We start from the raw sequence: 42,945 nt of genomic DNA, 5'->3' as shown, positions 1-42,945 counted from the left end.
ACTCGGATTCCTCGTGCGAGCGGATGACCTCGCGCAGTTCCTGGTCGAGATCGGACGCCTCTTCGATCGCCGAGGTCATGCCGGCGAGGAACCGCGTGACCACGGCGCGCTCCTTGTCGCTCATCTCGTCGACCAGTGCCAGCATCCGCCTGTGCATCGCACCGAGGGTCTCGCGAACCTCGTCGTCGCTGCTGACCGTCGGCACCACGATTCCGGCCCTGCGATCGGTCGGGTGCGGCTCTCGCCTCGCGTGCCCGCCCTTCTCGAGGCGGTCGATGAGCGTCGTCGTCGATGCGGTGGAGATGTCGAGCATGCGGGCGATGTCGATGGCTCGCACGATGCGGCCGGCCCGCTGCTCGCGCAGCAGGAAACGCAGGGCGACGAGGTCGGTCTCGTTCATCTTCATCGAGATGCGTGTGCGTTCCCGCATCGCGGTCTCGGCCGCGCGGTAGCGACGCAGCAGGTTCAGGACGTCGACGGTGCTGGCGCTGTCGGCCTCGGGATACCAGTAGCCGGAACGGCTGAACTCCTCAGAGCGCTCCATCACGCCACCTCGCCATCATCGCTCAGGCTTTCTTCACTTCCACGGGGTTCCGCCTCGCGTGCGAGCATCTCGGCCGCGCCGGACTCGACCTCGGCCGGCACGATCCGCAGTATCCCGCCGGTGATGGCGTCATGTTCGGCGGTGACGATCTGATCGATCCGCCACGCAGGCACGGAGGGGAAGTCCGCGCGCAGACGGTCGATCATGTCGGCGTACATGATGTACCCGGCATCCTCGAGTGCGAATCGCTCGACCATGAGGCCCCTTTCCCAGAATCCCATCATCTCACTTCATCAGAGTGGCTGGTCGCATTGGATTTCGCTAGGCAACCTGGTTACCTGTTTGTCGAGTACCATGGAAGGGTCAGGGGGTGACGCATGAGCAGCAGGACTGAGACGACGACGCGGGCGACCGAACTCGTCGCGCGTGTCGACGAACTTCGCAGGGCCGAGGCCCAGTTCGGGCGACGCCTCGCCGCCGTGCGCGCACCGAACGACACCGACAGGGAGGCGATGAGGTACATCCTCGACGCCCCTGACGACGCCCCCGCCACGCCGGGCGGCCTAGCCGCTCACCTGAACGTCAGCACGGCGGCGATCACGAGCCTGCTGCGTCGACTTCAAGAGCGCGGTCAGATCGTCGTAGCGCCGCACCCTGCCGATGCCCGCTCCAAGGTGCTGCGCCCGTCCCTCCGCGATCTCAACGCGCAGGCCGATGAGCTGACGCAGCGCATCGAGTCGCTCGCCAGCGAGTTCACCCCGGAGCAGACCGATGCGATCACCCGGTTCCTGCGACGCCTGGCCGAGGAGATCGGCGACCTCCCCTAGGTCGGACTGTGATTTAGCTAGGTAACCTAGTAATCTATTTCTCAACGTAATGTTCGTCTGAGGGAGAGATCATGGGACGTCTGACGTACGGCAATACAGCAACGCCGATCGAGCTCGACGATCGGTTGATGACGCACCTGCGGCTCGTGATCGTGACGAAGCTGCGGCGAAACGAGTCCTTCCCGCTCACGCTCGCGATGGGCGACGGTGTCGCAGAGACGATCTGGGTGCACGCATCGATTCCGCTGCGCTTCTCGATGACGCAGGAGGCGGATGTCGATCGTTCGCTGGTGGTGGCGATGATGAACGCCGCGAGCTCCGCGGGAGGCCTCGATCTGACCCGTGACGAGTTCGCCCGGGTGGTCGACGGCTCGCGCACCCTGCATGCGATGAGTGCGTGAACCATGTCCGCACGCATCAGGAACGCCGCCAAGGCTGTGACCAGCGCACGGGTGCGCTCGGCATCCCGGCCCCGAGGACTGTGGGTGGAGGTCGACCCCGGCTTCCACGTCGGCAATGACCGACGTCAGTTCCTCGGTTCGATCACCGGGACGCCGCGCGAGGGCTTCCGCGCATTCGGGGCGCAGTCCGATTTCATCGGCCAGTTCGATCGCCTCGATGACGCGAAGGCCGCGATCACCGCGGCGTCGGCGACCGCCGAGGGGTCTGCCCAGGTCGAACCGCTGCTGGGCTGATCTCGGGCAGGCGACGCCCGCGTCGCAAAGGGCGATTTTCGGCGACGCGCTGAGGCGTGTACCGTCGTTGCCATGACCTCGATCGAATCGATTCGACGCCCCGTCGCGGACCAGGCGACCCGACGTGCGCGGATCGCCGTCTCGGCGCTGTTCCTCACGAACGGTGCGCTGTTCGCCAACATCCTGCCCCGCTACCCCGAGATCAAGGCCGCCCTCGACCTCGACAATGCTGGCTACGGACTCGCGATCGCCGCCTTCCCCGCCGGAGCCATCGCCGCCGGACTGTTCGCCGCCGTGCTGATCCGCCGCTTCGGTTCGGCGCGAATCGCAGTGATCGGCACGATCGGCACCGGCCTCGGGCTGCTCGCGGCAGCCCTCGCACCGTCCGGCATCCTGTTCGCGGTCGCCCTGCTGCTCGGCGGAGCGTTCGATGCGATCACCGACGTCGCGCAGAATGCGCACGGTCTGCGAGTGCAGCGGCGCTACGGCCGTTCGATCATCAACTCGTTCCACGCCATCTGGTCGATCGGCGCGGTGCTGGGTGGAGGCATGGCCGCGGCGGCGATCGCCCTGCAGCTGCCTCTCGGCGTGCACCTGGGCATCTCGACTGCGGTGTTCGCGGCCGTGGCCTTCACGGCACTCTGGTTCTGCCTCCCCGGCCGTGATGAAGAAGCGGATGCCGAGGCGACCGCCGAACCGGTCGAACTGCAGACCGCGGTGCGCCGCGGTGTGAGCCCGCGGACCGTGATGATCCTCATCGCGCTCACGCTCATCGCGATGGCCGGCGCGATCGCCGAGGACGCCGGCAACTCGTGGGCGACCCTGTACCTCAGCGACTCGCTCGGCGCCGCTGCCGCGGTCGCGCCCCTCGGGTTCATCGCTCTGGTGGGCGCGCAGTTCATCGGACGGATGCTGGGCGACGGAATGACCGACCGCTTCGGCCAGCGCGCCGTGGCCCGAGTCGGGGGCCTGATCGCCGCAGGGGGAATGGCCCTCGCGCTCATCTTCCCGAGCGTGCCCGGAACGATCGCCGGATTCGCCGCCGTCGGCTTCGGCATCGCGACGCTCATCCCCGCGGCCATGCATGCGGCCGATGAGCTGCCGGGTCTGCGCCCGGGGGCCGGTCTCACGATCGTGTCGTGGTTGCTGCGCATCGGTTTCCTGCTGTCGCCGCCGTTCGTCGGCTTCATCGCCGACACCGAGAGCCTGCGTGCGGGTTTGATCGTGGCGCCGGCCGCGGCGGTGGTCGCGGTGCTGCTTGCCGGAGTGCTCGAGAAGCGTCGTCCACGGGGGTAGTCGGCAGCGGCGGGCATGTCCAGACCCCTCCGCGCCCACCATGCCGCGGGTTTCGGCAGTATACGTATTCAATCCTCAAGAATTCCTGGAATATAGGCTTCCCTAAGTCCGTTGCATACGTATACCATCAGCGTCATGGGACATATCAAGCATCGGGCACTGCCGGTACTCGCCCTCGCAGCGGTGGGCATGATCGCCCTCTCCAGCTGCGGCGCCGGGACCCGCACCGACAACGCGAACTCGACAACGGTGTCGTGTGACTACACGGCTCCGGAGGGCAAGACCACGGTCAACGTCCTCGCCTACAACTCCTCGGCGATCGACCCGTTCACCGACACCATGGTGTCGAGCTGTTCGAACGACGACGTGACGCTGAAGCACGACCCGATCGACTTCGGCGGGCAGGTGACCAAGACCACGGCGACGCTCGCCGGCGACTCGGGCACCTACGACATCCTCGAAACCTACGGATTCGTTATCCCGGGCTTTGCCGAAGAGAAGAAGCTCGTTCCGCTGAACGACCTCTGGGACAAGTATGCCGACGACTACGGTCTGGGCGAGATCAGCGAGTCGATGGTGGAGGGCATGTCGTACGACGGCGACATCTACGCCATCCCGATGCAGGCGCAGATGTTCGTCATGGCATACCGCACGGATGTCTTCGACGACCTGGGGCTCGAGGTGCCGACCACCTTCGACGAGATGATCTCCGCCGCCGAGGCGATCCAGGCCGAGGGGCTCATGGACTACCCGATCGCGCTGCCGTGGCTCGCGACGAGCGACGTCTCCACCGGTTTCCAGGCCGCGATGAACTCGCTCGGCGCCGACTTCGTGAACGCCGACGGCGACGTGACGCTCGACGGCCCCGAGGCCAAGCAAGCCGTCGAGGCGATGCTCGCGCTCAAGCCGTACATGGATCCGCAGGTCACGACCTTCGACCAGCCCAAGGTGCAGCAGCAGATGTTCAACGGCACTGCGGCCATGTCGATCATGTTCTCGGGCCGGATGATCGACCTGACGCTGCCGGAGAACTCGAAGCTCTCCGACTCGTTCGGCTTCGCGGGGGCGCCCAAGCTCACGACTGACGCCGACTACTCCTACAACCGCCTGTCGATCGACGGATGGTCGATTCCGTTCAACACGAAGCTCGACCACGACATGCTCTTCCAGATGATGGCCTCGGCCGTCAGCGAAGACGCGTCGACGGCATCCGTTCCGGCGGCCTACCCGGCCCGCGAGGGGATGGTCACCGAAGAGAACTCGCCGTACGGCGCCGCCGCCAACGACTCGATCGCCTCGGCGATGCCGCCGATCGTGTCGCCGGTGCTGGCCGATCTGACCAACGAGATCCGCCCGATCCTCGTCGAGATCCTCAACGGCAACGTCTCCGTCGACGACGGGCTGGCGCAGATGCAGGCAACCGGCGAGTCCTTCGTCGGCTGATCCAGGACCGCCGGTCCGCGGCTGTGGCCTGAGCGCGAGTTCAGGCCACAGCTCGTCCAAGGGAGGACGCTTATGAAGACACGCGAGTTCTGGTTGCTCTTCGCACCGAGCCTGCTGGTGATGGGGGCGCTCCTCGTGCTCCCCCTGGTGCGCACGGTGCAGTGGAGCTTCGAGCAGGTCCGCTACGGCTCACCCGGATCGTTCGTCGGGCTCGACAACTTCGTCTACGCGCTGACTGATCCGCGCTTCCACCGGGCGGTCGCCTTCACCGTGATCGTCACGGTCATCACGACCGTGATCCTGCTCGTGTTCGGGTACATCATCGCGACAGGCGTTAACAGGATCACGACGTCCCGTCCGCTGGTACTCGGCATCCTGCTCGTCTCGTATGTGCTGCCCAACCTCGTGGGGGCTGTGGCGTTCTCGTGGCTGTTCGACGACAGCTTCGGCGGCGTCGTCAACCGGTTCATCGGGTTGATGGGCGGCACCCAGGTGCTCTGGTTCACCGACCAGGTTCCCAACGCGATCCTCGTGATCGCGAACACTGTCTGGTCGATGCTCCCGTTCGCGATGCTGATCATCCTGGCGGGGCTGCAGGGGGTGCCGAACGAACTGAAGGAAGCCGCGAAGATCGACGGAGCGAACGCCTTCCAGACCCACATCAGCGTGATCATCCCGACCATTCGCGGGGTGCTCGGGTTCGTGACGCTGATCACGATCATGGACGTCCTGAGGATGTTCGACAACCTGATCCCCCTGTCGCCGCAGGCGCAGTCGATCGGCAACGAGTCGATCATGCTCTACGTCTACTCGGTCGCCTTCGCCGACGGCGCACAGAACCTCGGCCTCGGCAGCGCGATCAACGTGCTCACCATCGTCCTCATCCTCATCATGCTGATCCCGTTCATCCGGGGCATCTTCAAGGAAGCGAAGGCAGAACGATGAGCCTCACGACCTCCGAGCTCTCCGACTCCGAGCTCTCCACCCGGGCGATCATCACCAGCGGCGCATCGAAGCGCAAGCGGCGCGGACCGAACCGCCCCCCGGTCATCACCGGACTGCTGCTCGGCATCCTCTGCATCGTGATGCTCAGCCCGTTCATCTGGATGGCGCTGTCGGTCACGAAGCCCACAGACGTCGCGTTCTCGAACCCGCCGGTGTTCTGGGACTACGAGCCCACGCTGCAGGCCTTCGTCAACCTGTGGGAGACGACCTATTTCGCGGACTACCTCGTCAACACCCTCGTGGTCGCCGTCGTCTCGACCGTGCTCGCGCTGGTCATCGGCATCCCCGCGGCGTACGCGCTCTCGAGGTTCCCGAGCTATGTTTCGGCGCTGCTGCTGGTGCTCGCCCTGATCTTCCGGGCGCTCCCGCGCTTCTCGGTCGTGCTGCCGATGTACGACATCAGCAGGGCGCTCGGCATCTATGACACGACGTTCGCGTTGGCGATCGCCCTCGTCGCGATCAACCAGCCGTTCACGATCTGGCTGCTGCGCAACTTCTTCGCCGAGATCCCGAAGGAGCTCGACGAAGCCGCCATGATCGACGGCTGCACCAGGATCGGGATGCTGCGCAGAGTCATGATCCCGCTGATGGGGCCCGGCATCCTGACGGCCGGCATCTTCGTGTTCCTGTTCGCGTTCCAGGAGTACCTGACGGCTCTCGTGCTCACCGACACCTCGTCGAAGACCGTGCCGGTCTTCATCGCGACGCAGCTCGGGCAGACCCTGCCGATGCTGCAACAGGCGGGAGCCGCATCCATGCTGCTCACGATCCCGGTGTTCGTGATCGCGTTCATCGCGCAGAAGTACCTCGTCGCCGGCCTCAGCGACGGCGCTGTGAAGGGCTGACATGGCGGTCGCGGTGCCGCCGCTCGTGCTGCTGGCCGGCATGAACTGCACCGCCGATCTATGGGAGGACGGCGGTTTGGGAGGGGGAGCAGGTGGGGCGATCCGGCCGGTGCTGGATCGCCCCACCGTCTCGGGGCAGGTCGATGCGCTGCTCGACGAGCTGCCCGATTCGTTCATCCTGGTCGGGCACTCACTCGGCGGCATCGTCGGCATGGCGCTCGCGCTCGCCGCCCCTACGCGTGTCGCGGGGCTCTGTCTCGTGTCGACCAACGCCAAGGCGCCGACCGATGCGCAGCGCTCCGGCTGGACGAGCTGGCTGGATGCTCTCGACGGTGGTGCTGAGCCGCGAGCGCTGCAGGACAGCATCCTCCAGCCTCTGCTCGGAGAGAACGTCGTGCGAGATCGTCCCGACCTCGTGGAGCGCACGCTGCGCATGGGCGAGGAGACCGGGGTCGAGCGGCTGCGGGCTCAGCTGCGGATGCAGCTCACACGCACCGATCTGCTGTCGCGACTCGGCGGACTGACCATGCCGACGCTCGTCGTCTCAGGACTCGACGACGTCATCTGCCCGCCGCGCTTCCACACCGAGATCGTGTCGGCGATGCCGGACGCACGGCTCGTGTCTCTGGATGCCGGCCACCTGCTGCCGCTCGAGAGGCCGCGGGAATTCGGTGGACTCGTGGGGTCGTGGCGCTCGCACCTCCGCATCTGAGCCCGCAGACGCTCGGGCGCCGTCGCGCGGCGTCCTCTCGGGAGGAGGACTGCGCCCCGGGAGGAGAGAATCCGTGAATCTCTCCTCCCGAAGCGCAGTTCTCCTCCCGAAGGGTCGGGATGCGGCGGAGAGGCCCGAGGGTGGGGATGCGGCCGCGAGGCCCGAAGGGTGGGGATGGGGCCGCGAGGCCCGAGGGTGGGGATGCGGCGGCGGGCTCAGCGCTCGGGCGTCGCCAGTCCGCGCAGATGCGCCATGAGGGAGGAGGCGAGGTTGTAGACCACGAGGTCGGCGCCGGCGGTGAAGGCCGCGCTTGCCGCATCCCGCGTGCCGACGATGTCCATGCGCAGGGAACCGGCGCGTGCGAGGGCCGAGTGCACGGCGGCGATGGCCTGCGGCACAGGCTGATCATCCGGGCCGGAGCTGGCCGCGAGATCGGCCGGACCGACCATGATGCCGTCGAGGCGCGGCACAGTGACGAGCGCATCGACGTTCGTGACGCCGCGGGGCGACTCGATCATGCCGAGCACCAGAGTGTTCTCGAGCCACCACTCGCGGTGGTCGGCGGGGTCGACGAGGCCGAAGCGCCCTGCCCGGCTGTACGTCGCGAAGCCGCGCGACCCGACCGGGGGGTACATCGCCGCGGCGACCAGCGCCTCGGCATCCGCTGTCGTGTCGAGGTGCGGAGCCAAGATGCCCTCGGCTCCCTGATCGAGCACCCGTAGGATCTGATCCCGATCGCCCTCGCCGACGCGCACGATGACCGGCACGTCGTGCACCTGCGCGAGCGCGATGTGCTGACGCAGCGCGACGAGGTCGGCCGGTCCGTGCTCGCAGTCGATCAGTACGAAGTCGAACGCGGCGACGGCGAGCATCTCGACGAGCTCTTCCGACGGCATCCGCAGCAGGGCGCCGATCAGCTTCTCACCCGCCCGTGCCCTGGCGCGCAGCGACGGCATCAGGCCACCATCCCGGCCGAGAGGTCGATGTCGGCGCCGCACATGCCCGGCATCGCGAGCATCGCGATGACCGCCGCGCCGACCTCTTCTTCCGTCACCATGCGGCCGAGAGCCGCACGCGACACGAACGCCTGCTCGGCAACGTCGATGCTCGTGCCCGAGCGCTCGGCCTCGAGGCGGAAGTTGCGTTCCATCCGTGGGCCCTGCACCGGGCCGGGGGAGAGCGAGTTCACACGCACGCCGGCGGGGCCGACCTCGAACGCGAGCGTCGACGTGAGTCCGATCACGGCCATCTTCGAGGCGCAGTAGGGGGTGCGATGCGCGAGCGGACGCTTGCCAGAGACGGATGCCACGTTGATGACGTCGCCGTCGCCGCGCTCCACCATTCCGGGCAGCAGCGCCTTGCAGAGCAGGAAGGTGCCGCGCACGTTCACGGCGAACACCTCGTCCCAGTCGGCGACGTCGATGTCGGTCAGAGCCGCGACGGGGCCGGGGATGCCGGCGTTGTTCACCAGGATCGAGACATCGGTGCCGGCGAGCTGCTCGCGGAGCGCGTCGACGGATGCCGGGTCGGACACGTCGCACGATATCCCCCGCGCCCGTGACCCGAGGTCGGCCGCGACGCGGTCGAGCTTCGCGGCGTCGCGCCCGACCACCACGACGTGCGCACCGGCGGCGTGCAGCGACCGGGCGATGGCCGCCCCGAGTCCGCTGCCGCCGCCGGTGACCACTGCCGTGCGACCGGAGAGGTCGGTCATCGCGTCTCCGCGCCGACCGCGGCGTGGCTCTCTTCAATCCAGGCGAATTCCGTGCCGGCATGACGCCAGGCACGGGCGTCACCCGAGCGGGCGTGGCCCTCGAACAGCTCGACCCGGGCAGCGCGCCCGCAGACGGCGCCGAGCTCGGCCGACGACTCGGTGTTCTGCACCTCCTGGTACGTCACGGTGCGCAGATACTTGCCGACCCAGAGCCCGCCCGTGTACCGGGCAGCGCCGAGCGTCGGCAGCACGTGGTTGGTGCCGATCACCTTGTCGCCGTATGAGACGCACGTGTTCTCGCCGAGGAACAGCGCGCCGTAGTCGTGCATCTTCGTCAGAGCCTCGCGCGGATTCTGGGTGAAGATCTGCACGTGCTCGAAGGCGAAGTCGTCGGCGATCCGATAGGCCTCGTCGAGATCGTCGGCGACGATCACCTGACCCCAGTCGCGCCAGGCCGGGCCCGCGTAGTCGCGCGTGGGCATGCCGGGAAGGATCTTCTCGATCCAGTCCATGACCTCTTCGGCCAGCGCCTGCGACGTCGTGACGAGCACGGCGGGCGAGTCGGGTCCGTGCTCCGCCTGAGAGAGCAGGTCGACCGCGGTGAAGAACGGGTCGGCGTGCTCGTCGGCGACGATGAGGATCTCGGTGGGGCCGGCGAACAGGTCGATGCCGACTTCACCGAACAGCTGCCGCTTGGCCTCGGCGACGTAGGCGTTGCCCGGCCCGGCGATCATGTTCACCGGCTCGATCGAGTCGGTGCCGACGGCCATCGCGGCGACGGCCTGGACTCCTCCGAGGATGTAGATCTCGTCGGCGCCGGCCATCTTCATCGCGGCCACGGTCGCAGCGGGGATCTCGCCGCGGATGGGCGGGGTGCACGCGACGACCCGAGGGACCCCCGCCACCTTGGCGGTGATGATCGTCATGTGCGCGGACGCCGTCAGCGGGTACTTGCCTCCGGGGATGTATGCCCCTGCGGCCTGCACGGGCACGTGCTTCTGGCCGAGGAACACCCCTGGAAGGGTCTCGACCTCGATGTCGACCAGTGAATCGCGCTGCGCCTGCGCGAAACGGCGCACCTGGCTCTGCACGAACTCGATGTCGGTGATCACCTGTGCATCGAGCGTGCCGATGATCTCCGTGATCTCCTCATCGGAGAGTCGGTACGAGTCGCGACTCCAGTTGTCGAACTGCTCGGCATACCGACGCACGGCGACGTCGCCGTTCTCGCGGATGTCGCCGATGATTCCCCTCACCCGCTCGGCGACGTCCTGCTGAGCGGTGTCCGCGAACGTCTTCGTCGGCGCGGTCTTGAGATGCAGGGGCATGGCCCTTCCTTCCGTTGCATACGTATGTGCTGATTATGACCGCGTATGCATTCGGGCGTCAAGAGCAGTAGAATCCGTGAGATCGAGGGGGAGGCGCCAGATGGTCGTCACGAGTCGTGATGTGGCCCGCTTGGCGGGTGTCTCGCAGCCGACGGTGTCTCGGGCGCTGCGCGACGATGCGCGAGTGTCCGAGGCGACGAAGCTCAGGGTGCGCGAAGCGGCCCAGCTGCTGGGCTACGTGCCGAGCGAGGCGGGGCGTGCCCTGTCGTCGGGTCGAACCCGGCGCATCGGCCTGCTGCTGACCGATCTCGACAACCAGTTCTACTCGCACATCATCGCCCCGGTGCACCGGGAGCTCGAGACCCTCGGCTACCAGCTGATGCTGCACACCGAGTCGGCCGACAACGACACGATCGTCGAACGGCTGCTCGCCAACGGTCTCGACGGCGTGATCCTCGCGACCACCACGGTCGAGTCCGTCGCACCGTTGCGCCTGAAGGACCGCGGCCTGCCGTTCGTGTACTTCAATCGCACCGGCTCATTCGTCGAGGCGGATGCCACCGTCGTCGATCCCGCGCCGGGCTATCGCGACGCTGTCCGGCGGGCGGTCGAACTCGGTCACACGCGCGTGGGAGCGGTGCTCGGACCGAGCAACACAAGCACGGCGCAGAGCCGGGAGGCGGCCTTGCGCGACGCCCTCGTCGCCGAGGGCGTGACGCTGCACGAGAGCGATGTGCGGCGGGTCCCGTACGGAGCGGCCGAGGGTGAGGCGGCGGCATCCGAGATCCTCGCCGGAGCAGACCGCCCGACCCTCCTGTTCTGCGGCAACGACGTGGTCGCATACGGGGCGCTCAACGCCGCCCACCGCGCGGGTCTGCGCGTGCCGGAGGACCTCTCGGTCCTCGGCTTCGACGATCTCCCCGAGGCTGCCTGGCCCATCATCGACCTGGCCACGATCGGATACGACATCGCCGGCATGGCGCGCACCGCCGCAGACCTCATCGTGCGTCGCATCGAGGACCCGGACGCCGCACTCGAGAAGACGCGGTTCGAATCCGCTTTCGTGTCGCGGCGCACCCTCGCGGCCCCGCACGCCGGCTGACCCCGCCGCTCGGCGATGATCACCGTGTGCGCAGGATCGTCTCTTGCGCTGGTTTGTGCATACGCATACACTGACGAAGACGAAGCCAGCGATCACCGATGAACCGCAGCTTCGCGTCTCGAAGGAGTGAAAAGCGTGTCTCTCGACCCGGTTGCTTACCTGCCGTACAAAGACCCCGACGACTTCATCCGTGAGGTCACCGATCTGATCTGGGTCGATCGGTCGATCAGCTTCATCCGCGAAAACTACGAGCCCGACTCGATCGTGCACGGCGCCTACGGCACCTCGACCACGCGGCAGGAGGTCATCGAGGGAACGCTCATGCGCATCTCGGCGACGCCCGATCGCACCGGCCAGGCGGAGGACGTGATCTGGGAGGCCCGTGGAGACGACGCATTCCTCAGCTCGCACCTCGTGCTCTCCGGACATCTGCAGACGTCGTCGCACAGCCGCACGATCGCCAACTGCCTGTACCGCAAGGGGCGCATGGTCGAGGAGTGGGTGGTGCGGGACTCGCTCGCCGGTGCGCTCGAGAGCGGCCTCGACGTCGATGAGCTCGCCCGCGCCCAGGCCTTCCGCGGGTACACCGGATCGTGGACCGAGCCGGCCCCCGCCGATCCGATCGCGAGGGGCGACTCCGGTGCGCGCCCCGACGACTACCGCTCCGAGGTCGAGACCGTGATCGACATGATCCAGACGGTCTGGAACGACCGCGACCTGCAGAAGGTCGAGAAGTTCTTCCACCGCGACCTCGTGCTGCTCACGGTCGGCAACCGGGTCGTCATCCGTCCCGAGGGCTACCGTCGGGCGCTGCTGCGGTTCCTCGAGTCGTTCCCCGCGGGACAGTTCGAGATCCGCGACATCCAGACCAACTACGACGTGCGCTATGCGGGCCTGCGCGTCGCCGTCACCTGGAAGTTCGTGGGCGACTACAACGGCGTGCCGAACTACGGCAGCCTCACCGGCAAGCCGATCGACCTGATCGGCATCTCGCAGTTCACATTCCACCAGGGAGCCCTCGTCAAAGAGGTGCGCCTGTGGGACGACATCGCCCTGCGCGCCCAGATCGCGGGCGTTCGCGGCGACGAGCCTGCGGCCTTCAGCAACATCTACTGATCAGCGACTGATCGACAAGGAGAAGAAGAAATGAGCAACGCCATCGTCGACCAGGTCGACGTCATCGTCCCCGCGGACGAGATCGCACGCCGCACCATCCGTCGGTCCGACTGGGTGCCGTGCAACTCGGCGTTCATCGACTGCCGCACCCCGGGTTCCGACCGCAAGGAGAACTACTCGTTCATCGGCGCCGGTGTCTCGCAGAACGCGAGCCAGTACGTGAACCTCGAGGTGAACCACGGCTTCAACACCGGGGCCGCCGGCATGCCGAACGGCATCTCGAACAACCTGCACCTGCACTTCACCGCAGAGGTGTTCATCAACCTCGGCGGCGAGTTCCGACTCCGCTGGGGGGTCGACGGCAAGCAGGGCGAGTACATCAGCCACGACGGTGACATCGTCACGATCCCCACCTGGATCTTCCGCGGCTTCACGAACGAGGGGCCGGACGACGGCATCCTCTACACGGTGCTCGGCCGCGATGACAACGGCGGCATCATCTGGGGTCCGTCGGTGCTTCGCGAGGCGGAGTCGTACGGCCTGCACCTCACGGCCGACAACAAGCTCATCGACACGGTCGCGGGAGATGTGCTCCCCGACGACGTGCCCCTGATCACGCCGATGAAGCAGCACTACATCGACGAGCTCACGACCTACACGGTCGAGGACATGCGCTCGCGGGTCATCCAGCCGGGTGACCGCAAGTACTCGTCGGCGGCACTGCTCTGCGCAGCGGTCGACGGCGGCCACGTCGAGCTCGCCACCGCCATCGGCTACGGCATGAGCGAGAACCGCCGCCAGGTGCCGAACGTGACCGAGCCGCACTCGTTCAACCTCGCGTGGGTGCGTGCCGAGGCGGGACAGGGCGTGCTTCGCCACCGCCATGACAAGACGCAGGCGCTGCTGTTCAAGACCGGCCGGTGGGAGGTCACCCTCAACGGCGACCCGTCGACCGCGGTCACGCTGGGCGCGGGCGACACCTTCTCGGTGCCCGAGGGCAGCTGGCGCTCGTACGTCTGCGTCGAGGGCGATGAGACCGGAACCGGAACGGTGCTCGTGATCAACGGCGGCGACGACCGCGTCTACCTCGAGTGGGCTCCGGAGGTCGTCGAGGCGGCGGCCGCCGCCGACTGGACCATCGACCCCAACGGCTACCTGGCCCCTCTCGGAGTGATGGTCACCGCCACCGAGGATGACTGAGATCGCAGGGGCGCGAGGGGCTTCCGGCTCCTCGCGCTCCGGCGCCTCCTCCGCGGGTGTCGGAGCAGCGGATGCCGGTTCGCTGCGTGTCGCCGCGATCTCACCCGAGATCGTGATCGGCGATGTCGACGGCAACCTCGACCGCATCCGCTCGGCGATCGCCGCGGCCGCGCGCCGCGGCGCTCAGCTGATCGTGCTGCCGGAGCTGGCAACGAGCGGCTACGTGTTCGCCGATCGGGACGAGGCGCTCGGCGCCGCTCTGACCACCGGCGACCCGCGGTGGTCGTCGGTGCAGGAGGCGATCCCCGAGGGCGCCGTGATCGTGGTGGGGTATGCCGAGAGCGACGGCGATCGTCTGTTCAACACCGCCGCGGTCCTCACCCGCGATCTGCGCCTCGCCGACTACCGCAAGGCGCACCTCTGGGGCGCCGAGAAGCTGGTCTTCGACAGCGGATCAGAGGCGGGGCTCGTCGTCGATGCCCCGTTCGGCCGTCTCGGCGTGGCACTCTGCTACGACAACGAGTTCCCGGAGGTGCCCCGTCGGCTGGCACTGGCGGGCGCTGACGTGCTCGCACTTCCGGTCAACTGGCCGCTCGTTCCGCGCCCCACAGGTGAGCATGCTCCCGAGCTCATCCAGGCGATGGCATCGGCCAGGTCGTCGAGGCTGCCCGTCGTGATCGCCGATCGGTGGGGCTCCGAGCGCGGGGTCGACTGGACAGACGGCACGGCGATCATCGACGAGCAGGGGTGGATCGTCGCGTTCCGGGCCGTGATGGGGGCCACCGCGGTGCTGTCGCTCGACGCGGCGCGGGGCAAGGCGCTTCCGCCGCACAACGACCTGTTCGCCGACCGTCGCGCCGACCTGTACTGACGCGATCGGATGCCGGTTTGACCCATGCAGGGTTTGACCGTGCAGGGTTTGACCCGTGCCGGATGCAGGACCTGAGCGCGGATGCAGGGCGGGATCGTCGATCTGCTCCCGCATCCGTGCCTTCGTCCTGCAGACGGGTCGGAACCCGCCGTCATGCGAGAGCGGTGCGCCCCTGATGCTCCGGCAGTCGTTCGCGCAGCATCCGCTCTGCCAGCTCGGCCAGCTTCTGCGTCGCGGGCGACAGCAGCACGCCCTCGCGCTGCACGAGCGCGATCGTGTCGTGCATCGGCTCGGCGAACGGGAAGGTGCGGATGCCTGACGGAAACGCGTCGGACTCGGCGATCGAGCGCGACACGATCGTGTCGGCGGTGCCCGCCGCGACCAGGCTGAGCGCCGTCTCGACGTGCTCGACCTCGACCGCCGGCTCGATGGTGAGCCCCCGCAGCCGTGCGCGTTCGAGCAGCTGGCGCCGTGTGGGGTCGTCCCACCCGGCGAAGGCGTCGTAGAGCACGAGCTTGGCGTCGGCGACCTCGTCTATCGAGACGGCCGGGGCGTCGGGCTCGCGGGTGGCCGAGGCATAGAGCACCTCGTCGCGGAACAGCGGGCGCACCTCGAGGCCGTCCTCGTCGACCGGAAGAACCAGCAGGCCGGCTTCGAGCTCGCCGGCGGCGATCGAGCGGGCGACGTGCGCCGAGTTGATGCCGACGAGCCGCAGTCGCACGTTCGGATGCCGGTGATGGAAGGTCTCGGCCAGATCCGCGAGCGCGTAGTAGGCCGCGTTGCGCAGCACGCCGAACGTGCAGGTGCCGCGGTCCAGCGACGTGAGCGCCTGGATGGTGTCGATGCCGTTCTGCACCGCGCTCACGGCCTGCGCCGCGTGGGGGCGCAGCTCGAGCGCGGCGGCCGTCGGCACGAGGCGCCTGCTGCCGCGGGTGAAGAGGGTCACGCCGAGTTCGCGTTCGAGGCGCGCGACGAGCTCGGAGACGGAGGCCTGCGTCATGCCCAGAGTCCTGCCCGCCGCCGTGAACGAGCCGTCGTCGAGCGCCGCGAGGAAGGCCGTCAGCTGCGTGATGGTCATAGCCAATGGTAAACCCGATGGATTGCCACGGATCATCAGGCTTGTCTCGTGGATGCAGCGGATCTAGCCTTCCTGCATGCGTTACTCCTCAGCTGTCCTCGCCCGCTACGACGGCGACTTCCATCACCTCAAGACCCCGCTCATCGACGCACCCGCCGCGCAGCGCGATCCGGCCGTCATCGAGACCGTCACGAGCATGCTCGCCGACATCCGCGAGCGCGGTCTCGATGCCGTGCTCGATTACGCACGCACGCTCGACAACTACCAGGGTGCCGACATCGAGCTCACCGCCGAGCAGATCGCGAGCAGCGGAGACCGCCTCGACCCGGATCTGCGCGCGGCGATCGAACTGGGGGCCGAGCGCACGCAGGCGTTCGCCCGCGCCTCCCGCGAGCACCTGACCGACTTCGAGACCGAGTTCGTTCCCGGCATCGTGACCGGCGCCAAGTACATCCCCGTCTCGCGCGTCGGTGCGTACCTGCCGGCCGGTCGGTTCCCGCTCACGGCGAGCGCCTTCATGACCGTGGGCGTGGCGAAGGCGGCGGGTGTGCCGACCGTGATCGCCTGCACGCCTCCGCAGCCCGACGGCGGAGCGAACGACGCCGTCGTCTACGCCGCGCACCTCTCGAGGGTCGATCGCGTGTTCGTGATCGGCGGGGTGCAGGCGCTCGCGGCCATGGCCTACGGGCTGCTCGGCGATCTGCCCGTCGACATGCTCGTCGGCGCGGGCAACGCGTTCGTGGCCGAGGCCAAGCGTCAGCTCTTCGGCACGGTCGCGATCGACCTGCTCGCGGGTCCGAGCGAGGTCGCCGTGATCTCCGACGAGACCGCCGACCCCGTGCTCGTGGCCGCAGACCTGTTGGGGCAGGCGGAGCACGGGCCGAACTCGCCCGCGGCGCTCATCACGACATCCGAGGAGCACGGCCACGCTGTGATCGCGGAGATCGAACGGCAGCTCGAGACGCTGGCGACGGTCGACATCGCGGGTGCCGCCTGGCGCGACTACGGTGTCGTCACGGTCGCGAAGGACCGCGAGACCGCCGCGGCCCTCATGGATGACCTCGCCCCCGAGCACCTCGAGCTGCTCACGGACGACGACGACTGGTACCACGAGAATCTGCGCAACTACGGCTCGATCTTCATCGGGCCCTGGAGCACCGTGGCTTACTCGGACAAGGGCATGGCCGGCACCAACCACGTGCTGCCGACCGCGGGTGGGGCGAAGCACAGCGCGGGTCTCTCGGTCTCGCGCTTCCTGAAGCCTCTCACCTATCAGCGCATCAGCCGCGAGGCGACGCCCGAGCTCGCGAACGCCGTGCAGGTGATCTCCGACTCCGAGGGGATGGCCGCACACAGCGCGACGGCCACGCTGCGGTTGGACCGTCTCGCCTGACGGGGCGTGCCGCCATCGTCCTGCATCCGGTCGCGACGGGTAGGTCGGGGCCGGATGCAGGACCGAGGCACGGATGCAGGGCGGGATCGCCGATCTCGTCCTGCATCCGTGCTGTCGTCCTGCAGACGGACCGGGGTGCCTGGGCTGCGGCGCCGGAGGTGGGGCCGGATGCCGGCGGATGCGGGACCTGACCGGTGTCGGATGCAGGACCGAGGCACGGATGCAGGATCATGCGGATGGTTGAGTCCTGCATCCGTGCTTTCGTCCTGCAGATGTGCCGCACTGCGAGACCCGCGCGGCCATTGAACCTCAGAGGGCGGTGTAGCCGCCGTCGACGAGGTGGTAGCTGCCGGTGATGAAGCTGGCGGCGTCGCTGGCGAGGAAGGCGATGAGGTTCGCGACCTCGTCGGCCTGACCGAGACGGCCGATCGGGTGCTTGCTGACGAGGAAGTTCTTCGCAGCGGCATCCATGCTCGCGAGCAGCGGGGTGTCGATGAACCCGGGGCCGACCGAGTTCACGCGCACGCCCTGGGCGGAGTACTCGAGGGCGGCCGACTTGGTCATGCCGACGACCGCGTGCTTGGCGGCGACGTAGGCGGGCGAGTTCGCGAAACCGACGCTGCCGAGGATCGAGGCGATGTTCACGACGGAGCCGCCGCCGTTCGCGAGGATCGAGGGGATCTGCGCCTTCATATTGCGGAAGACGGCGTTGAGGTTGATCGAGATGACCTTGTCCCACGCGGCGTCGTCGTATTCGGCGGTGGGGGCGGATGCTCCGCCGATGCCGGCGTTGTTGACGCCGATGCGCAGCGGAGCGAGCGTGTTCGCGAGCTCGACCGAGCTGGCGATCCAGGCGGTGTCGGTCGCATCTCCGACCGATGCCTCGGCGATGCCGCCGGCGGCGCGGATCTCGTCGACGACCGCGTTCGCGTGCTCCGCGTTCAAGTCGTTCACGACGACGGATGCGCCGTTCTGAGCGAGCAGGAGAGCGGTCGAGCGTCCGATTCCGCTGCCTGCTCCCGTCACGATCGCCGAGCGGTTCGAGACGTCGTACTGAGCCACGAGTGACTCCTCTTCCGGACGGTCGCGGTGCCGGGAGATCTTCTCGGACGGTCCGTCCTTCTCTCCAGCCTACGCCCGCAGAAGGGGGATGGATGCGCGTGAATGGATTTTTCTCGGTCAGCCCAGAGAGCGGATCGAGGCGCGCTCGACGACCGGCATCGGGATCAGCACCGCGTCGAGCGGGCGCTCGCCGAGCAGCATCTCGACCGCGGTGCGCCCCATCACGTCGTAGGGGAGTCGCGCGGTCGTGAGTCCCGGTCGCTGGAAGCCGGCGAGCTCCTCGTCGTCGAAGGAGGCGACGGAGATGTCGTCGGGAACTCGAAGCCCTCGCTCGGCGATCGCCTGATACGTGCCGAAGGCCACTCCGTCGTTGCCGGCCAGGATCGCCGTGAGGTCGGGGTGCGCGTCGAGCATCTGCAGCGTGCGCGAGTATCCGATGTCGGGGTTCCACTCGGGGACGTCCATGATGAACGGATCGACGCCGGCCTCGGCGAAGGCGGCGCGGATGCCGTCGAATCTCGGGCCGATGGTCACCGAGTGCCGGGGAGACGACACCGCACGCGGGTTGTTGCCGATCACGCCGACCCGGCGGTGGCCGGCATCCGTGAGCAGGCGCGCCATCGCATGGCCGGCGGTCCGCTCGTCGGGGAGTACGGAGGGGTGCCCCGTCGTCGACGTGCCGTTGACGATCACGACCGGCACGTCGGCGGGGGTCTCGGGCACCTCGATCATGCGGGCGCCGAGGAGCCCGATCAGGATGCCGTCGACCCGGCGGTCGATCATCGCCTGGATCTCGTCGGAGATGGTCGCGTCATCACCCTCCGTCTCGGCGATCAGAACGGTGTGGCCGTGCTCCTTCGCCGCGGACAGCAGGCCGCGGATCATCTCGGAGGCATAGCGGGTCACGGTGATCTGATCCGAGATGAATCCCAGAGTCTTCGTCTTGCCGAGGCGCAGACTCTGGGCGGCGGGATTCGGCCGATAGCCGAGTTCCTCCGCTGCTGCCCGCACCCGGCGTGCCGCGTCGGCGGAGAGACGTGAACCCGGTCGGTCGTTCAGGATCATGCTCACGGCGGTCTTGGACATGCCCGAGAGCGCGGCGACGTCGGCGAGCGTCGGCCTGCGATCGACGTTCTTCGGCACCGGGTTCCTCCTGTCGTGACATCCCCAGCTTAGGCAGTGCATGCGGCACCCCGGAACCACGCTGGTTGAATTGATTTAGCAAAATCATTGCGGCCCCGGATCGACGATGCTAACCTCGGCGATGCTGAATCAATTTAGCTTCGCGGGCGGGACTCGATTCCCTCGCTCTGAAGTCATTCACTCAGGAGAGAACATCGTGGTTGATCTCACTCGCAGGGCTCTGCTCGGCGCGATCGGTCTGGGCATCGTGGGCACCGTCGTCTCGTGGCCGAGACTCACCGGAGCCGACATCCCCGGCCGCGGCACAGACACTCTGACCGTCGCCCTCTTCGGCACTGCGCAGGACGCCGTGGCGCGTCAGGCGCTGGTCGACGGCTTCCAGCGCAAGCACCCCGGCATCACCGTGCGCATCGTGGCCATTCAAGGACAGGACTGGAGCGAGTACTTCGCGAAGATCCTCACGATGATCGCCGCGGGCACGCCGCCCGACGTCGTCACGGTCGCGACCGAGGGGGCGCAGCTCTTCGCATCGCGCCTCGCGCATCCTCTCGACGAGTATGTGCGCCGCGACGCGTCGGAGATGCAGGAGTACTTCGACGACGTGAACCCGACCCTCATCGAGGCGTTCATGTACCAGGGCAGCCTGTTCCAGATGCCCGACAACTTCAATGCGGCGAACGTCTTCTACAGCACGACGGCGATGGATCGCGCGGGGCTGGAACGCCCCGCCGACAACTGGACGCTGGAGGATTTCCTCGGCACCGCCCGTGCGATGAAGAAGAGCGCTTCGGGGCAGTTCCTGCCGTACTTCTGGAACAACCGGTTGTGGGGCGGCGTCGTCCCCTGGCTGTACGTCAACAACACCAGCTTCCTGCACGAGGAGAAGGCGAGCGGCGGCGACTGGCTGTGGGACCGCTTCTACCCCGGCCAGCCGGCCCGCAGCGGCGGCTACGTGTGGAAGCAGGCCGACGCCCTCAACGAGCACGCGATCGAGAGCTTCTCGGTGCTCGAGCGCATGGTCTCGGAGGGGCTCGCCGCGAACCCCGCACAGGGTGGCGGAAACGAGCTGGTCTCCCTGTTCTCCACCGGCTCGGTCGGGATGACCCCCGCGGGAGGCTTCTGGGTCAGCGGCCTCGAAGAGGCGGGCGTCGCGAACGACGCCTACGACGTGACCTACTTCCCGAGGATGGCGGGGCAACGGCACCAGTTCGGGGCGGGCGGCTACGCGATCATGGAGACCTCGCCCCGCAAGGACGAGGCATGGGAGTGGCTCAAGTACTGCGTCTCGGTCGAGGGCATGACGATCGCCCACCCGAAGCCCGACTCGTCACTCCCTCGTCGCTCCCTCAACGCCGAGCTCTATGGCGCGGGGGTGGGGCCTGCGCACTGGGAGGTCTTCTACGACACTCTCGACAAGTTCCCCGACACCGGTCCGATGCCGGCGCCTCCGCAGCAGGCCGCTGTCGAGTCCGCTCTGCTCAAGAACGTGGTGTCGACCATCACGAACGGCCCATCCGGCGTCCGCCGAGGGCTCGAGACCATGCAGCGAGATCTCGAGCTCGCGCTGGGGGGAAACTGATGTCCGAGAACACCACCCGCACTCTCACCGTGCCGCCGGGATCCCGGCGCGAGACCGGCACGGTCGCCCGCTCGGGACGATCGATCATCTGGGTCTTCCTGGCGCCCACCCTCATCGGGCTCGGGCTGTTCAACTTCGTCCCGATCATCGGATCGTTCGTCCTGGCCTTCTTCCGCTGGGACATCATCTCCGACCCGGTCTTCGTCGGGTTCGACAACTTCGTCGATCTGGCGGCCAACCCGACGGTGAGCGTGTCGTTCCTGAACACCATCGGCTTCGTCGTCGTCGCCGTCATCCTGCAGCTCGGGGTCGCACTGGTGCTCGCGGTGCTCGTCCAGTCGAAGATGCCGAACTGGCTGCGCACCTTCTTCCGGTCGGCGCTGTTCTTCCCGCTGATCCTGTCGGCGGCCTCCGTCTCGCTGATCATGGCGTACCTGTTCAACCAGGAGTTCGGCCTGGTGAATCAGACGTTGAATCTGATCGGCATCGCGGATGTCGGGTGGTTGACGACCGGACTCGGCGCGAAGGTCGTGGTGCTCCTGGTCTACGTGTGGCAGAACTTCGGGTTCACGTTCCTGCTCTTCATCGGCGGGCTCGCCGCGATCCCGAGTGAGGTCTATGAGGCGTCCGCCCTCGACGGTGCGGCGGGATGGACCCAGTTCCGCATGATCACGCTGCCCCTGGTGAGCCCGACGCTGCTCGTGGCATCCGTCATGGCGATCATCAACGCCCTGCAGATCTTCGACCAGCCGTGGGTGCTGACCCGCGGTGGCCCCGGTGACGAGACCCGCACGGCCGTGATGGTGATCTACGAGTCCGCGTTCCGACAGCTCGATTTCGGTGGAGCGTCGGCCATCGGCATCGTGCTGACCCTTCTGATCATGCTCGTCACGGCCATCCAGTTCCGGCTGAGCCGCCGATTCGTCTTCTACGGGTGAGGCCCATCATGACAACGACAGTGGTTACGAAGCGCTCCTGGCTCTACACGCTCGGCACGGGCGGCAAGTTCGCCCTGCTCGGACTCGCGGCACTGCTGACCCTCGGGCCCGTCGTCTGGACCCTGATCACGGCGCTGTCGCCGACCGACAGCGTGACCCAAGAGGTCAACGTGGGTTTCGGAGCCTTCGCCGACGTCTTCACCAAGATCCCGATCTGGCTCTACGCGTGGAACAGCGCCCTGGTGGTGCTGCTGGTCGCCGCCGGCCAGATGCTCTCCGCCGCGATGGCCGGCTACGTCTTCGCGAAGTTCGAGTTCCGTCACAAGAAGCTGATGTTCGCGCTGATCCTCGCGACGATGATGGTTCCGCTGCAGGTGACGATCGTCCCCGTGTTCATGCTGGTGAGGGGCATGGGGCTCGCCGACACCCTCCTCGCTCTCATCGTGCCTGCGCTTCCCACCGCTTTCGGCACATTCCTGATGCGGCAGTACTTCATGGGCATCCCGACCGAGCTGGGTGAGGCCGCCCAGCTCGACGGGGCCGGGCCCTGGCGCACGTTCGTCGGCGTCTATCTCCCGCTGGCCACCCCCGGGCTCGCGATCGTCGGCATCCTCGCCTTCAACTATCACTGGAACGAGTTCTTCCGACCTCTCATCATGACCATCAGCGATCAGAACTTCACGCTGCCACTCGGCCTGGTGACGCTGCAGGGCAACCTCGGCACCGGCAGCGTCTCGACGGTGCTCGCCGGTGTGATCCTCTCGATGATCCCCGCACTCCTGGTGTTCTTCTTCGGGCAGAAGCCTCTGCGCGAAGGACTCACGGCGGGCGTCGGCAAATGACGCACGCCCCCCATCAAGTAGAAAGACGACTGCCCCGGTGACCCCCACTGACCTTCCCCCGGTCCGCACCCTGAGCCCGCGACTGCACTTCGCTCCGCGCAACAACTGGATGAACGATCCGAACGGTCTCGTCTTCCACGACGGTCTGTACCACCTGTACTTCCAGTACAACCCGCAGGGCAGCGAGCACGCCCATCTCAGCTGGGGCCACGCGACGAGCACCGATCTCGCGCGATGGACCGAGCACGAGCCGGCGATCCTCTGGGACGACACGGAGCAGATCTACTCCGGCTCCGTCGTGGTCGATCACGGCAACACCTCAGGGTTCGGCACGGCCGAGGAGCCTCCGCTGGTGGCGCTCTACACGGCGGCCGCGGACGGGCACCAGGCGCAGGCTCTCGCGTACAGCACCGACGGCGGATACGTCTGGACGAAGTATCGGGGCAACCCGGTGCTCGACCGGGGCACGAGCGACTTCCGCGATCCGAAGGTGTTCCGCTACGACGACGGGGGCGACGGCTACTGGGTCATGGTCGCGGTCGAGGCGGAGGACCGCCAGGTGCTGTTCCACCGCTCCGACGACCTCAAGACGTGGACCTACCTGTCGTCCTACGGTCCGGCCGGCCCCGTCGGCGGGGTCTGGGAGTGCCCGGACATGTTCAGGCTGGCGATCGACGGCGATGAGGACGATGCGCGGTGGGTGCTGCTCATCAGCCTCAACCCGGGAGGCATCGCCGGCGGCTCGGGGACCCACTACGTCGTGGGCGAGTTCGACGGCACGACCTTCCGGCCGACTGCGCCCCTTCCGACCCCCGCGCCCGAACTCCTGGTCGACCGCAGCCAGTCGCGTGACGAGCTCGAGGCGTTCGGCTGGATCGACTTCGGCCCCGACTGCTACGCCGGCGTCACGTTCGACGGCCTCGCCGCGCACGAGCGGACGCTGATCGCCTGGATGGACAACTGGCGGTACGCCGGCAGCATCCCGCACGATGACTCATCCGAGTACCGCAGCGCGATGACTCTTCCCCGCAGGCTCTCGCTCACCCGCGACGGCAGCGGCGCGGTGCGTCTGCGGCAGGCGCCGGCGATCGAGGTCGGGGCCGACGAGATCATCGAGCTCGGCTCGCTGACGGGTCGTGTCGCTGTGGGCGCGGGGCCGGCGGGTGCGGGGCTGGGGGATGCGGTGCGGATCCGTGTCACGGCGACCTTCGGAGATGCCGACAGCGTCGAACTCCGCATCGGGGCCGGGGATGCCGGCGAGGTCGTCATCCGGCAGAGCCACGCGAGCGGGCGCATCGACGTCGTTCGCCCCGACGTGGTTCCGCCTGCGGGGGTGGGCGGGTCGATGTCGATGCCCGTCGCGCGTGCGGGTGATGTCGCCTGGGAGATCTGGATCGACGCGCTGAACGACCGGGTGGCATCGCTCGAGCTGTTCGCGGAGGACGGCGATCGGGTGCTCACCGCGTTGATCCCCGCCTCCTCTCATCGCACCTGTTCGCTGGCGGCCGTGGGGGGAGCGCTGCGCGAGGTGCGCGTCGCCGTCGCAGAGGAGGCGTGCTGAGGTAGCGGCACCGGCCTCGCGCGCGACAGCTGCGGTCGCGCGAAGTCATCGACCCATCGCGGAATACCCCGAGAGGGTATACGCTTGTTCTTAATACCCCCCATGGGTACTAGAACGAGGGATGGAGACATGATGACGAAGAACGAGTTCCAGGTGACGGGCATGACCTGCGGGCACTGCGAGATGTCGGTGCGCGAAGAGGTCTCCGAGATCCCCGGCGTCGAAGACGTCCAGGTGAGCGCCCAGACCGGAAAGCTCGTCGTCACCGGCTCGGCGTCGGTCGACGATGCGCAGGTCCTGGCCGCCGTCGCAGAGGCAGGCTATTCGGCGGTGCGGACGGCATGAACGCCGGCGCACGGCTCGGCCTCTTCGGGGCGGGCCTCGTGGTGGCGTTCGGCGCGGCCTTCGGGCTCGCCGGCGTCATCGTTCCCGCGAGCGCGGTCAGCGACTGGACGAAGGGTGCGGAAGTGGACGATCACAGCGGTCACGCCGAGAGTGCTGTCGGCGCGGATGACGCGGCGGGTGCCGCTGCAGACGACCTGAAGGGCCTGTCGCTCGGTCTCGACGGATATGTGCTGTCGCCGATCGAGGCGCCGGCATCCCCGGGCGAACCCGGTGCACTGGCATTCCGGATCGAAGACGCCGCCGGCGTCCCCGTCACGGACTACGCGACGGCGCACGACAAGGATCTGCACCTGATCGTGGTGCGCTCAGACGGGAGCCGGTTCCGACACGTCCATCCGGTGCTCGACGAGGCCACGGGAACGTGGTCGCTTCCCTGGGAGTGGACAGAGGCCGGAACCTACCGCGTCTTCGCGGACTTCACCCCGGCCCAGGCGGATGCTGCGTCGCTCACTCTCACGCGCACTGTGCAGGTGGCGGGTGAGTTCGCACCCGTCGCGCCGCAGCCGACCCGCGTCGCGGAGGTCGATGGCTTCACGGTCTCGCTCGACGGCGACCTCGAAGCAGGAGCGGCGAGCGATCTCACGGTGACGGTCGCACAGGACGGTCGCCCGGTCACCGCCCTGGAGCCGTATCTCGGCGCGTTCGGCCACCTCGTGGCGCTGCGCGACGGCGACCTCGCGTACCTGCACGTGCACGCCGCGGGTGATGAGCCCGAAGCGGGCGAGACGTCGGGGCCCGAGATCGCGTTCGCCGCAGAGGCCCCGACCGTGGGGCGGTACCTGCTGTACCTGGACTTCCAGGTGGACGGCACGGTGCACACGGCCGAGTTCGTGCTCGATGCCGCTCAGGCACAGGGCGTGACCGAATCCGAGGGCGATTCGCACGACGACGGGCACTGACCGTCAGCCGTCGCCCCTGCCGCAGCTGATCGCTGCGGCCCACAGATGGAAGCCAGAGAAGGAACGAACATGAGCACGTCAGCACCTGCGAACGCAGGGACCGGAGTCGAACTGGAGATAGGCGGCATGACCTGCGCCTCCTGCGCGATGCGGATCGAGAAGAAGCTGAACAAGCTCGATGGTGTCGTGGCGACCGTCAACTACGCGACCGAGAAGGCGAAGGTCACCGTGCCGGACGGGTACGATCCGGCGGCGCTGATCGCAGAGGTCGAGAAGACGGGGTACTCGGCGTCGATCCCCGCACCGAAGGGCTCGAAGAATGATGCCGCCTTCGCCGGTGAGGGCACCGTAGACCCTGAGCTGCGTTCGCTGCGCAACCGCCTGATCGGTGCGATCGTGCTGACGGTGCCGGTGATCGCGATGGCCATGATCCCGGCGCTGCAGTTCACGTACTGGCAGTGGGCCTCGCTCGCACTCGCGGCCCCGGTGATCCTCTGGGCGGCGTGGCCGTTCCACCGGGCCGCATGGATGAACCTCAGGCACGGCACCGCGACGATGGACACGCTCATCTCCCTGGGCACATCGGCCGCATTCCTGTGGTCGCTCTACGCGCTGTTCTTCGGCACGGCCGGCACCCCCGGCATGACCCACCCGTTCGAGTTCGCACTGGCCCCCTCCGACGGGGCGGCGAACATCTACCTCGAGGTCGGTGCCGGGGTGACGATGTTCATCCTCGCCGGGCGCTACTTCGAGAAGCGGTCGAAGAAGCAGGCCGGCGCAGCCCTGCGCGCGCTGCTCGAGCTCGGCGCGAAGGACGTCGCGGTGCTGCGCGGTGGTGCGGAGACGAAGATCCCGGTCGAGGATCTGCAGGTGGGAGACCAGTTCGTCGTGCGGCCGGGAGAGAAGATCGCGACCGACGGTGTCGTGGTCTCGGGCACGTCTGCCGTCGATGCATCGATGCTCACGGGTGAAGCGGTGCCGGTCGAGGTCGCAGAGGGCGACGTCGTCACCGGTGCCACGACCAACGTCGGCGGCCGGCTCGTGGTGCGCGCCACCCGGATCGGCTCCGACACGCAACTCGCGCAGATGGCCCAGCTCGTCGAAGACGCTCAAACCGGGAAGGCGGAGGTCCAGCGTCTCGCCGACCGGATCTCGGGCGTCTTCGTGCCGATCGTGATCGTGATCGCCGTCGTCGCGCTGGGCGGCTGGCTCGGCGCGGGGTTCCCCGTGGCCGCGGCATTCACCGCGGCGGTGGCCGTGCTCGTGATCGCGTGCCCGTGCGCGCTGGGCCTGGCGACACCCACCGCGCTGCTGGTCGGCACCGGGCGGGGTGCGCAGTTGGGCGTGCTCATCAAGGGTCCGGAGGTGCTGGAGTCCACCCGCACGGTCGACACCGTCGTGCTCGACAAGACGGGCACGGTCACCAGCGGCAAGATGACGCTCGTCGACGTGGTCGTCGAGCCCGGCACCGAACGCGCGGAACTCCTGCGGCTGGCCGGCGCTCTGGAGGATGCCTCGGAGCACCCGATCGCCCAGGCGATCGCCAAGGGCGCGACGCACGAGGTCGGAGCGCTGCCGACGCCCGAGGACTTCACGAACATCGAAGGCAAGGGAGTGCAGGGGATCGTCGACGGTCACGCCGTGCTCGTCGGCCGGGACTCGCTCCTCGCCGAGTGGTCGCAGACGCTGAGCCGCGAGCTGGCGTCGACGAAGGCCCGCGCCGAGAGCGAAGGCAAGACCGTCGTCGCGGTGGGCTGGGACGGGCAGGCGCGCGGCATCCTGGTCGTGGCCGACACGGTGAAGCCGAGCAGCGCCGAAGCGATCGCCCAGTTCACGGCGATCGGGCTGACCCCCATCCTCCTCACCGGCGACAACGACGCGGTCGCCAGGCGCATCGCGGCAGAGGTCGGGATCGACGAGGTCATCGCCGAAGTCCTGCCGAAGGACAAGGTCGACGTCGTCACGCGACTGCAGCGCGAGGGAAAGGTCGTCGCGATGATCGGTGACGGCGTCAACGACGCCCCCGCACTCGCGCAGGCCGACCTCGGCATCGCGATGGGCACCGGGGCGGACGTCGCGATCGAGGCATCCGACATCACCCTGGTGCGCGGAGACCTGCGCAGCGCGGTCGACGCGATCCGACTGTCGCGAAAGACCCTCGGAACCATCAAGACCAACCTGTTCTGGGCCTTCGCCTACAACGTCGCGGCCATCCCGGTCGCGGCGCTCGGAATGCTCAACCCCATGCTGGCCGGCGCAGCGATGGCACTGTCGAGCGTCTTCGTCGTCGGCAACAGCCTGCGCCTGCGGGGGTTCCGGAGTGTCATCCCGCGGTGACCCGGGCGATGTCGCGCACCTCGAAGAGAGACACTGAGATCCACACCCGACACGGGAGACAGCACTCATGATGAGCACGCACCACGCCGAGGGAAGCGCCGGCGACCAGCACGTCACTCACGATCACCACGCTCAGGACGCAGACGGAGGTCACGAGGGCCACGGCGGGCACGAGGGGCACGCCGGGCACGAGCGACACGGTGGTCATGCCGGACACGGCGACCACGTCGGCCAGTTCCGGCGCCTGTTCTGGATCAACCTCATCATCGCGGTGCCGGTGGTGGCGTTCTCGCCGATGTTCGCGATGATCTTCGGCTACGACGTCGCCGACGGGGCGCGGTTCGTCTCTCCCGCGCTCGGCACCGTCATGTACGCGTGGGGCGGATGGCCGTTCCTCTCGGGTGCGATCGGCGAACTCAGGGCGCGCACGCCGGGGATGATGCTGCTGATCGCCCTCGCGATCACCGTCGCGTTCTTCGCCTCGTGGGGCGCGACCCTCGGAATCCTCCACCACGAGCTCGAGTTCTGGTGGGAGGTCGCCCTCCTCATCGTCATCATGCTGCTCGGCCACTGGATCGAGATGAGATCCCTCGCGCAGACGACCTCTGCGCTCGACTCCCTCGCCGCGCTGCTGCCCGACGAGGCCGAACGGGTCGAGGGTGACGCGATCGTCATGGTCGCACCCGCCGATCTCGTCGTCGGCGATGTCGTCGTCGTGCGCCCCGGAGCGAGCGTTCCGGCCGACGGTCGTGTCATCGACGGGGCAGCCGCGATGGATGAGTCGATGGTCACGGGCGAGTCCCGCCCCGTCACTCGCACGAAGGGAGACACGGTGACCGCGGGCACTGTCGCGACCGACTCCGGCCTGCGGGTCGAGATCACCGCCACCGGCGACGACACCGCACTCGCCGGCATCCAGCGCCTGGTGGTCGACGCGCAGAACTCGTCGTCCCGGGCGCAGCGCATCGCCGACCGCGCAGCCGCACTGCTCTTCTGGTTCGCCCTGGTCTCGGCGGCTCTCACCGCGCTGGTGTGGACTCTCGTCGGAGATCCGGATGCCGCCGTCGTGCGCAGCATCACCGTGCTCGTCATCGCCTGCCCGCATGCGCTCGGCCTCGCGATCCCGCTGGTCGTCTCGATCGCCACGGAGCGCGCTGCCCGGGGTGGTGTGCTCGTCAAGGACCGCTTGGCGCTCGAGAGCATGCGCACCGTCGACGCCGTGCTGTTCGACAAGACGGGCACGCTGACAAAGGGCGCACCGACCGTCACCGCCGTCGAAACGATCGGTGGCATCGACGCCGACCGCCTGCTCGCGCTCGCCGCATCCGCAGAGGCCGACAGCGAGCATCCGCTGGCTCGCGCCATCGTGCGCGCGGCCGAAGACAGAGGCCTGACGGTGTCGAAGGCCTCGGGCTTCTCGTCATCTCCCGCGGTGGGAGTGACCGCCACCGTCGATGACAGCGAGATCCGCGTGGGCGGGCCGAAGCTCCTCGACGAGGTCGGAGGCCGAGAGATCGCCGCCGCCGACGCATGGCGAGGCGAGGGTGCCATCATCCTGCACGTGATCGTCGACGGGCGGGTGGCCGGAGGAGTGAAGCTCGCCGACGAGGTGCGCCCGGAGTCTCGTGACGCTGTCGACGCCCTGCACCGCCTCGGTGTCGAAGTGGTCATGATCACCGGTGACGCCCAGGCCGTGGCCGAATCCGTGGCGACCGAGCTCGGCATCGACCGGGTGTTCGCCGGTGTGCGCCCCGAAGACAAGTCCGCGAAGGTCAAGGAGCTGCAGGCCGAGGGCAAGAAGGTCGCGATGGTCGGCGACGGCGTAAACGATGCCCCCGCTCTCGCTCAGGCCGACGTCGGCATCGCGATCGGTGCCGGCACCGACGTGGCCATCGCCTCGGCCGGCGTGATCCTCGCGAGCTCCGACCCCCGGTCGGTGGTCTCCGTGATCGAGCTCTCCCGTGCCGCCTACCGCAAGATGACGCAGAACCTCTGGTGGGCGGCCGGGTACAACCTGCTCTCGGTGCCGCTCGCCGCCGGCATCCTGGCGCCCGTCGGATTCGTCCTCCCCATGTCGGTCGGAGCCGTGCTGATGTCGCTGTCGACGATCGTCGTCGCTCTCAATGCGCAGCTGCTGCGTCGCATCGATCTGTCTCCCGAGGCGAGCGTCCGGGCCGTTCTGGGGCGGTGAGCAACTGATCGCAGAGACCTGAGCCGTCATAGCAGCGGCCGCTCCGACTACGAGTCGGAGCGGCCGCCATCTGCGCAGCCGCCGTCTACGGGACGATGACTGCGCGACCGCGGATGCTGTTCGCGGCGAGATCCTCGTAGGCCTTCGGGCCGTCGTCGAGCGAGTAGGTCTCGGTCTGCACGTGGATCTTGCCCGCGCGGGCGAGGTCGAGGACCTCGATCAGCTCGGAGCGGGAGCCCCAGTACGGGATGCGCACGGCCGCGTCGTAGGCGATCGAGCCGAAGCCGAGGCTCATGGTCCCGCCGCCGATGCCGACGATCGTGACGTCGGAGTCCAGCGCCGCCACGCTCTGCGCGAGCGCCATCGTCGGGTTGGCGCCGACGAAGTCGAACACGGCGTTCGCGCCCAGGCCGCCGGTGATCTCGCGGATCTTGTCGGCGGCGGAGGCATCGCTGATCAGCACGTGATCGGCGCCGACCTCTGTGGCGAGCGCCAGCTTGGTGTCGTTCACGTCGAGGGCGATGACCGTGGCACCCGAGATCGCCTTCAGGATCTGGATACCGACGTGGCCGAGGCCGCCGGTGCCGATGACCACCGCGAAGGTGCCTGCACCGAGCTTCGGGAGTGAGCGCTTGATCGCGTGGTACGGGGTGAGGCCGGCATCCGTCAGCGAGACGTTCTGCACGGGGTCGAGGTCGCCGAGCGGCACGAGGTGGCGGGCGTCGTCGACGATCATGTACTCGGCCATCGAGCCCTGGCTGCCGAGACCGGGAGGGCGGATGCCCTCAGCGGCGGCGTTCGTGCAGTAGTTCTCCATTCCCTGCGAGCAGTTGTGGCAGCGTCCGCAGCCCCACGGTCCGTAGACCGCGACGGCGTCTCCGACCTTCAGCGTCGAGTCGACGCCCTCACCGATCTCGTGCACGATCCCGGCGCCTTCATGACCGAGCGTCAGCGGCAGCGGGTAGCTCTGCTCGAGGTAGTCCTTCTCGGGGAGGCCCATGACGTAGTCGTCGGAGTGGCAGACGCCGCCAGCGGTGACCTTGAGCAGGACCTGACCCGGCCCCGGCTTCGGAATCGGGATGTCGACGACGACGGGCGGCTTGCCGATCTCGACGTAACGGAGAGCTTTCATAGTGTCTTCCTTCCAGCAGATCGAGTGGTCTGCCGCGCGGTGCGGAAGGCGGGAGCGCTCGAACCTGCCACTTCAATTATCGAACTGTCAGAATCGCGATGAAATCGGACTAAGTCCGATGTAAAGCGCTAAGTTCACTGCCTCGCGACGGGGCTGATCCGATCATACGGATCGGGTCAGACATTTCGCCTCAGAGAGTTCTGAATCCCCATGGCACGCATCTCGGCGACCCAGCGTTCCCCGATCGGCGAAGCAGGACAACGCTAGCGTCGAAGCTCGTAACCCTGTTCGTTTAGTAGGTTGATTGCGATCTCGAGCAGCTTCCCAATGAACTTGATGAGGTCTGCAATCAGCTCCTCGTCTGGTTCGTACAGAGCCCCGCCCATCTGAGGCGTAGATGGGGGCGTCTCGATCGCGTGGCGCAGAGTGGTGATGAACTGCCCGTGCGCGTGGGCCGAGGTTATCGCCCAATAGTTGAAGGTCTGCAATGTGGGGCCTGGAACGCGATTCGCTATCTTCCTTGTGATCGAGGAGGGATCGATCAATGGTGCGCTGAGAACGTCCTCCGGATCGTATCCGAGGTTGCTCGCCGTGGTCCTGAGAAAACGTCCGAGTGCTGCTATTCCCTGTTCGGTCTTGTCATCCGGCGTTCGCGCTTTGCGCAGAGCGTTGGTCAGCTTCAGCCCGTGCTTGTACTCGATCCGAGCAATCTCAAGTGCCCTGCGGGCTCTAGAAGGGGAATCGGTGCCGTCCAGAATCCAGATGACCTCCACGAGCCCCTCCAAGACAGGACGGAACAACGTGTAGTCAGCCTGCATATGAAGGAGCAACACGTCCTTCTCGGGGCTAGCGGCAAGCTCCGCCCAGGCGGATACGTGGTCTGCAACGGTGAGGACGAGCCCGGAGACTATGGCATGAGGGATGACGATGTTTCCGGAGAGGGCTTGATCTTCCTCCGCCATCGACCCCTTTCGAACGGTGGGCACTCCACTCTTGATCGCCGCCGCGAAGTCCCGGAATCCTTCGACAGCACCGCCGAGAGTCTGCAAGGTGGAACGCTGTGTCATGGTACTGAGCGTACGGGTGGATCGAGCGTCATCTGATGATGCGAGCAATCGCAGATTGCTGTCCTGGGGTGGTTCTACTTCTTGACGCGGTAGCCGAGTCTTTTCACGGCTTTCGCGAGGTACACGTTCGCACTGGAGGCGTCCAGTCGGGTGTGCACCAACGGCAGCTGCGGGAACGAGTCCTCGGCGGGCGAGAACAGCGTCACCATCGGGCCGAAGTCGATCGATGACACGTGGTAGAGCCCGTCGATGCTCGACCCAAGTTGGTCATGGATCGCATTCGCCCAGTTCCGTGTGTATCGCTTCGGCCCCATCTGGATCGAAGAGGTCGTGCCGTTGATCACGGGCCAGTTGCTGGTGAGATCCAGTAGCCGAAGCTCACGCGTCGGCCGCCAAGCCGCGAGGGTGTTTCCACGAACGCGCCGATTGATTAGTCGGCCCTTCTGAAACACCTCGCCGAGAGCTGTTGTAGATCCGGCAGCTGCGTACATCACGCCATAATCGGCATGGTGCTGATGCGGCTCGGGATGCGGGTCAAAGCGCATGGTTCTGATCGGCCCGAAGTGCCGTAGCTCATCCCACGCCTGTGGGTGAGCACCTCTTGTAGCGAAGACCCGCCAGAGGATCCCATCGAATGATCTCAGGTGCTCACTCGCGTCGAGTGTGAGCGGCGCCGGGGGTGTTGCGGGGACTTTCGCGTTCGACGGGCTCACGTGATGTCGGCGTCTTCGAGGATGTCCACTACGGGTGCAGGATCCTTCGCGGCAGCCAGCCACTCGATCGGCGTCATCCATTCCTGGGGGTCGACAGACTCATCGCTCGACCGCAAGTCGTCTTGAGGTGTTGTCATGAAGCCTTCGACGTCGGCCGGATCCCAGTCGGACGGGATCGCTCGGACGAGCAGCGGGAGGTGGGGGATCGTCGAGACCCTATCGCCGGGAATGAACTGCCATCGAGGGTAGAGGCGGATCCTTCCGGCCCGGAAGCCGTACAAGGTGTTCTTGCTCTGGCGGTGACGCACACTGGAGGCATCGATGCCGAGGAGCGCTGCGACCTCGGATGCGGTGTAGGTGTTGGTTAGGGCGCGCACGTGAGTCTCGCGCTCGAGCTTGGCGAGCCCACCGCTGGTGACGAATGCGGCTGCCTCGGCGAGCTCCTCCGGAGTGAAATCGCCGGACTCGATCAGGAAGTTGGCTTCCTGCTCTGTGAGGCCCAGCTCGGTCGATTGACGGTCGGCCATGGCATCGGCGAGCTCGTCGATGAGTGCGTTGAACACGGATACGTCGACGTTTGACGTCTTCGCCACCTGCGCAAGGCGCTCGACACCGGCTTGTACGTCGGTCTTTGCGGGGGCCTTGGTCGCCACGACGAGCTTCGGGTTTCCGTTGAGGAATCGACCTGTCACTGTGCCGCGGTTCACAGTCGCCTCGCGAGCGGAGGCGGCACGAGTGCGACTTTTCTTCACGGCCATCTTGCCTCCTCGTGTCGTCATCTGGTTAGCACGTACACGCAATATCTTACGCGCGCTTTTGCGTGTATGCACCCCCGCGAGGTGACGAGGTGAGAGCGGTCAAGAGCTCCCTGGCCCGGGAGCAGCGGCGTTGAAGGAGACCTGTCGTCCGCGCGTTCGAGGCGGCACCCCAACTCTTCGCCACCTTCCTCCCCGGCGCAACGCTTTCAACGCTCAGTAATCAGTGCGGATGTCGTTGGCTTACGCTTGAATGCTTGCGTGGGAAAGAGCAAGAAAACTCGGAGAAGCAAGCGGTCTCGATCTCAACTGCGGGCGGTGAGCGCCGCGCGACGGGAGCCCGACGCACTCGAACTGGCCTTTTCAGCGTACGATCCGGACGAGCTCTGGACGCTGATTTTCGCCGCCGCCACGTCCCCCGGCAACAGGCATCGGTCGGTGACATTGGGGAGCAGCTTCGCGGCTGCGCTACGAGCCTCCGCCGCTCCGGCGCCAGACGAATACCAGCCGCTGCCTGCGATCCAAGCACTGTCCGATCTAGCGGCTACCACCTATGGGATCGGCCCGGCGCGTGAAGATTTCATCCCCACCGACCCGACCCAAACTGTCTTCCTCGCGGTCGGCTCTGAGCCGCTGCGCGCGGTGCCCGGCCTCACCGAACGGCCGGTCGCCGACCTCACGCGTGCGCTCAGAATGGCGGAAGCGGTAGACGGTCGGCTTCACAGACGATTTCAATTCGGCATCGCAAACGTGGTGAACGTGGCGATGAAGTACGGCGACTTCTGCGCCCGCCACCTTGCAGACGCATGGGTACCAGCCCCGGATCTCGCGCTCAACGACGAGGTCTCCCTACCGGACGCGGAGTACGAAGCGACGCGGGCCTTCCTCAACCTGAACCCGCTCGACCACATCGAACTCGGTGAAGCTGATGAAAGGGCGTTGGAATGGATGACGAACTCCGCAAGTCGGGCCACGTTCGACGCGGAGAGTCTCTCCAGCCCGTTCGGGAGGTACCTTCGCTTTGCTCACTCGGCGGGTGCACACCGATGGGTGCCGCCACTTTTCATCCCAGAGATCATGGCCCATGCCGTACGAGAACTGGTGTCTGCGCTCGACCGGGACGGGCAAGCACGACGGGCCCTCCGGAGTTCTTGCCTGAACCAGATCCGCCGGTCCCTATGGCGCTTCTCCAACAGCTTGATCGAAGCTCCTCCCCGCAGTGAAGGCGTCGAGTCCCCGCTTCGCGGGATTGACGTTCAGTGGCTGGTGCCGGTGAACCCATCCACATTCATCGCCGTCTCAGTCATCTACGTCCCCGACCTGGGAGCCGCGCCGCCGCCATACATCGGCTCAGTGGAGCTGGCGAAACAGGTGAGGTCGCAATCAGGCCCTGTGCCGGTGCGGATGGCGGGCGGGCGACAAGGAACCATCAGGCCGGGCGCGGAGGTCATCCCGCTGACGGTGTTCGCTGCACCCGGCCACATCGCTGTGCCCCAGGCGGTCGGCGAAGCAAAGCTCGCGCTCGAAGACCTGACCTGGATCGCGGAAACGGCTACGTCCGACGATGATCTCTACGCATTCGCGCGGGATCTGAGCGCTCCCGATTTCCCTGAGAGTTTCGGGTGGGAGGCGATCAACTACTGGGAGCCATGGACAGCGAATGGCAAGTCGTTTTTCAAGGGTGGCGTGGTACCCAATGCCGTCTACTTTGAAGCGCACGCGGGCGAGGCCGAGTGGGATCGAGCGGTAGAGCTATCCGATCTCGAAGTGGCGCTCCTCAGGGTTGGGCTTCCCCCGATTCGAGACCTCCGAGCGGCAGAAGTCGCTCCGGGGCCCGTCGCAAACGTCGCGATGATTGCAGGTGACCCCACGTACGACGCCACCCGCGGTGTCAACATCGCGCCGAGTGTTGACGGGTGGTCCCTCGCTCTCACCGAACCTCCCGTTGCCGTGGCACGAGCGAGCCTGGAGGAAGCATCTGCCGACCGCCGACGGTTCTTCTTCGACTTCTGCGGCGGGCTAATCTACGGCTTCGCTGCGCTTGGTGATCGATGGCGTTTCGCGCACCAGGAGATCGATGTGCCCGGATACGTCCTTTACCTCCACGCATCGGAAACGGTCTCGGGTGAACCGTCCGGCGTGGTCACGCCGTATCTCGACCCGCACGCGCGTGCCGTCGATGAACCAGTCAACTTTTTGTGGCGCATCGATGTCGAGGGATTCGCAGATTCGGCGAATGGAGATCCGCACGCGGCGAATCTCCTAACAGCGGATGCAGTGTTCGATCTGCTCCGCGCGGGAGGCATGGATATCGAAACCGCAGCGGCGCTCCGCGACCAGTGGCGCACAGCGAGACCCTTTCTCATCTTGGAGATGAAGCAGGCCCGGACCACTCTCAATCACCTGCCTGATCCGTGGCGTTTACGACCCTCTGATGAGAGCCGCATGGTTGCGGCTTTGGGACGACGACTCCACGATGCCGGCGTTCAACCGGGAGAGTACCGGGCGGACGACGCGAATCGGCTCATCCGCGAGCATCTTGCGCCCCTTGCTCTCGAGACCCTGACTGAAGGAATCAAGAGACACGATGTGAGCGAGGTGGTGTTGACGGGGATGGAGCAGCTGGCGAGGGTGATGGACAGCGGTATTCATCAGCAAGACGATCTATCCCGAGTCGCGGCGAATCTCGCGACCGAATGGGATCCGCTCACCCGCACGGCCGAGCTCTCGGCGGAGACACTTCAGCTTCGTCAGTGTAACGAGATCGTGGTGGAGGCTGCCTTGCGCATCCTGGACAATCCGGCGGCGGTGAAGCCGATCACTCCTCAGGCGTGGAGCGGTCTTCTTGCCGCCGCAGATGCGTACCTCACCGCGACCACGCTGAGTGAGCGGATGTATCACCAAGTCGTGCCTGCAGTCATCAACCTCGGCCCGATGTACGAGCTGGCCGTTGACGACGATTCGCATCCCGACGCATCGGCGTGGGGCCTGCGAAACGACGAACTGACCCGTGCAGCTGCGAGCGTTCGGTTGCACGGCACTCAAGACGACGACTCGCTGCAGCAGGCGAACGAAGAAGACGACGTCGAAGATGCGTTCCAGCAGGCATGGGGAGCGACGTCGCAGGACATGCTCGCCGCACTCGCCACCCTCGCAAAGTGGGAAACGTTCGAGCCAGGCAGGACGACCGCGCACGTCACCGTGGCCGAGGCAACAGCATGGGTCTGTGACGCGCTGGGCCCGGACGCGGATGAGTCGCAGAGAACGCGTGTCGAAGTCGCTGTCGGGATGCTTACGAGCACGGCCGTCCAGATGCAAGCCGTGGAGTGGAAACCCTGGCAAACGCGCACACGGCGTCACCGGCTCCTCGTGCAACCGCTGGTGCAAGACTCGGACGGACGACTCATTATCAGCCCGCAGTACTTACTGACGTCCTTCCAGGTCTACTACCGCCACCTCCTCCAAGGAGTTCTTCCCTGGGCGGGAGACGTTCCCCAGCCTGTCAGCAACGCGCTTGCGGATCGCCGTGCGCGCCGCAATATTCGGTTCGAAAGATTCCTTCAAGACCGGCTAGAGGAACTCGGCTACACCACGGTCGCCCGCGTGAAACCCAACGACCACGCGCGACTCGGCGTGCCGATTCTCACGACCGAAGTTGACCTCGTGTGCGGACGCCCTGGCGATAGCACCATCTGGTTAATCGAGGCGAAGGATCCTGCGTCGGTGCACGGATTCGCTGAGACGGCACGCCAACTGCGCACCTTCTTCCGGGACCAGGTAGGAGACCGCGGGACCAAGCCCTGCTACGCCACGCAGCTAGCCCGCAAGGAGAGCGAACTAGCGCCCCACGTCGCGAGCATTGCGACGCGCCTCGGACTCGGGGACCCGCCTGAAGGCGAGCAGTTTCGCCTGAACACGCTCTTCGTAACCCGAAATCTCACTCCGGCAAACTACGTCGACGAGCGGTATCGGGTTGAGACGGCGACGGAGTTTCTCGCAGCTCGAGGCCAAACGCCGTAGGTGACATGCGAGAGCGGCGGCGCGCATCGCGGGCCCCCGCCTTCGCCAGCTCGATCACAAACGGCCTGATGGCCTCAACTCACCGAACTTGGACCGATTCACGCCGATGCGGCGATCCTCGCACGTGCACTAGCTCGGGCCCCCAGCCCGGCGGCGGAGGTCCTACTCCTTGTGGAGCAGCCAGACACCTGGTGCTGTCTGGCGAGGACGTTCCCTCGGAGTCTCGGTCGACATGCTGATCGCTCTCGACCGAAACGCAGCTCGTCCCGCCCTCGCAGTTGCCGCGAAGAGCTTGTCTCACAGCATCCCGGCAAGCGCGGCCGTCAGCATAGAGCTCCTCCGTTTGCACGCCGCATCGAAGCTTCGCGGCGACATATTTGCGAAGTAGTCACGTCCCAGTCCGCACGTTTCGATCACCGGCACGTCTGAGGGGCTCGCAAGGTTCGGCAACTAGAATCCTGGCATGACCGCTCAGCCCGCACCGAAGCCTCATGTCGGAGCTGCGCTCAATCGTGGTGCTGCCGAAGAGCTGGCGCGGACGTTGAGGGCGGTCGCTGATCCGACGCGGTTGCAGATCTTGAGCATCATTCTGGGATCGGCTGACGAGCGGGCGACCGTGGGCCAACTAGCGGAGGCGTTGGGGTTGCGTCAGCCGACAGTGACCCATCACGTCCGCATTCTGTTGGACGACGGGTTCCTGGCACGCGAACAGGACGGCAAGCTCGGCTGGCTCTCCGTGCACCCGACGCGCCGTAGCGCCGTCGAGGACTTCCTCCGATGAATGAGGGGTCGCCGCACCGAGTGGGGAGCCCCCTCGGGGAGCAGGCTGCCCGGGAACGGGCCGGTCAAGTGTCAGTCCTCGGCAACCCCGATACGCTCCGCGTTCTCAGTGCCCTTGCCTCCGGGATCAAAGCCCCGGAGATCGCGGCTGTCCTGAACGCCGATCTATCGGTCGTCGAGCAGGCAATCCACTCGCTGGAGCTCGTTGATCTCATCCGTAGCGACGGCGATGTCTGGGTGCCGACAGCCGATGCCTGGGTCCGTTTTGGGAGATTGCTGTCGAGTGAGTCGATTGAGCCGACAACACCCGAGGCTTCCGTCACGGCTCTCCCGCGAGCTGTGTCCACCATCGTTGACGACCTCTCGTACCGATTCAGCTCGACGTTCAGCCGCGAGACAGTGGCGGGTTATGTCGCCCAGAGTTACCTCCTCCTGAGCCAGCGGACGCGAGTGCGCGAGCACCTGTTGACCATGACCGCCCGGTACGCCGCCGACCGCCTGGATGCGCTCGCAACCAGTCAGGGCCTGGTTCTGCGTGATACTCCTGAGGTCCTGTTTGTGTGCGTGCAGAATGCGGGGAGGTCGCAGATGGCTGGAGCCCTACTCCGCCATCTGTCTGGCGGCCGGGTGCACGTGCGCACGGCTGGATCCTCACCGGCGGAGGGCGCGCACCCTCGTGTTGCCGCGGCACTGGAGGAAGTGGGCGTGGAGCTCTGGGGCGAGTTCCCGAAACCGCTGACCGACGAAGTGGTGCGTGCCGCCGACTACGTCATCACGATGGGGTGTGGGGATGCGTGCCCCGTCTTCCCTGGGCGCCGTTACATGGAGTGGGATCTACCAGATCCGTTGGAACTCGATGAAGACGGTCTCCGTGGCGTTAGAGACGACATTCGCGCCCGGGTGCTTCAGCTCCTGGTCGAGCTCAAAGTGGAGCCTCAGGACGCGAGTCGGTAGCCGGCCACTCGCACCGTCTCGATAAGGGCTTGTGCGGGGGCGAAAGTCGCCAGCCGGGCGCGCAGCTTCGTCATGGCGACGCGAACAGAAGCGTGCGGATCCTCGAGGTCGGAGCCGAACGCAAGCGCGAGTGTATCGATGCTCACACTCTCGGGATACGCGCGCACGATCTGATGCAGGAGTTCGAATTCGCGCGGGGGAAGCAACAGTGCATGCTTCTGCCAGCGGAGGCTGCGGTGCGTGATGTCGAGGGTCAGCTCCCCGAATCGGAGGGTGCGGTCAAGCGGGCCTGTCCGTGGGTGGAGGCGCGCCAATTCACGCAATCGGTCGGGGGTGATGGGGAGGCGGATGGTGCCACGCATTCCTGCTCGCATCGCAGCTTCGATCATCGACGTCTCCGTGTCTTCGCTCACCCCGAAGAAGATCGGTCCTCCGCACACCGGTTCGGCGATCTGCACGATGGCCGCGAGCCGGTCGACCGACTCCCCGCCGGCGAGGACGAGCGACGCCTCGTAATCGTGGGCCAAGTCTGCCAGCGCATCGACGATCTCAGCGTGCACCGTTATCGGGACGCCTGCATGTCTGAACTCGGCGAAGCTCCCACGAAGGATCTCCGAACTGCGCCCGTGCAGAACGAACCGCGGGTCACCACCAGACAGGGAGGTCATCCGAATCGTCCGCTGATGTAGTCCTCCGTGCGCTGGTCCTGCGGCTGCTCGAAGATGTTCTTGGTGAGGTCGTATTCCACCAGGACTCCTGTGCGGTCTCCGGTGGTCTCGTCGGCCAGGGCGGTGAAGAATGCCGTGCGGTCGGCGACTCGTGCAGCCTGCTGCATGTTGTGGGTGACGATGATGATTGTGTAGTCCTGGCGCAGCTCGTGCATGAGGTCTTCGATCCGCGAGGTGGCGATGGGATCGAGGGCCGAGCACGGCTCATCCATCAGGATCACGTCGGGCTGCACCGCGATGGTGCGCGCGATGCATAGGCGCTGCTGCTGGCCGCCGGAGAGTCCGAACGCGGACTGCTTTAGCTTGTCTTTCACCTCGCCCCAGAGTGCTGAGCGTGTGAGTGCCTCCTCGACGAGGTCGTCCATGTTGTCGACCTTCATCCCTGTGACGCGAGGGCCGTAGGCGATGTTGTCGTAGATCGACTTCGGGAACGGGTTCGGCTTTTGGAAGACCATCCCGACGCGTCGTCGGACCTCGATGGGGTCGACGCCCTTCGCGTAGATGTCTTCCTCTTGGAAGATGACGTTTCCTTCGACGCGGGCACCGTCGACGAGGTCGTTCATGCGGTTCAGGGAGCGCAGGAGCGTGGATTTGCCGCATCCGGAGGGGCCGATGAGCGCGGTGATCTCGTTGCGTCCGAACTCGAGGTTGACGCCTGTGACGGCCCGGAAGTCGCCGTAGTACACGTTGACGTCTTCGCAGCGGATGAGTCCGCTGGGGGTTTCGGCAACCCGCCGTGAGTCTGCGGTCTGGAAGTGGGTGTGGGCCGCCGTCGGCGCCGCTGCGCTCGTCGAGGTGCTCGTGGAGGTGCTCATGGGTTTACCACCGTTTCTGGAACTTGTTGCGGATGAAGATGGCGAGGGCGTTCATCAGGATGAGGACGGCGAGCAGGAGGAGGCTCGTGGCGCCGGCGAGCTCGTGGAATCCCTCCTGCGGGCGCCCGGTCCAGTTGAAGATCTGGATGGGGAGCGTGGTGTATCCGCTGAGCAGCCCGTTCGGATCGAACGTGATGTAGACGAGCGCTCCGAGGACGAGCAATGGAGCTGCTTCGCCGAGAGCTCGGGACAGCGCGAGGATCGAGCCGGTCGCGATGCCTGGGACCGACGCGGGAAGCACCTGCCTCCACGTCGTCTGCCATTGGGTGGCTCCCAGCGCCAGCGAGCCGTCGCGGATCTCCCGGGGTACGGCGCGCAACGCCTCCCTGGTGGCGATGATGATGACCGGGAGGATGAGCAGCGTCAGCGCGAATGCTCCACCGATGACGATGTTCTTGTTGGTGACTCCGAGCATCGACAAGAAGGCGAGAGCGAGGAGACCGTAGACGATTGAGGGGACAGCAGCGAGGTTTTGGACGTTGAGCTCGACGAACCGGTTGAACCAGCGCTTCCGGTCGGCGAACTCCTCGAGGTGCACGGCGGCGGCGATTCCCAGGGGGAGGGTCATCACAGCGGTGGCCCCAATCGCCCAGACCGATCCGAGGATGGCTGGACGAGCTCCGGCTTCCTCCGGGTCAGCGGAGGGGAAGTTCGTCACCAGGTTCCAGGTGAGCTTGTTCTGTCCAGTGATGAAGATCGTGATCAGCAGAGTGACGAGCACAGCGAATGCGACGAAGAGCGACAGCCAAAGAAGTACGAGGAAGATGAGCGCGGTGGGACGCAGTTCGCCGTTTCGCCCGGTATTCAGCGGCCGGGTCGCGTTGAGCACACGGGACTCGGGAATCGTGGGCGCGGACATCAGTAGGCCTCCCGGAATCGGCGGACGAATCGGATGCTGATGAAGTTGATGAGCAGTGTGATGAGGAACAACAGCAGTCCGACAGCGAAGAGGGTGTTGTACTCGAGGCTTCCGACGCGGGAGTCGCCGAGAGCGGCGTTCGCGATGAAGCCGGTCATCGTCTGCCCCTGCTCCAGCGGATTGCTCACGAGCTGTGCCTGACTGCCCGCAGCGATTGCGACGATCATCGTTTCTCCGACGGCCCGGGAGATTCCGAGAACGACGGCGGCGACGATGCCAGACAGCGCGGCCGGAAAGACCACGCGAAGAGTGGTCTGCATGCGGTTGGCGCCGAGAGCGGCACTTCCCTGACGGAGCGCGCTGGGGACAGCAGACATCGCGTCCTCGGCGATGGATGCGATGGTCGGGATGATCATGACTCCCATCACGAGGCCGGCAGCGAGGACGCTGAACGCCCCTGTGGGGAGCTGCAGCCAGTCGCGGAGGACGGTGCCCTGCACGAACTGGAGGGCGAAGAACCCGTAGACCACGGTCGGGATACCCGCGAGGATCTCCAGCAGGGGCTTGAGCACCTTGCGCACTCGCGGTTTCGCGTACTCGGCGAGGAGGATCGCCGCACCGAGGCCGAAAGGAACGGCGACGAGGAGCGCGATGACCGTGGTCCACAGGGTTGCCGTGACCAGGGGGAGGACGCCGAAGGAGGCGTCCGCGAATCGAGGGGCCCAGCGCGTGCCGAAGAGGAACTCGAACGGTGAGACCTCCGCGAAGAAGCTCAGGGACGGGACCAGGAGCGCGATGACGATGCCCACGGTGGTGATGACCGTGATGGCTGCGGCAAGGCGCAGACCGAGTTTGATGAGGAACTCACCGGGCCGGCGGCGGCCTGCGAAAGACGAGGAGGGGGCGGGGGCCCGGCCGGTAGCCGGGCCCCCGGGC

General features: G+C 66.7%; 40 protein-coding genes. 24 read left to right on the top strand and 16 right to left on the bottom strand.

Annotated features, from left to right (window positions below; translation table 11 throughout):
• Together RU09_RS02855 and RU09_RS02850 are read right to left on the bottom strand one after the other, a co-directional pair.
• Positions 1–544 (bottom strand): MarR family winged helix-turn-helix transcriptional regulator (locus tag RU09_RS02855; RefSeq protein ID WP_042537282.1); only part of this gene is annotated, 544 nt, incomplete at its 3' end.
• The gene (locus RU09_RS02850) at positions 544–801 is read right to left on the bottom strand and encodes a hypothetical protein (protein ID WP_042537280.1); all 258 of its coding nucleotides are present in this window, start codon (positions 799–801) and stop codon (positions 544–546) included. The genes RU09_RS02850 and RU09_RS02855, both read right to left, overlap by 1 nt.
• 120 nt (positions 802–921) lie before the next feature.
• Between RU09_RS02850 and RU09_RS02845 the strand changes: the two genes are divergently transcribed.
• From RU09_RS02845 to RU09_RS02810, 8 genes are all read left to right on the top strand, one after another.
• Entirely contained in the window at positions 922–1,371 is a 450-nt protein-coding gene (locus RU09_RS02845; RefSeq protein WP_042537278.1) for a MarR family winged helix-turn-helix transcriptional regulator, read from the top strand.
• A 71-nt stretch (positions 1,372–1,442) separates the two neighbouring features.
• Positions 1,443–1,772, top strand: a complete 330-nt coding sequence (locus tag RU09_RS02840) for a DUF7882 family protein (RefSeq protein ID WP_042537276.1) — start codon at positions 1,443–1,445, stop codon at positions 1,770–1,772.
• A 3-nt stretch (positions 1,773–1,775) separates the two neighbouring features.
• Positions 1,776–2,066, top strand: a complete 291-nt coding sequence (locus RU09_RS02835) for a hypothetical protein (protein WP_042537274.1) — start codon at positions 1,776–1,778, stop codon at positions 2,064–2,066.
• Between the two features lie 72 nt (positions 2,067–2,138).
• Complete coding sequence (locus RU09_RS02830) at positions 2,139–3,362, top strand: MFS transporter (protein ID WP_042537272.1); 1,224 nt, start codon at positions 2,139–2,141, stop codon at positions 3,360–3,362.
• Between the two features lie 135 nt (positions 3,363–3,497).
• Complete coding sequence (locus RU09_RS02825) at positions 3,498–4,805, top strand: ABC transporter substrate-binding protein (protein WP_042537269.1); 1,308 nt, start codon at positions 3,498–3,500, stop codon at positions 4,803–4,805.
• Positions 4,806–4,877: 72 nt separating this feature from the next.
• The gene (locus RU09_RS02820) at positions 4,878–5,750 is read left to right on the top strand and encodes a carbohydrate ABC transporter permease (protein ID WP_042537267.1); all 873 of its coding nucleotides are present in this window, start codon (positions 4,878–4,880) and stop codon (positions 5,748–5,750) included.
• On the top strand, positions 5,747–6,655 hold the full coding sequence (locus RU09_RS02815; RefSeq protein ID WP_042537266.1) for a carbohydrate ABC transporter permease: 909 nt from the start codon (positions 5,747–5,749) through the stop codon (positions 6,653–6,655). The genes RU09_RS02820 and RU09_RS02815 overlap by 4 nt, the downstream gene beginning before the upstream one ends.
• Position 6,656: 1 nt before the next feature.
• Complete coding sequence (locus tag RU09_RS02810) at positions 6,657–7,367, top strand: alpha/beta fold hydrolase (protein WP_042537264.1); 711 nt, start codon at positions 6,657–6,659, stop codon at positions 7,365–7,367.
• A gap of 215 nt (positions 7,368–7,582) precedes the next feature.
• On the opposite strand, the gene RU09_RS02805 is transcribed toward RU09_RS02810, so the two are convergent.
• Genes RU09_RS02805 through hisD (RU09_RS02795) form a run of 3 tightly spaced genes read right to left on the bottom strand, consistent with a single transcriptional unit; the run spans position 7,583 to position 10,409 of the window.
• Complete coding sequence (locus tag RU09_RS02805; RefSeq protein WP_042537262.1) at positions 7,583–8,323, bottom strand: HpcH/HpaI aldolase family protein; 741 nt, start codon at positions 8,321–8,323, stop codon at positions 7,583–7,585.
• The gene (locus tag RU09_RS02800; protein WP_042537260.1) at positions 8,323–9,081 is read right to left on the bottom strand and encodes an SDR family NAD(P)-dependent oxidoreductase; all 759 of its coding nucleotides are present in this window, start codon (positions 9,079–9,081) and stop codon (positions 8,323–8,325) included. The genes RU09_RS02805 and RU09_RS02800 overlap by 1 nt, the downstream gene beginning before the upstream one ends.
• A complete protein-coding gene (gene hisD, locus RU09_RS02795; protein WP_042537258.1) occupies positions 9,078–10,409 on the bottom strand; it encodes a histidinol dehydrogenase in 1,332 nt (443 codons plus the stop codon). The genes RU09_RS02800 and hisD (RU09_RS02795) overlap by 4 nt, the downstream gene beginning before the upstream one ends.
• 100 nt (positions 10,410–10,509) lie before the next feature.
• Here hisD (RU09_RS02795) and RU09_RS02790 point away from each other — a divergent pair, with 100 nt between their 5' ends.
• The 4 genes from RU09_RS02790 (at position 10,510) to RU09_RS02775 (ending at position 14,698) form a co-directional block, all read left to right on the top strand.
• Positions 10,510–11,511 carry a LacI family DNA-binding transcriptional regulator gene (locus RU09_RS02790; protein WP_042537256.1) on the top strand — a complete coding sequence of 334 codons (1,002 nt, stop codon included), beginning with the start codon at positions 10,510–10,512 and terminating at the stop codon, positions 11,509–11,511.
• Positions 11,512–11,646: 135 nt separating this feature from the next.
• Positions 11,647–12,627, top strand: coding sequence for a nuclear transport factor 2 family protein (locus RU09_RS02785; protein ID WP_042537254.1), 981 nt, complete (start codon positions 11,647–11,649; stop codon positions 12,625–12,627).
• A gap of 30 nt (positions 12,628–12,657) precedes the next feature.
• Positions 12,658–13,827 carry a cupin domain-containing protein gene (locus RU09_RS02780; protein WP_042537252.1) on the top strand — a complete coding sequence of 390 codons (1,170 nt, stop codon included), beginning with the start codon at positions 12,658–12,660 and terminating at the stop codon, positions 13,825–13,827.
• A complete protein-coding gene (locus RU09_RS02775) occupies positions 13,820–14,698 on the top strand; it encodes a nitrilase-related carbon-nitrogen hydrolase (protein WP_082041018.1) in 879 nt (292 codons plus the stop codon). The genes RU09_RS02780 and RU09_RS02775 overlap by 8 nt, the downstream gene beginning before the upstream one ends.
• Positions 14,699–14,849: 151 nt before the next feature.
• On the opposite strand, the gene RU09_RS02770 is transcribed toward RU09_RS02775, so the two are convergent.
• Entirely contained in the window at positions 14,850–15,776 is a 927-nt protein-coding gene (locus RU09_RS02770; RefSeq protein ID WP_042537250.1) for a LysR family transcriptional regulator, read from the bottom strand.
• A 76-nt stretch (positions 15,777–15,852) separates the two neighbouring features.
• Here RU09_RS02770 and hisD (RU09_RS02765) point away from each other — a divergent pair, with 76 nt between their 5' ends.
• A complete protein-coding gene (gene hisD / locus RU09_RS02765) occupies positions 15,853–17,169 on the top strand; it encodes a histidinol dehydrogenase (RefSeq protein WP_042537247.1) in 1,317 nt (438 codons plus the stop codon).
• A 309-nt stretch (positions 17,170–17,478) separates the two neighbouring features.
• On the opposite strand, the gene RU09_RS02760 is transcribed toward hisD (RU09_RS02765), so the two are convergent.
• Positions 17,479–18,231 carry an SDR family NAD(P)-dependent oxidoreductase gene (locus RU09_RS02760; RefSeq protein WP_042537244.1) on the bottom strand — a complete coding sequence of 251 codons (753 nt, stop codon included), beginning with the start codon at positions 18,229–18,231 and terminating at the stop codon, positions 17,479–17,481.
• A gap of 117 nt (positions 18,232–18,348) precedes the next feature.
• The gene (locus RU09_RS02755) at positions 18,349–19,374 is read right to left on the bottom strand and encodes a LacI family DNA-binding transcriptional regulator (protein WP_052492838.1); all 1,026 of its coding nucleotides are present in this window, start codon (positions 19,372–19,374) and stop codon (positions 18,349–18,351) included.
• Positions 19,375–19,570: 196 nt separating this feature from the next.
• Between RU09_RS02755 and RU09_RS02750 the strand changes: the two genes are divergently transcribed.
• The 8 genes from RU09_RS02750 (at position 19,571) to RU09_RS02715 (ending at position 30,126) form a co-directional block, all read left to right on the top strand.
• Positions 19,571–20,953: an extracellular solute-binding protein gene (locus RU09_RS02750; protein WP_052492837.1), complete on the top strand. Its 1,383-nt coding sequence runs from the start codon at positions 19,571–19,573 to the stop codon at positions 20,951–20,953.
• Positions 20,953–21,891, top strand: coding sequence for a carbohydrate ABC transporter permease (locus RU09_RS02745; RefSeq protein WP_197065944.1), 939 nt, complete (start codon positions 20,953–20,955; stop codon positions 21,889–21,891). The genes RU09_RS02750 and RU09_RS02745 overlap by 1 nt, the downstream gene beginning before the upstream one ends.
• An 8-nt stretch (positions 21,892–21,899) precedes the next feature.
• Complete coding sequence (locus tag RU09_RS02740) at positions 21,900–22,733, top strand: carbohydrate ABC transporter permease (RefSeq protein ID WP_042537239.1); 834 nt, start codon at positions 21,900–21,902, stop codon at positions 22,731–22,733.
• A 37-nt stretch (positions 22,734–22,770) separates the two neighbouring features.
• Positions 22,771–24,294 (top strand): glycoside hydrolase family 32 protein, encoded by a 1,524-nt coding sequence (locus tag RU09_RS02735; RefSeq protein WP_042537237.1) that lies wholly within the window; start codon positions 22,771–22,773, stop codon positions 24,292–24,294.
• A gap of 132 nt (positions 24,295–24,426) precedes the next feature.
• Positions 24,427–24,639 (top strand): heavy-metal-associated domain-containing protein, encoded by a 213-nt coding sequence (locus RU09_RS02730; protein ID WP_042537288.1) that lies wholly within the window; start codon positions 24,427–24,429, stop codon positions 24,637–24,639.
• The gene (locus tag RU09_RS02725; RefSeq protein ID WP_042537235.1) at positions 24,636–25,598 is read left to right on the top strand and encodes a hypothetical protein; all 963 of its coding nucleotides are present in this window, start codon (positions 24,636–24,638) and stop codon (positions 25,596–25,598) included. The genes RU09_RS02730 and RU09_RS02725 overlap by 4 nt, the downstream gene beginning before the upstream one ends.
• A 69-nt stretch (positions 25,599–25,667) precedes the next feature.
• Positions 25,668–27,935, top strand: coding sequence for a heavy metal translocating P-type ATPase (locus RU09_RS02720; protein ID WP_042537233.1), 2,268 nt, complete (start codon positions 25,668–25,670; stop codon positions 27,933–27,935).
• Between the two features lie 70 nt (positions 27,936–28,005).
• Positions 28,006–30,126, top strand: coding sequence for a heavy metal translocating P-type ATPase (locus RU09_RS02715; protein ID WP_042537286.1), 2,121 nt, complete (start codon positions 28,006–28,008; stop codon positions 30,124–30,126).
• 85 nt (positions 30,127–30,211) lie between these two features.
• On the opposite strand, the gene RU09_RS02710 is transcribed toward RU09_RS02715, so the two are convergent.
• From RU09_RS02710 to RU09_RS18010, 4 genes are all read right to left on the bottom strand, one after another.
• A complete protein-coding gene (locus RU09_RS02710; protein ID WP_042537230.1) occupies positions 30,212–31,258 on the bottom strand; it encodes an NAD(P)-dependent alcohol dehydrogenase in 1,047 nt (348 codons plus the stop codon).
• A gap of 263 nt (positions 31,259–31,521) precedes the next feature.
• Positions 31,522–32,325, bottom strand: coding sequence for a hypothetical protein (locus RU09_RS02705; RefSeq protein WP_042537228.1), 804 nt, complete (start codon positions 32,323–32,325; stop codon positions 31,522–31,524).
• 74 nt (positions 32,326–32,399) lie between these two features.
• Positions 32,400–33,119, bottom strand: a complete 720-nt coding sequence (locus RU09_RS18195; RefSeq protein ID WP_082041016.1) for an RES domain-containing protein — start codon at positions 33,117–33,119, stop codon at positions 32,400–32,402.
• Positions 33,035–33,796, bottom strand: a complete 762-nt coding sequence (locus RU09_RS18010) for a hypothetical protein (RefSeq protein ID WP_051662429.1) — start codon at positions 33,794–33,796, stop codon at positions 33,035–33,037. The genes RU09_RS18195 and RU09_RS18010 overlap by 85 nt, the downstream gene beginning before the upstream one ends.
• Before the next feature lie 315 nt (positions 33,797–34,111).
• On the opposite strand from RU09_RS18010, the gene RU09_RS02690 reads away from it, so the two are divergent.
• The 3 genes from RU09_RS02690 to RU09_RS02680 all read left to right on the top strand — a co-directional run bounded on the left by RU09_RS02690 (position 34,112) and on the right by RU09_RS02680 (position 39,547).
• The gene (locus tag RU09_RS02690; protein ID WP_029264064.1) at positions 34,112–37,813 is read left to right on the top strand and encodes a hypothetical protein; all 3,702 of its coding nucleotides are present in this window, start codon (positions 34,112–34,114) and stop codon (positions 37,811–37,813) included.
• 463 nt (positions 37,814–38,276) lie between these two features.
• The gene (locus RU09_RS02685; RefSeq protein WP_029264065.1) at positions 38,277–38,594 is read left to right on the top strand and encodes an ArsR/SmtB family transcription factor; all 318 of its coding nucleotides are present in this window, start codon (positions 38,277–38,279) and stop codon (positions 38,592–38,594) included.
• A gap of 68 nt (positions 38,595–38,662) precedes the next feature.
• Positions 38,663–39,547 (top strand): arsenate-mycothiol transferase ArsC, encoded by an 885-nt coding sequence (locus RU09_RS02680; RefSeq protein WP_231481736.1) that lies wholly within the window; start codon positions 38,663–38,665, stop codon positions 39,545–39,547.
• Here RU09_RS02680 and RU09_RS02675 read toward each other — a convergent pair.
• From RU09_RS02675 to pstC, 4 genes are all read right to left on the bottom strand, one after another.
• Positions 39,529–40,215: a winged helix-turn-helix domain-containing protein gene (locus RU09_RS02675; protein ID WP_029264067.1), complete on the bottom strand. Its 687-nt coding sequence runs from the start codon at positions 40,213–40,215 to the stop codon at positions 39,529–39,531. The two genes, RU09_RS02680 and RU09_RS02675, sit on opposite strands and share 19 nt — an antisense overlap.
• Entirely contained in the window at positions 40,212–40,982 is a 771-nt protein-coding gene (gene pstB / locus RU09_RS02670; protein ID WP_081859936.1) for a phosphate ABC transporter ATP-binding protein PstB, read from the bottom strand. The genes RU09_RS02675 and pstB overlap by 4 nt, the downstream gene beginning before the upstream one ends.
• Positions 40,983–41,094: 112 nt before the next feature.
• Positions 41,095–42,009 (bottom strand): phosphate ABC transporter permease PstA, encoded by a 915-nt coding sequence (gene pstA, locus RU09_RS02665; RefSeq protein ID WP_029264069.1) that lies wholly within the window; start codon positions 42,007–42,009, stop codon positions 41,095–41,097.
• On the bottom strand, positions 42,009–42,945 hold a 937-nt coding region (gene pstC / locus RU09_RS02660; protein WP_042537222.1), incomplete at its 5' end, for a phosphate ABC transporter permease subunit PstC. The genes pstA and pstC, both read right to left, overlap by 1 nt.

It is taken from the genome of Microbacterium sp. MEJ108Y (assembly GCF_000834175.1).
GTDB lineage: Bacteria > Actinomycetota > Actinomycetes > Actinomycetales > Microbacteriaceae > Microbacterium > Microbacterium forte.
Note: the sequence above shows the minus strand (reverse complement) of the source record. Positions and strands in the feature narration are given on the sequence as shown.

Excerpts from the sequence above, each read along its gene's own strand:
- RU09_RS02850 (WP_042537280.1), bottom strand. The coding sequence starts at position 801 with ATGGTCGAGCGATTCGCACTCGAGGATGCCGGGTACATCATGTACGCC.
- RU09_RS02845 (WP_042537278.1), top strand. The coding sequence starts at position 922 with ATGAGCAGCAGGACTGAGACGACGACGCGGGCGACCGAACTCGTCGCG.
- RU09_RS02840 (WP_042537276.1), top strand. The coding sequence starts at position 1,443 with ATGGGACGTCTGACGTACGGCAATACAGCAACGCCGATCGAGCTCGAC.
- RU09_RS02835 (WP_042537274.1), top strand. The coding sequence starts at position 1,776 with ATGTCCGCACGCATCAGGAACGCCGCCAAGGCTGTGACCAGCGCACGG.
- RU09_RS02830 (WP_042537272.1), top strand. The coding sequence starts at position 2,139 with ATGACCTCGATCGAATCGATTCGACGCCCCGTCGCGGACCAGGCGACC.
- RU09_RS02825 (WP_042537269.1), top strand. The coding sequence starts at position 3,498 with ATGGGACATATCAAGCATCGGGCACTGCCGGTACTCGCCCTCGCAGCG.
- RU09_RS02820 (WP_042537267.1), top strand. The coding sequence starts at position 4,878 with ATGAAGACACGCGAGTTCTGGTTGCTCTTCGCACCGAGCCTGCTGGTG.
- RU09_RS02815 (WP_042537266.1), top strand. The coding sequence starts at position 5,747 with ATGAGCCTCACGACCTCCGAGCTCTCCGACTCCGAGCTCTCCACCCGG.
- RU09_RS02810 (WP_042537264.1), top strand. The coding sequence starts at position 6,657 with ATGGCGGTCGCGGTGCCGCCGCTCGTGCTGCTGGCCGGCATGAACTGC.
- RU09_RS02805 (WP_042537262.1), bottom strand. The coding sequence starts at position 8,323 with ATGCCGTCGCTGCGCGCCAGGGCACGGGCGGGTGAGAAGCTGATCGGC.
- RU09_RS02800 (WP_042537260.1), bottom strand. The coding sequence starts at position 9,081 with ATGACCGACCTCTCCGGTCGCACGGCAGTGGTCACCGGCGGCGGCAGC.
- hisD (WP_042537258.1), bottom strand. The coding sequence starts at position 10,409 with ATGCCCCTGCATCTCAAGACCGCGCCGACGAAGACGTTCGCGGACACC.
- RU09_RS02790 (WP_042537256.1), top strand. The coding sequence starts at position 10,510 with ATGGTCGTCACGAGTCGTGATGTGGCCCGCTTGGCGGGTGTCTCGCAG.
- RU09_RS02780 (WP_042537252.1), top strand. The coding sequence starts at position 12,658 with ATGAGCAACGCCATCGTCGACCAGGTCGACGTCATCGTCCCCGCGGAC.
- RU09_RS02775 (WP_082041018.1), top strand. The coding sequence starts at position 13,820 with ATGACTGAGATCGCAGGGGCGCGAGGGGCTTCCGGCTCCTCGCGCTCC.
- RU09_RS02770 (WP_042537250.1), bottom strand. The coding sequence starts at position 15,776 with ATGACCATCACGCAGCTGACGGCCTTCCTCGCGGCGCTCGACGACGGC.
- hisD (WP_042537247.1), top strand. The coding sequence starts at position 15,853 with ATGCGTTACTCCTCAGCTGTCCTCGCCCGCTACGACGGCGACTTCCAT.
- RU09_RS02745 (WP_197065944.1), top strand. The coding sequence starts at position 20,953 with ATGTCCGAGAACACCACCCGCACTCTCACCGTGCCGCCGGGATCCCGG.
- RU09_RS02740 (WP_042537239.1), top strand. The coding sequence starts at position 21,900 with ATGACAACGACAGTGGTTACGAAGCGCTCCTGGCTCTACACGCTCGGC.
- RU09_RS02730 (WP_042537288.1), top strand. The coding sequence starts at position 24,427 with ATGACGAAGAACGAGTTCCAGGTGACGGGCATGACCTGCGGGCACTGC.
- RU09_RS02725 (WP_042537235.1), top strand. The coding sequence starts at position 24,636 with ATGAACGCCGGCGCACGGCTCGGCCTCTTCGGGGCGGGCCTCGTGGTG.
- RU09_RS02720 (WP_042537233.1), top strand. The coding sequence starts at position 25,668 with ATGAGCACGTCAGCACCTGCGAACGCAGGGACCGGAGTCGAACTGGAG.
- RU09_RS02715 (WP_042537286.1), top strand. The coding sequence starts at position 28,006 with ATGAGCACGCACCACGCCGAGGGAAGCGCCGGCGACCAGCACGTCACT.
- RU09_RS02710 (WP_042537230.1), bottom strand. The coding sequence starts at position 31,258 with ATGAAAGCTCTCCGTTACGTCGAGATCGGCAAGCCGCCCGTCGTCGTC.
- RU09_RS02705 (WP_042537228.1), bottom strand. The coding sequence starts at position 32,325 with ATGACACAGCGTTCCACCTTGCAGACTCTCGGCGGTGCTGTCGAAGGA.
- RU09_RS18195 (WP_082041016.1), bottom strand. The coding sequence starts at position 33,119 with ATGGATGACGCCGATCGAGTGGCTGGCTGCCGCGAAGGATCCTGCACC.
- RU09_RS18010 (WP_051662429.1), bottom strand. The coding sequence starts at position 33,796 with ATGGCCGTGAAGAAAAGTCGCACTCGTGCCGCCTCCGCTCGCGAGGCG.
- RU09_RS02685 (WP_029264065.1), top strand. The coding sequence starts at position 38,277 with ATGACCGCTCAGCCCGCACCGAAGCCTCATGTCGGAGCTGCGCTCAAT.
- RU09_RS02675 (WP_029264067.1), bottom strand. The coding sequence starts at position 40,215 with ATGACCTCCCTGTCTGGTGGTGACCCGCGGTTCGTTCTGCACGGGCGC.
- pstA (WP_029264069.1), bottom strand. The coding sequence starts at position 42,009 with ATGTCCGCGCCCACGATTCCCGAGTCCCGTGTGCTCAACGCGACCCGG.